Annotated in this window: 62 protein-coding genes, 2 tRNA genes, 1 rRNA gene and 2 pseudogenes (1 of these 67 running past the window's edge); 7 read left to right on the top strand and 60 right to left on the bottom strand. The window is 41.9% G+C overall.

All coding sequences use genetic code 11. From position 1 onward, the window contains the following. A protein-coding gene (locus ABID27_RS00335) for a DUF1803 domain-containing protein (protein WP_253365980.1) crosses the window boundary here: on the bottom strand, positions 1 to 296 show its 5' end (the start). 361 nt of this gene lie to the left of the window's left edge; the window shows 296 of its 657 coding nt (coding positions 1-296); its start codon is at positions 294 to 296; its stop codon lies beyond the left edge, outside the window. A 266-nt stretch (positions 297 to 562) separates the two neighbouring features. Between ABID27_RS00335 and ABID27_RS00330 the strand changes: the two genes are divergently transcribed. Beyond that, positions 563 to 1204, top strand: coding sequence for a VTT domain-containing protein (locus tag ABID27_RS00330; protein WP_253365978.1), 642 nt, complete (start codon positions 563 to 565; stop codon positions 1202 to 1204). 72 nt (positions 1205 to 1276) lie between these two features. Here ABID27_RS00330 and ABID27_RS00325 read toward each other — a convergent pair whose 3' ends face one another. Further along, on the bottom strand, positions 1277 to 2212 hold the full coding sequence (locus ABID27_RS00325; protein WP_354279462.1) for a manganese-dependent inorganic pyrophosphatase: 936 nt from the start codon (positions 2210 to 2212) through the stop codon (positions 1277 to 1279). Positions 2213 to 2342: 130 nt separating this feature from the next. Between ABID27_RS00325 and ABID27_RS00320 the strand changes: the two genes are divergently transcribed. Then, positions 2343 to 4040, top strand: a complete 1698-nt coding sequence (locus tag ABID27_RS00320; protein WP_354279460.1) for a M3 family oligoendopeptidase — start codon at positions 2343 to 2345, stop codon at positions 4038 to 4040. Positions 4041 to 4067: 27 nt separating this feature from the next. Here ABID27_RS00320 and ABID27_RS00315 read toward each other — a convergent pair. The 3 genes and pseudogenes from ABID27_RS00315 to ABID27_RS00305 all read right to left on the bottom strand — a co-directional run bounded on the left by ABID27_RS00315 (position 4068) and on the right by ABID27_RS00305 (position 7390). Next, positions 4068 to 5072 (bottom strand): annotated as a pseudogene (locus tag ABID27_RS00315) (NADP-dependent oxidoreductase). A gap of 98 nt (positions 5073 to 5170) precedes the next feature. Then, positions 5171 to 5962 carry a pyruvate formate-lyase-activating protein gene (gene pflA, locus ABID27_RS00310; RefSeq protein ID WP_253365971.1) on the bottom strand — a complete coding sequence of 264 codons (792 nt, stop codon included), beginning with the start codon at positions 5960 to 5962 and terminating at the stop codon, positions 5171 to 5173. A gap of 87 nt (positions 5963 to 6049) precedes the next feature. Next, a complete protein-coding gene (locus ABID27_RS00305) occupies positions 6050 to 7390 on the bottom strand; it encodes a hemolysin family protein (protein WP_354279457.1) in 1341 nt (446 codons plus the stop codon). Positions 7391 to 7516: 126 nt separating this feature from the next. Here ABID27_RS00305 and ABID27_RS00300 point away from each other — a divergent pair, with 126 nt between their 5' ends. Further along, entirely contained in the window at positions 7517 to 8296 is a 780-nt protein-coding gene (locus ABID27_RS00300) for an ABC transporter ATP-binding protein (RefSeq protein WP_354279455.1), read from the top strand. 25 nt (positions 8297 to 8321) lie between these two features. Here ABID27_RS00300 and ABID27_RS00295 read toward each other — a convergent pair whose 3' ends face one another. The 20 genes from ABID27_RS00295 to typA all read right to left on the bottom strand — a co-directional run bounded on the left by ABID27_RS00295 (position 8322) and on the right by typA (position 29061). Next, positions 8322 to 9689 carry a glycoside hydrolase family 32 protein gene (locus ABID27_RS00295; protein WP_354279453.1) on the bottom strand — a complete coding sequence of 456 codons (1368 nt, stop codon included), beginning with the start codon at positions 9687 to 9689 and terminating at the stop codon, positions 8322 to 8324. Between the two features lie 3 nt (positions 9690 to 9692). Beyond that, a complete protein-coding gene (locus ABID27_RS00290; protein WP_435533061.1) occupies positions 9693 to 10547 on the bottom strand; it encodes a carbohydrate ABC transporter permease in 855 nt (284 codons plus the stop codon). Next, a complete protein-coding gene (locus ABID27_RS00285; RefSeq protein ID WP_253365966.1) occupies positions 10528 to 11409 on the bottom strand; it encodes a carbohydrate ABC transporter permease in 882 nt (293 codons plus the stop codon). Before ABID27_RS00285 ends, ABID27_RS00290 begins: the two co-directional genes overlap by 20 nt. An 84-nt stretch (positions 11410 to 11493) precedes the next feature. Then, positions 11494 to 12795 carry an ABC transporter substrate-binding protein gene (locus ABID27_RS00280; protein WP_354279448.1) on the bottom strand — a complete coding sequence of 434 codons (1302 nt, stop codon included), beginning with the start codon at positions 12793 to 12795 and terminating at the stop codon, positions 11494 to 11496. Between the two features lie 169 nt (positions 12796 to 12964). Further along, complete coding sequence (locus ABID27_RS00275; RefSeq protein ID WP_253365956.1) at positions 12965 to 13951, bottom strand: LacI family DNA-binding transcriptional regulator; 987 nt, start codon at positions 13949 to 13951, stop codon at positions 12965 to 12967. A gap of 102 nt (positions 13952 to 14053) precedes the next feature. After that, a complete protein-coding gene (gene ileS / locus ABID27_RS00270; protein ID WP_354279446.1) occupies positions 14054 to 16846 on the bottom strand; it encodes an isoleucine--tRNA ligase in 2793 nt (930 codons plus the stop codon). A gap of 10 nt (positions 16847 to 16856) precedes the next feature. Beyond that, on the bottom strand, positions 16857 to 17138 hold the full coding sequence (locus tag ABID27_RS00265; RefSeq protein WP_354279444.1) for a GNAT family N-acetyltransferase: 282 nt from the start codon (positions 17136 to 17138) through the stop codon (positions 16857 to 16859). A 24-nt stretch (positions 17139 to 17162) separates the two neighbouring features. After that, positions 17163 to 17294 (bottom strand): hypothetical protein, encoded by a 132-nt coding sequence (locus ABID27_RS00260; RefSeq protein ID WP_354279442.1) that lies wholly within the window; start codon positions 17292 to 17294, stop codon positions 17163 to 17165. Between the two features lie 234 nt (positions 17295 to 17528). Further along, positions 17529 to 18263, bottom strand: coding sequence for a DivIVA domain-containing protein (locus tag ABID27_RS00255; protein ID WP_354279440.1), 735 nt, complete (start codon positions 18261 to 18263; stop codon positions 17529 to 17531). Positions 18264 to 18271: 8 nt separating this feature from the next. Beyond that, complete coding sequence (locus ABID27_RS00250; RefSeq protein WP_354279438.1) at positions 18272 to 19066, bottom strand: YlmH family RNA-binding protein; 795 nt, start codon at positions 19064 to 19066, stop codon at positions 18272 to 18274. Positions 19067 to 19068: 2 nt separating this feature from the next. After that, positions 19069 to 19332 carry a YggT family protein gene (locus ABID27_RS00245; protein WP_253365946.1) on the bottom strand — a complete coding sequence of 88 codons (264 nt, stop codon included), beginning with the start codon at positions 19330 to 19332 and terminating at the stop codon, positions 19069 to 19071. A 3-nt stretch (positions 19333 to 19335) separates the two neighbouring features. After that, positions 19336 to 19908: a cell division protein SepF gene (locus ABID27_RS00240; protein ID WP_354279436.1), complete on the bottom strand. Its 573-nt coding sequence runs from the start codon at positions 19906 to 19908 to the stop codon at positions 19336 to 19338. Positions 19909 to 19922: 14 nt separating this feature from the next. Then, on the bottom strand, positions 19923 to 20594 hold the full coding sequence (locus tag ABID27_RS00235; RefSeq protein ID WP_354279434.1) for a YggS family pyridoxal phosphate-dependent enzyme: 672 nt from the start codon (positions 20592 to 20594) through the stop codon (positions 19923 to 19925). Between the two features lies 1 nt (position 20595). Beyond that, positions 20596 to 21831: a cell division protein FtsZ gene (ftsZ, locus tag ABID27_RS00230; RefSeq protein WP_253365940.1), complete on the bottom strand. Its 1236-nt coding sequence runs from the start codon at positions 21829 to 21831 to the stop codon at positions 20596 to 20598. A gap of 22 nt (positions 21832 to 21853) precedes the next feature. Continuing rightward, the gene (gene ftsA / locus ABID27_RS00225; RefSeq protein WP_253365938.1) at positions 21854 to 23233 is read right to left on the bottom strand and encodes a cell division protein FtsA; all 1380 of its coding nucleotides are present in this window, start codon (positions 23231 to 23233) and stop codon (positions 21854 to 21856) included. A gap of 137 nt (positions 23234 to 23370) precedes the next feature. Continuing rightward, on the bottom strand, positions 23371 to 24375 hold the full coding sequence (locus ABID27_RS00220; protein WP_354279431.1) for a cell division protein FtsQ/DivIB: 1005 nt from the start codon (positions 24373 to 24375) through the stop codon (positions 23371 to 23373). Beyond that, positions 24372 to 25448 carry a UDP-N-acetylglucosamine--N-acetylmuramyl-(pentapeptide) pyrophosphoryl-undecaprenol N-acetylglucosamine transferase gene (locus ABID27_RS00215; RefSeq protein WP_354279429.1) on the bottom strand — a complete coding sequence of 359 codons (1077 nt, stop codon included), beginning with the start codon at positions 25446 to 25448 and terminating at the stop codon, positions 24372 to 24374. Before ABID27_RS00215 ends, ABID27_RS00220 begins: the two co-directional genes overlap by 4 nt. 1 nt (position 25449) lies before the next feature. Next, a complete protein-coding gene (gene murD / locus ABID27_RS00210; RefSeq protein ID WP_354279427.1) occupies positions 25450 to 26805 on the bottom strand; it encodes a UDP-N-acetylmuramoyl-L-alanine--D-glutamate ligase in 1356 nt (451 codons plus the stop codon). A gap of 99 nt (positions 26806 to 26904) precedes the next feature. After that, complete coding sequence (locus ABID27_RS00205) at positions 26905 to 27159, bottom strand: DUF3165 family protein (RefSeq protein ID WP_253365929.1); 255 nt, start codon at positions 27157 to 27159, stop codon at positions 26905 to 26907. 51 nt (positions 27160 to 27210) lie between these two features. After that, positions 27211 to 29061 (bottom strand): translational GTPase TypA, encoded by a 1851-nt coding sequence (gene typA, locus ABID27_RS00200; RefSeq protein ID WP_253365927.1) that lies wholly within the window; start codon positions 29059 to 29061, stop codon positions 27211 to 27213. Between the two features lie 300 nt (positions 29062 to 29361). Here typA and ABID27_RS00195 point away from each other — a divergent pair, with 300 nt between their 5' ends. After that, positions 29362 to 30051: an excalibur calcium-binding domain-containing protein gene (locus ABID27_RS00195; protein WP_253365918.1), complete on the top strand. Its 690-nt coding sequence runs from the start codon at positions 29362 to 29364 to the stop codon at positions 30049 to 30051. 42 nt (positions 30052 to 30093) lie between these two features. Here ABID27_RS00195 and asnA read toward each other — a convergent pair whose 3' ends face one another. The 32 genes and pseudogenes from asnA to rlmD form a co-directional block, all read right to left on the bottom strand. Continuing rightward, positions 30094 to 31086, bottom strand: a complete 993-nt coding sequence (gene asnA, locus ABID27_RS00190; RefSeq protein WP_253365916.1) for an aspartate--ammonia ligase — start codon at positions 31084 to 31086, stop codon at positions 30094 to 30096. Positions 31087 to 31263: 177 nt separating this feature from the next. Continuing rightward, positions 31264 to 31686, bottom strand: coding sequence for a dehydroquinate synthase/iron-containing alcohol dehydrogenase family protein (locus tag ABID27_RS00185; protein WP_253365914.1), 423 nt, complete (start codon positions 31684 to 31686; stop codon positions 31264 to 31266). Positions 31687 to 31717: 31 nt separating this feature from the next. Beyond that, on the bottom strand, positions 31718 to 32032 hold the full coding sequence (locus ABID27_RS00180) for an iron-containing alcohol dehydrogenase (RefSeq protein ID WP_354279929.1): 315 nt from the start codon (positions 32030 to 32032) through the stop codon (positions 31718 to 31720). Further along, positions 31915 to 32193: an iron-containing alcohol dehydrogenase gene (locus ABID27_RS00175; protein ID WP_354279927.1), complete on the bottom strand. Its 279-nt coding sequence runs from the start codon at positions 32191 to 32193 to the stop codon at positions 31915 to 31917. Before ABID27_RS00175 ends, ABID27_RS00180 begins: the two co-directional genes overlap by 118 nt. Before the next feature lie 8 nt (positions 32194 to 32201). Further along, on the bottom strand, positions 32202 to 32441 hold the full coding sequence (locus ABID27_RS00170; protein ID WP_253365910.1) for a hypothetical protein: 240 nt from the start codon (positions 32439 to 32441) through the stop codon (positions 32202 to 32204). Between the two features lie 220 nt (positions 32442 to 32661). Beyond that, positions 32662 to 32898, bottom strand: coding sequence for a hypothetical protein (locus tag ABID27_RS00165; protein ID WP_253365908.1), 237 nt, complete (start codon positions 32896 to 32898; stop codon positions 32662 to 32664). Next, complete coding sequence (locus tag ABID27_RS00160) at positions 32895 to 33488, bottom strand: poly(ethylene terephthalate) hydrolase family protein (protein ID WP_354279423.1); 594 nt, start codon at positions 33486 to 33488, stop codon at positions 32895 to 32897. Before ABID27_RS00160 ends, ABID27_RS00165 begins: the two co-directional genes overlap by 4 nt. A gap of 286 nt (positions 33489 to 33774) precedes the next feature. After that, entirely contained in the window at positions 33775 to 34839 is a 1065-nt protein-coding gene (locus tag ABID27_RS00155; protein WP_354279421.1) for an MmcQ/YjbR family DNA-binding protein, read from the bottom strand. Positions 34840 to 34877: 38 nt separating this feature from the next. Next, positions 34878 to 36125 (bottom strand): carbohydrate-binding domain-containing protein, encoded by a 1248-nt coding sequence (locus tag ABID27_RS00150; protein ID WP_354279419.1) that lies wholly within the window; start codon positions 36123 to 36125, stop codon positions 34878 to 34880. 158 nt (positions 36126 to 36283) lie between these two features. Continuing rightward, positions 36284 to 36454 (bottom strand): LPXTG cell wall anchor domain-containing protein, encoded by a 171-nt coding sequence (locus ABID27_RS00145; RefSeq protein ID WP_354279417.1) that lies wholly within the window; start codon positions 36452 to 36454, stop codon positions 36284 to 36286. Then, positions 36396 to 37811, bottom strand: coding sequence for an MSCRAMM family protein (locus ABID27_RS00140; protein ID WP_354279415.1), 1416 nt, complete (start codon positions 37809 to 37811; stop codon positions 36396 to 36398). Before ABID27_RS00140 ends, ABID27_RS00145 begins: the two co-directional genes overlap by 59 nt. A 183-nt stretch (positions 37812 to 37994) precedes the next feature. Further along, positions 37995 to 39710, bottom strand: a complete 1716-nt coding sequence (locus ABID27_RS00135; RefSeq protein WP_354279413.1) for a cache domain-containing sensor histidine kinase — start codon at positions 39708 to 39710, stop codon at positions 37995 to 37997. Then, complete coding sequence (locus ABID27_RS00130; protein ID WP_253365896.1) at positions 39710 to 40441, bottom strand: response regulator transcription factor; 732 nt, start codon at positions 40439 to 40441, stop codon at positions 39710 to 39712. The genes ABID27_RS00135 and ABID27_RS00130 overlap by 1 nt, the downstream gene beginning before the upstream one ends. 55 nt (positions 40442 to 40496) lie before the next feature. Beyond that, entirely contained in the window at positions 40497 to 41480 is a 984-nt protein-coding gene (msrB, locus tag ABID27_RS00125) for a peptide-methionine (R)-S-oxide reductase MsrB (RefSeq protein WP_435533064.1), read from the bottom strand. Between the two features lie 150 nt (positions 41481 to 41630). Further along, positions 41631 to 42371, bottom strand: a complete 741-nt coding sequence (locus tag ABID27_RS00120) for a TlpA family protein disulfide reductase (RefSeq protein WP_435533060.1) — start codon at positions 42369 to 42371, stop codon at positions 41631 to 41633. 24 nt (positions 42372 to 42395) lie between these two features. After that, entirely contained in the window at positions 42396 to 43100 is a 705-nt protein-coding gene (ccdA2, locus tag ABID27_RS00115) for a thiol-disulfide oxidoreductase-associated membrane protein CcdA2 (protein WP_253636130.1), read from the bottom strand. Positions 43101 to 43229: 129 nt separating this feature from the next. Next, a pseudogene (locus ABID27_RS00110) lies at positions 43230 to 43640 on the bottom strand (hypothetical protein); the annotation flags it as partial. A gap of 10 nt (positions 43641 to 43650) precedes the next feature. Continuing rightward, the gene (locus ABID27_RS00105; RefSeq protein ID WP_354279409.1) at positions 43651 to 44040 is read right to left on the bottom strand and encodes a hypothetical protein; all 390 of its coding nucleotides are present in this window, start codon (positions 44038 to 44040) and stop codon (positions 43651 to 43653) included. 148 nt (positions 44041 to 44188) lie between these two features. Continuing rightward, entirely contained in the window at positions 44189 to 45172 is a 984-nt protein-coding gene (locus ABID27_RS00100; RefSeq protein ID WP_354279407.1) for a hypothetical protein, read from the bottom strand. 93 nt (positions 45173 to 45265) lie between these two features. Further along, positions 45266 to 47914, bottom strand: a complete 2649-nt coding sequence (locus tag ABID27_RS00095) for a valine--tRNA ligase (RefSeq protein WP_354279405.1) — start codon at positions 47912 to 47914, stop codon at positions 45266 to 45268. A gap of 12 nt (positions 47915 to 47926) precedes the next feature. Continuing rightward, on the bottom strand, positions 47927 to 48505 hold the full coding sequence (locus ABID27_RS00090; protein ID WP_354279403.1) for a flavin reductase family protein: 579 nt from the start codon (positions 48503 to 48505) through the stop codon (positions 47927 to 47929). A gap of 37 nt (positions 48506 to 48542) precedes the next feature. Beyond that, positions 48543 to 49124 carry a DUF1349 domain-containing protein gene (locus ABID27_RS00085; protein WP_354279401.1) on the bottom strand — a complete coding sequence of 194 codons (582 nt, stop codon included), beginning with the start codon at positions 49122 to 49124 and terminating at the stop codon, positions 48543 to 48545. Beyond that, positions 49108 to 49671 carry a GNAT family N-acetyltransferase gene (locus tag ABID27_RS00080; protein WP_354279399.1) on the bottom strand — a complete coding sequence of 188 codons (564 nt, stop codon included), beginning with the start codon at positions 49669 to 49671 and terminating at the stop codon, positions 49108 to 49110. Before ABID27_RS00080 ends, ABID27_RS00085 begins: the two co-directional genes overlap by 17 nt. Before the next feature lie 3 nt (positions 49672 to 49674). Continuing rightward, a complete protein-coding gene (locus ABID27_RS00075) occupies positions 49675 to 50028 on the bottom strand; it encodes a VOC family protein (protein WP_354279397.1) in 354 nt (117 codons plus the stop codon). Next, complete coding sequence (locus ABID27_RS00070; protein ID WP_354279395.1) at positions 50021 to 50158, bottom strand: hypothetical protein; 138 nt, start codon at positions 50156 to 50158, stop codon at positions 50021 to 50023. Before ABID27_RS00070 ends, ABID27_RS00075 begins: the two co-directional genes overlap by 8 nt. A gap of 126 nt (positions 50159 to 50284) precedes the next feature. Beyond that, positions 50285 to 50677, bottom strand: a complete 393-nt coding sequence (locus ABID27_RS00065) for a helix-hairpin-helix domain-containing protein (protein ID WP_354279393.1) — start codon at positions 50675 to 50677, stop codon at positions 50285 to 50287. A gap of 41 nt (positions 50678 to 50718) precedes the next feature. After that, positions 50719 to 50973 carry a DUF1912 family protein gene (locus ABID27_RS00060; protein WP_253365863.1) on the bottom strand — a complete coding sequence of 85 codons (255 nt, stop codon included), beginning with the start codon at positions 50971 to 50973 and terminating at the stop codon, positions 50719 to 50721. Next, on the bottom strand, positions 50973 to 52292 hold the full coding sequence (locus tag ABID27_RS00055) for a DUF438 domain-containing protein (protein ID WP_354279391.1): 1320 nt from the start codon (positions 52290 to 52292) through the stop codon (positions 50973 to 50975). The genes ABID27_RS00060 and ABID27_RS00055 overlap by 1 nt, the downstream gene beginning before the upstream one ends. A gap of 4 nt (positions 52293 to 52296) precedes the next feature. Beyond that, positions 52297 to 52521, bottom strand: coding sequence for a DUF1858 domain-containing protein (locus tag ABID27_RS00050; protein ID WP_253366011.1), 225 nt, complete (start codon positions 52519 to 52521; stop codon positions 52297 to 52299). Positions 52522 to 52663: 142 nt separating this feature from the next. Beyond that, the gene (locus tag ABID27_RS00045) at positions 52664 to 53668 is read right to left on the bottom strand and encodes an aldose epimerase family protein (protein WP_354279389.1); all 1005 of its coding nucleotides are present in this window, start codon (positions 53666 to 53668) and stop codon (positions 52664 to 52666) included. Positions 53669 to 53836: 168 nt separating this feature from the next. After that, positions 53837 to 54022, bottom strand: a complete 186-nt coding sequence (locus tag ABID27_RS00040) for a CPBP family intramembrane glutamic endopeptidase (RefSeq protein ID WP_354279924.1) — start codon at positions 54020 to 54022, stop codon at positions 53837 to 53839. A gap of 161 nt (positions 54023 to 54183) precedes the next feature. After that, the gene (gene rlmD / locus ABID27_RS00035) at positions 54184 to 55539 is read right to left on the bottom strand and encodes a 23S rRNA (uracil(1939)-C(5))-methyltransferase RlmD (protein ID WP_253365857.1); all 1356 of its coding nucleotides are present in this window, start codon (positions 55537 to 55539) and stop codon (positions 54184 to 54186) included. A 35-nt stretch (positions 55540 to 55574) separates the two neighbouring features. On the opposite strand from rlmD, the gene recX reads away from it, so the two are divergent. From recX to ABID27_RS00020, 3 genes are all read left to right on the top strand, one after another. Beyond that, positions 55575 to 56351, top strand: a complete 777-nt coding sequence (gene recX / locus ABID27_RS00030; protein WP_354279387.1) for a recombination regulator RecX — start codon at positions 55575 to 55577, stop codon at positions 56349 to 56351. 69 nt (positions 56352 to 56420) lie between these two features. After that, on the top strand, positions 56421 to 56954 hold the full coding sequence (ntdP, locus tag ABID27_RS00025) for a nucleoside tri-diphosphate phosphatase (RefSeq protein ID WP_354279385.1): 534 nt from the start codon (positions 56421 to 56423) through the stop codon (positions 56952 to 56954). A 63-nt stretch (positions 56955 to 57017) separates the two neighbouring features. Beyond that, a complete protein-coding gene (locus ABID27_RS00020; protein WP_354279383.1) occupies positions 57018 to 57335 on the top strand; it encodes a DUF960 domain-containing protein in 318 nt (105 codons plus the stop codon). 85 nt (positions 57336 to 57420) lie between these two features. On the opposite strand, the gene ABID27_RS00015 is transcribed toward ABID27_RS00020, so the two are convergent. The 3 genes from ABID27_RS00015 to rrf all read right to left on the bottom strand — a co-directional run. Next, positions 57421 to 57492: transfer RNA gene (locus tag ABID27_RS00015), tRNA-Glu, on the bottom strand. A gap of 6 nt (positions 57493 to 57498) precedes the next feature. After that, positions 57499 to 57571 (bottom strand) — tRNA-Asn (locus tag ABID27_RS00010). Between the two features lie 5 nt (positions 57572 to 57576). After that, positions 57577 to 57671: ribosomal RNA gene (rrf, locus tag ABID27_RS00005) — 5S ribosomal RNA — on the bottom strand; the annotation flags it as partial.

Here is a 57671-nt window from a genome sequence, read left to right as displayed (position 1 = left end):
GTCAAGTTTTTTAAATCCTGATAGACAGGGGATTGGTCGTCCACAAAGACCTCTTGACCAAATTCCAGCTGGTCACAGGACACCAGCAAAGAAAATTGATTGCGGTAGCGACGATTTTCACGCGCAATATAACCCGCGTCAATGTAGCTATCCAACAGCTTATCCACGTTTTTCACTTCGGAAAACGTTTTTTTAATGTCCCGCAAGATAACCTCATCATGCAGGGCTAGGTAATTGATTAAGTCTTGAAAAAAAGACTGCTTGGTTAATTTTGTAGGGTTCACTGTGATAATCATAAAAACAGTATAACAAAAAAATAGACTCTTGCGGAAAAACAGAGAGCAATTTTCAGCTCATATGAGCTCACGCAGATAAACTTGAAATCATTTACCAGCTCAGACAGTTTTTTTTTGAAAATGGAGATGAAAAACTTGACCACTAGTAGCTACGAGATGGTATACTAATGATATCATGTAAACTCTACTCAGTTAACTGTGATAGATGTTATTTTGGACGCTTTATCAGTCTGAAATTCCCCTAAAAAAACAAAAATGAGGTAACTATGTTTATCATTGATTTTATTTTACATATCGACCAGCATATCTATGCGATGGCTAATGCGGTTGGCCCTTGGACTTATCTCCTACTTTTCCTCGTGATTTTCGTGGAAACAGGAGCGGTTATCCTTCCATTCCTCCCAGGTGATAGCCTACTGTTTGCGGCTGGAGCTCTCGCTGCTAATCCAAATATGTCCTTTAATGTATGGATTTTTGGCATCCTCTTCTTCCTTGCATCTATCCTAGGGGATACCTTAAACTTCTTTATCGGACATACCTTTGGCTACCAGATGGTAAGACATCCCTTCTTCTCTCGCTTTATCAAAGAGCAGTACATTCAAGATGCAGAAGAGTATTTCGAAGAAAAAGGATCTGCCGCTATCATTCTCGGGCGCTATATCCCGATTGTCCGTACATTTGTCCCATTTGTTGCCGGTGTCAGCCAATTTCCTTTTAAAGATTTCTTCATACGGGCATTCATCGCAGCAGTTTCCTGGTCTATCATTGCGACTGGCGCTGGCTACCTCTTTGGCAATATTCCATTTGTCAAAAGTCACTTTTCTCTGATTATCATTACGATTGTCCTCGTGACCTTGCTCCCAATGATTATTCCAACGATTAAAAAAATCGTTCAGAAACATCACTAAGCTACACTAAAATTCTACTTCATGTAGCATCTAAAAAAACACGCTAGAGCTTTCTAGCGTGTTTTCAGTTTATTATGCGTTAAAGCTGTCTGTCAATTGAGGAACAACTTGTTTCTTACGTGAAACAGCACCTGCAAGGAATGCATGGTTGTTTTCAAGGGTAAAGTTGAAGGCTGCTTCTACCTTGTCCATGTTGCTTCCCAAAGCCAAGATTTCTGAGTTTGAGTTGACGATGTCTGTAATCATAAGGACAAAGTCTGAGTAGCCGTTGGCTGCTGATGCAGCTGTCATGGCTGCTTCGATTTCTGCTTGGCGTTCCAAGACTTCTGCGATATCCACCGTATTGACTTGTGCCACGCGCACTGCGTTGCCATTCAATTCGAATGTTTTGGCGTCGATGTCAATCAACTCTTCAGCTGATTTGCTTGCCAAGTTTGTTCCAGCTTTCAACAATGCCAAGCCATATTCTTCCAAGTTAACGCCTGCGATGGCTGCCAATTCTTCTGCAACTGCTGGATCAGAGACGTGAGTTGTAGGAGATTTGAGCAAAAGCGTGTCAGAAATCAAACCCGACAAGAGAAGACCAGCTACTTCTTTTGGAAGGGTGATACCTGCTTCTTTTGAAGCACGGTAAACGATAGAAGAGGCTGAACCAACTGGCTCAACACGCATATAAAGTGGATTAGCCGTTTCAAAATTCGCTACACGGTGGTGGTCAATGACTGCTGCCACTTCAACCTCACGAATATCTGCGATAGATTGTTGGAATTCATTGTGGTCTGTCAAGATAACTTGGCTCACGCCTTCTTCTTTAGCAGAAGTGACCACGCGAGGGGCTGTTACACCAAAGTAGTCCAAGGCAAATTGTGTTTCTTCATTTGGCTCTCCCAAGAGAACGGCTTCTGCATCGCGTCCCCAAGCTTCGCGCTCCAAGTAAGCCCAACCATAAGCTGAAGCTGTTGCATCCGTATCTGGATTTTGGTGACCAAAAACTAAAAATTTAGACATGTTGTTACCTCATTAAATAGATTCAACTTATTTTACCACATTTTCAATCATAATGGAATGAGGGGAACTGCATTTGCATCCGCACCTAAAAAAAGGTAAGATAGTAGTAGATTATTATAAAGGAGTTTTTATGAAATTCTCAGATTACACTTATGTGCGCCCTGACTATGAAGCGCTCAAACAAGAAATGGCAGCTTTAACTGCTGACTTGGCTGCTGCAACAAGTGCCGATGCAGCTCTTGCTATCGTCAAGCAAATCACAGCCATCAACGGAAATATCGACACCCAGGCCAATCTCTGGAGCATCCGTCACTCCATTGACATGAATGACGACTTCTACAATGAAGAAACAAAATTCTGGAACGAGTATTCTCCCCTCTTTGACGAGCTCATGACCAACTACTACCGCGTGGTGGTGGATAGCCCATTCCGCAAAGAACTCGGTGACTTCTTGCCAGAAACATTCTTTATGTTGGCAGAAAACAAGCTCAAAACTTTCTCATCCGAAGCGATTCCACTTTTCCAAAAAGAAAATCAATTGGTCGACCGCTACAATAACCTGATGGCAACTGCCCGCTTGGACTTCCGAGGAGAAACTTACAACCTCTCTCAAATGGGACCTTTCAACCAATCAACTGACCGCGACACGCGTAAAGAAGCTTCCGACACTGTCACAGGTTACTTTGTAGAACACGAAGCTGCATTTGACGACGTCTACGACCAGCTTGTCAAAGTTCGTCATGAAATCGCGACAACACTCGGCTTCAAAGACTATGTTGAATACGGTTACAAGATGATGAACCGTTTTGACTACAACCGTGACATGGTCAAGACCTACCGCGAAGAAATCTTAAAATTGGTTGTTCCAATTGTCAACGGATTGCGCGACCGCCAAGCCAAACGGATTCAAGTCCCTGAGCTCAAACACTACGATCTAGTTCTCGAGTACTTAAACGGAAACGCGACACCGCAGGGTAGGCCTGAACACCTAGTCAAAGAAGCACAAAAAATGTACCACGAGTTGTCCCCAGAAACAGGCGAATTCTTCGACTACATGGTAGAAAACGATTTGCTAGACCTCATTGCCAAAGATGGTAAAGACACAGGTGGCTACTGTACCTACATTTACGACTACAAGAGCCCATTTATCTTTGCTAATTTCAATGGAACAAGTGCAGACATCGACGTCTTGACGCACGAAGCTGGACATGCCTTCCAAGTTTACAATTCACGTTGGATTGCAGCACCTGAAGCTATCTGGCCAACCTACGAATCTTGTGAAATTCATTCTATGTCTATGGAATTTATGACCTGGCCTTGGATGGATCTGTACTTCAAAGAACAAGTAGACAAATACAAATTCAGCCATTTATCAGCCGCTCTCTTCTTCTTGCCATACGGTGTACTCGTCGACCACTTCCAACACGAAGTTTACGAACATCCAGAGATGACACCTGCCGAGCGCAAAGCCACTTGGCGTCGTCTTGAAAAAATGTACCTTCCTTCAAAAGATTACTCTGAATCAGAAGCCCTTGACCGTGGTATCTTCTGGTACCGCCAAGGACACATTTTTGCAAGCCCGTTCTACTATATCGACTACACCCTCGCTCAAGTCTGCGCCCTCCAGTTCTGGAAACGAACACAAGTAGATCACGACGAAACAGCTTGGGAAGACTACATGCGCATCTGTAAAATGGGTGGAACAGCAACCTTCCTCCAAATCGTGGAAGCTGCTGGTATCCAATCTCCATTCCAAGAAGGAGCCTTGGAAGCAACTCTGACTGCTGCCGCTGACTGGCTCAACGCTATTGACGACAGCAAATTATAAACGAAAAGAAGCCGATGGCTTCTTTTTTTACTCCTCTACTCGTAAAATGGATTTCCCTTTTGAACCACCTTTTCGCAACTTATCCAGCGCCTTGTTGATGTCAGTAAACGCAAATACTTGGTCAATGGAAATGGGAACTTGTTTTTCAGCAAAAATACGAGAAATCTCACGCAATTGCGGACCATCCGAATGCACAAAAATGAAATGATAGGTTTGCCCATTTTCAGCTGCTAGTTTGTCATATTTTCGTCCAACCAGACCAAATAAGAATTGCTTGAACCAAGACAGACCCATTTCTTTGGCAAAGGCACGGTTAGGCAGACTACTCAGACTGACTAGATGACCCCCTGTTTTCAAAATCCCAAACTGCTTCTCCAGCTCTTCTCCTCCCAAGGTATCAATGACGTAGTCCACATCCGATAGAATCGTTGTGTAGTCCTCTGTCTGGTAATCGATAAATTGGTCCACTCCCAAGCTCAGCATCCGCTATTTATGAATCGCACGACCATTTGTCACGACCAGCAAACCACGAGCTTTGGCTAGGGGAATGGCTATGGCACCAAAACCGCCTGTTCCACCGGAGATAAAAATCGTCTTCCCAGCCTCTACCTTCAACAAATCCAAGGCTTGGTAGGCTGTTAAGGCTGTCAAAGGAATTCCGGCCGCCTCTTCAAAGCTGAGGTAGTCTGGAATCAAGGCAATTTCTGACGCTGCAATTCCTACATACTCCGCAAATGCACCTGGTTCTTTCAAGGTCATTCGACCATAAACCCGGTCTCCTACCTTAAAATCAACCACATCACTTCCCACTTCCTCGATGCCCCCTGCAAATTTATTTCCCGCTGTGAATGGCGTTTTAAAAGGAAAAATCGCTCGAATTGACCCCGTCATGAGCTTGTAATCCACAGGGTTCAAACCTGCTGCCACCACCTTAATCAATACATCTTGTGAAGAAATTGTCGGTTTAGGAATGTCGACAATCTCCAAGTCAAATGGCTCTTTAGCGTACTTTATTTGTTGAATAGCTTTCAATTTTCTTCTCTTTTATTACTATTTAGCGATAGTTTAGTATACCACATTTTGAATAAAACTAGAAAAAGAACACCTCACTTTTGAGATGTTCTCTGATTTTATTGTGCTTTAATCCGATTGAGGTATTCCTGATAGGATTCTGTCTGCATGAGTTCTTTCGCGTTTTCAACACGGGCTTTGGTTGGTGGCTTGGTTCCTTCTAGCGGATACGGTTTCCCCAATTCACGCCACTTGAATTCACCCAAATTATGATAAGGAAGAACTTCAAAACGCTCCACATTAGTCAATGTTTTGACAAACTCACCCAAATGCACCAAATCCTCATCACGGTCTGTCAAATCTGGCACCAAGACATGGCGAATCCAAACGGGCTTGCCAATATCTGACAGATAACGTGCACAAGCCAAAATAGTCTTATTGCTGTGACCAGTGACAATCTTGTGTTGGTCAGGATTGATTTCCTTGATATCCAAGAGCACCAAATCCGTCACAGCCATGAGCTTCTCATATTTTTCCAGATAGCGAGGAGTATTACGGAAAGTCAGGGCACAGGTATCCAAAGTGGTGTGGATGCCTTTCTCCTTGGCCAAGGTAAAGAGGGCAATCAAAAAGTCAATCTGGATAGTGGCTTCACCACCTGATACGGTGATGCCTCCCTCCTTCCCCCAAAAACCTTTGTAACGCAAGGCTTCATTGAGGACGTCTTCTGCTGTTCTTTCTGTCGCCATAGGATTTACCAAATCCCAGGTATCTGGATTATGGCAATATTGACACCGCATATGACAGCCCTGCATGAAGACCACAAAGCGGATACCCGGGCCATCTACAGCACCAAAGCTCTCTGTCGAATGTACCAAACCGGTAACATTTCTGTAATCGATTTCTTCCATTTTTACTTCCTATCTTTCACTCCCTCCATTATAACACTATTTTTAGGAAAGCGGGTTCAAAAACACTGAAAAAAGAGTGGGAATTTCCTACTCTTTTCCATCTTCTTCTGTTTCAATCTTTGTTAATAAAAGTTTGATTTTAGTCACACGACCATTTTTGACCTTGTCATTGATCAGCACCAAGTGGTAATCATTGCTGTCCACTTCATAGCTCATCTTTTCATCCTGACTTGGGATCGTCCCAACACCTGTTAAGTAGAAGCCAGCAATGGTATCCACATCATCGCTTTCCAACTCTGTGCCAAAGTGCTCATTGAAGTCATTGAGGGTCATATTCCCCTGAACAATATAAGTCTGGTCTGCAATTTCACGGACAAAAATCTCTGTCTTATCCGTTTCATCATCAATTTCTCCAACAATTTCTTCCAACAAATCTTCCAGAGTGACCAAACCAGCCACTCCACCGTATTCATCAAGAAGAATAGCCATTTGATTTTGCGTATTACGGAGTTCCGTCAAGAGATCATCCACGAAAATCGTTTCTGGAACAAAGAGTGGTTCCTGTAAAATCTTACGTAGATTGATATTTTCAAAACCATTTGTAAAACCTTCTGACAAGAGGCGCTTGGTATGAATGAGACCAATCACCTTGTCCTTGTCGTCTTCATAGACAGGAATTCGGGAGAAATTTTGCTTGAGAATGTCTTGGATAATACTGTTAACATCATCCTCGATATCGACCATGAAAGCATCCGTCCGAGGCACCATAACCTCACGCGCCACCATTTCGTCCAAGGAGAAAATCCCCTGCAACATCTCAATCTCGTCCGCATCCAGACTTGTCGCTTCACTCTTGGTCAGCATGTACTCAATCTCATCTCGGGTCATCTGCTCATCCGCATCATCAAAAGTCATGGGTGTAATCCGAGACAAGAGATTTGTGGATGCAGACAAGAGCCAGACAAAGGGACTCACAATCTTCCCTAAGAAAATAATTACTGGCGCAGTCACAACGGCTAGATTTTCTTTCATATTCATGGCAATCCGCTTCGGATACAATTCCCCCAAGACGATCGATACGAAGGTCAACAATGCCAAAGCAAACCAATAACCTGCCGTCTGTGCCGTTGAAGAATTTCCCAACCAGCCCGCAAATACCTTGCCCAAGTCACTAGCTAAGCTCGCCCCTGATAAGATTGAAATAAAGGTAATGCCAACTTGAATGGTTGACAAAAAGTTGTTAGGATTGTCTAGCACCTTGACCAGACGAATATACTTTTTCTCCCCTTCAACCGCTTTTTGCTCCACACGAGAACGATTGAGCGACACTAATGCCATCTCAGAAGCTGAGAAAAAGGCATTGAGCAGGGTTAGAATAAAAAGGATCAAAATTTGCAAATAAATGGTCTGACTACCAGGGTCTTCCATGTCGGTCTCCTATGTCTATAATTTTAGATAACAGTCCTATTATATCATATTTTTAGATTTGGAGGGAAATTATTCATTTTCTAGCATTTCTATGATAAAATAGGAAAAACATTTGTGAGGTGCTCCATGATTCTATCCATGCAAGATTTATCCTATCGTCGCCAAGGAAAGACGATTTTAGAAGACATTAACTGGCAAGTTAGAAAAGGAGAAACTTGGGCCGTTCTTGGGCTAAATGGTGCTGGAAAATCCACTCTCTTACGGATTCTCATGGCTGAATTTTGGAAAAGTTCTGGTGAATTGCAGGTCTTGGGCGTTACCTTCGGTAAGGGAGATATTCCCAGCCTCCGCAAGAAAATTGGCATCGTCGGTTCCTTCCTAGCCGAACGCTTCCCAACTGACCTCTACGCCGAACAAATCGTGCTAACAGGCAAGTACAAATCCTCCATCCTCTACCGCGAATATGGACAAGCCGAACTGGACCAATCCCGACAAATGCTCTTAACTATCCAAGCAGGGCACTTGATTGGTCGACGCTACAATAGCTTATCACAGGGTGAACGGCAGCTACTACTCATCGCGCGTAGTCTCATGGAAGAACCTCAAATTCTCATCCTAGATGAAGCAACCGTCGGATTAGACCTACTGGCACGGGAACGTCTTCTCAAGCACATCGACCGCATTTGCCAGCTGAAAAATGCACCAGCTATTATCTATGTGACCCACCACGCTGAAGAAATCACGGCTCCATTTAGCCACGTCCTCCTCCTCAAAGAAGGAAAAGTTCTAGCGCAAGGGCCCAAGGAAGAAATCCTTACTCCAGAACTCCTAGGCGATTTTTACGGCAACCAGGTCGAACTCATCCCGCTAGGCGACCAACGAATCTTTATCAAGCCATTATTATAAAAAAGAGAAGAAATTTCTTCTCTTTTTAATTTGTTAATTCCTGTAAAATGCCACCATCCGTTAAATAATATGAACTCGATAGACTTTCTTCACCATTGTTTATAAAAATTTCCAACAAACTTTTATCCAAAATGAATAAAACTTCGTGAGCTTCAACAGACACTGCACGTCGATTAATTGGCCACTCTTCTTCACCTTTAATCTGGATTTTTAAGTGACTACGATCTACATAGACTTCTTTAGCCACTGCATCATAGCCAAATTCTAAGTAATCCTCTGAAGTACCCAGTCGGTATACTTTTCCATCTGTCCAATCACTTTGTAGATAGCCAACCTGAGAATTTTCCGACATAAATAAAATAGGAAGTTGTTCCAAGATGCCATCCGGCAATGTTTGAAGTATTTTTTCACCTTTATATTTTAAAATTCTTGGCGTGGTCATAGCTCCAGCCCAACCATGTTGAAGATTATGGGTGACTGCTGTACGACCCCAGTTTTGCATCCAAGCAATGACAATTCTATTTCCCTTATTGTCTTCAAAAGATTGGGGAGCATAGTAATTATGCCCGTGATCAATTTCTTTTACCGTCTCCTGATAAAATTGCTTTTTATCCCAATCAACAAATCCTGAAACTAAAACAGAGGAATTTAGATTGACAAAATCATTTCCAACACGTTGATAGCGCATCGGTGACATCATAAGATAGGATTTTCCATCCATCTCAAAATAATCTGGACATTCCCACATAAAGCCTTGATGGGACTCCCCTTTCAAAAATATCGATTCAAATTGCCAAGATACCAAATCATCAGACCCTAGCAAGATAATACATCCTACTCCATCTTGATGTTTAGCTGCAACAACAGAATAATATCGTTCGTCCTTTTCAAATAATTTTGGATCACGAAAATCACTCTTAACAATTTCCTCAGGCAAAACCTCTCCTGTTGCAACTGGATTTTCCTTGATTTTATGAAAAGAAATGCCATCTTCAGAGTAAGCCATATTTTGAATTTGTCGGACACTTCCATCCTCATCAACAATATGACCCGTGTACATTAACCAAAGAATATCATCCTTAACAATGGCACTTCCCGAAAAGCAGCCATCCTTATCATAGTCTTGGTCTGGCACTAAAGCCACAGGTAGATGCTCCCAGTGTAATAAGTCCTTGCTCTTTGCATGTCCCCAATGCATCGGCCCCCAGACACTGTCGTATGGGTTAAACTGATAAAATAAGTGATACTCGCCTCGGAAGAACACGCACCCATTGGGATCATTGATCCAACCAGTCTGGGCCGAAAAGTGCAATTCTGGTTTATAGATCTGATTCACTTTAGAAATATTTTCTAAAATGTATTTTTCTGCTCTTTCAATACTAAATTGACTCATGTATTATTTTACTCCTGTTCCAGTACTTCCCAATCCTTGAACCAAATATTTTTGGAAGAATATGTAAATAATAATGAGTGGAATTGTTGAAATTGTCAACATCGCCATTATTTGGTTTGTATAGGTTGGTTGGGTATTATTGATATTGGTAATAGCTACTTGCAATGGAAAATCACTTGTATTGGTTAACACCATCAATGGCCAAATATAGTCATTCCAGCTACCAATAAAAGATAGAGTTCCTACCGTCGCAATAGCTGGTTTCGACAATGGTAACATGATATTCCAAAAAATTCTAAAATGAGATGCCCCCTCAATCTTAGCCGCTTCCAAAATTTCATTCGAAACCGCTCTGAAGAATTGTCTGAACATATAAATAAATAGTGGTGCGGAAAGAGCTGGCAATATAACTGCTAAGCGTGTATTTAATAAACCTAATTTTTGCACAATAGAAAACTTAGTGATCATGATTGTCTCACCAGGAATAACCAAAAGTGCTAACATTAAACCAAAAAGAAATCTCTTTCCCTTAAAATCAAATTTCGCAAAGGCATATCCCGCCATAGAATTCACCAAAATAGAGCCAATAGTCACACAAGAGGCATAAAAAATACTATTTGCAATATATTGAAAAAGATTAAATCGTGCTGATATTTCTTTATAGGGTTGAAGCCATTCACTTGGATTGGCAGACGGCAAAAATGAACGCCAAGTTCCCAATTGGTCAAAGACAGCCTTTTCAGTCTTCATAGAAGAGACGACCATCCACACTAATGGAAATACAAATAAAACAGCTAGTAGGAAGGTCAAGCTAAAGTACAATAAATTTGTTTTTCTTTTATTCATGATATCCTTCATCTCCTGTTACTTTTCGTTGTAAAACTGTAAATAAGATAATAATCAAACCAAAAATGACCGTAATAGAACTTGCATATCCAACCATACGATCCGTGAAACCTGTCCTATAAATATAGTATACTGGTGTTAAGGTTGAATTCAACGGCCCACCTTGTGTCATGACCATTGGTTGAATAACCAGTTTAAAGGCATCAATTAACGTCGTAGTTAAAATTAAAATAGAAGTTGGCTTAAGCATTGGTAAGGTAATATGGAAGAATTGTTTCCATTTACTAGCTCCGTCAATGCTGGCTGCCTCATACAAAGAAGACGGGATATTTTGTAGACCTGCAAGGAAAATAAGCATTTGGTAGCCGGCTCCTTGCCAAGCAGAAACTCCTATAATCACAAACATAGCTTGTTTAGGACTCGTTAAAAATGGCTGTGAATCAATACCAATTGTATTCAAAAATGCATTAATCAAACCACTCGAGGGATTCAATAGGACTAGCCACAAAACAGATACAACAACTAAAGACATAACGACTGGGGCAAAGAATGCCACTTTGAAAAATATGGTTGATTTCCGCTTATTATTGACTAGCAAGGCCAAACCTAAGGCTAATCCAAGCTGAATTGGAATAATAAAAATAACAAATTGACCAATATTTTTTAGACTTTGCATGAACAAAGGATCTGAAAAGAGCTTGATAAAATTATCAAATCCTACAAAAGTGGTGGCGTCCGGAGTTAACAAATAGTAATTTGTAAAAGCATAGTAAATAGATAGTAAAGTTGGTAAAAATAGGAATGTCCCTAAGATCAAGAGAGAAGGGGATAGAAACAGATACCCCATAAAGGATTCTTTGTGTTTAGCTGTCATTGATCATAAACTCCTTCTAATAAACAATAGGGGTCGTCTACTCAGTTCACCTGCTATAGACGACCCTTTCTTTCACGATAAATCCTATGGTAACAATGAATCAATTTCTTTTGCTTTTTGTTCCAAAAGTGCTTTAATATCTGAATTTTGATCAACATAGGTTGATTCTGTCACAGTATCTTGTACAATGCGGCTAATTTGTGGATATTTTACAAGAACAGGACGAGCATGCCCAGTTTTCGCATTTTGCTCCAACAATACTTTCATTTGATCGGAGACTTCTGTTGCAAGGCGATCAGATGTGGATTTACGAGAAGGAAGTACAGAATTGCCCACACTCATATCGTAAACTTCTTGTTCTGATCCTAAGAAATCAATCAATGCTCCCGCAGCATCTTTCTTCTCAGTTGTAGCACTCATACCGTAAGCCCAACTACCAGTTGGTGAAACCAATTTTTTCGTTTTAGGAGACATAGGCAATGGAAGAACACCATACTCAATATCAGTATATTTAGAGTCCATTTCTTGCATCGTCCAAGAACCTGTCATCTTCAGTGGATAAACACCTGTTTGGAAACCATTCTTTTCTGGAGTAATGGTTGAGTAACCATTTTTAATCAAACCTTGAATGAAGGTAAATGCTTCAATTGACCCTTCATTATCAAGTGCTCCTGTTGATTTTTCACCTGATTTATTGACAACATCACCACCAGATGACCAAACAAATGGTGTAAAGGCATACATCAACCACTCTGAGTGATCATCAAAGCCGACATCAATAGCTGGTTTATTATATTTTTTAGTCAGTGTAGCAAACAATTCATTGTATTGATCATATGTCCAAGGATTCTCTACAGTTGGTAGGCTAGCTATATCAACACCTGCATCTTCTAGCATTTTTTTGTTGTAGAAAATTCCCACACCTGATTCAGAATAACCTAGTGAATATAGCTTTCCATCATAGGTACCTTCATCTACAATACTTGGTAGTAAGTCATCTTTATTTGTTACATAGTCATCAATTGGAGCGATAATACCTGATTTTGCATAGGCGGCTGTATTCGGTCCATCCATCGTGAGAACATCTGGCAGAGTATTTGTTGTTAAGGCAGCATTCACTTTATCTTCGTAACCACCACCGGAACCACTCCGAGGAATATATTCAACCTTAGCAGTGTAGCCTTTTCCATTGTTCTTATTGAAGTCCTTAATTGATTGGCTCATAACCTGTCCTTCGGCAGACTCTTCAGAGTACTGTACCCAGAGGGTAACTGTCTTATTGTCTCCTTTTTCAGAGGCTTTATTTGAGCCATTATTTCCACAGCCGGCCAAAGCCAAAGCAGACAATAAAGTAACGGCAACGGTTGTTTGTTTAAAGAATTTCATCTTTAACCCTCCTATATTTTTAAAACGTTTCAAAAATATAGGTTATAAGAAAGGTGATTTCACCCCTCAAATAAAATATAAATGAAACGTTTCATTTTTTTGGTAAAATATAAATTAACTTAATGACAAGATTATTCTAACATTGGTAACGCTTTCTGTCAAGTAGTTTTTAGCTATTTTTTGTTGTTTTTCCTTCAATATATGAAATAGGTAAAATAACTTGACTTTCATGTGGTTTTCCTTCAATAATCGCTAACAAAACTTTGACTGCTGTTTGTGCCATTTCTTCCAAGGGTTGCTTGATTGTTGATAAGGGATAATCTCTATCTTCTCCGTATCGAATACCATCATATCCAATAATTTGAACATCATCTGGAACATTCTTCCCAATTTTCTCTAACACAGCTATAGTATCTAAAGCCTTAAAGTCATTTACGGCAAAGATACCATCAATTTTGGGATTATCTCGTAAAAATTTTTCTAGTTCAACTTGAAAATCTCCATAAGGCTCCTCTAAATCAAAAATAAAACAATTTTCCCCAGCCTGTCTCACTGTCTTTTCAAAATAAATTCTTCGATTTTTCGTATCATTGGAGGTGCTATTGTGGCTTCCTACAAAAGCTAGATACTGACAACCTTTCTCCATTAGTTTTTCTGCTGCTAATTGCCCTCCCTTTTTATTGTCAGAAGCAATCCAAGCAATTGATTTTTCCGTATAACTCCTATCAATACTTACAAACGGAATATCTGACGCTAAATAATCCTCGATTGGATTATAAGTTATCGCAATAATACCATCCACCTTATTTTGCTGCAACATGGTAAGGTATTCCAAATCTTTTTTAGCTCCATTTGTGTTACAAAGTAGCAGTTTATAATTGACCTCACTAAGAGCAGTTTCAACAAAAAAAGCAAACTCACTAAAAAATGGATGCCAAATACTCGGAAGAATGAGCGCTACTGTGTCCGTTTTACTTGTTTTCATTCCCCGAGCATATATATCTGGAATGTAATTCAGCTCTTCAATAGCCAAATTTACCTTATTCAAGGTAGTTGGCTTTAAGTCACTTTTCCCATTAATAACACGCGATACCGTACCAACACTAACCCCAGCCAATCTAGCTACGTCTTTCATAGTAATAGATTTTTTTTTCATAACTTTTACTCCACATATTTTCTACATTATAACACGTTCAGAAAACCTTTTCTATTTTTTACAACAAAAAACCAGTCCCGTAGAACTGGTTATAATTCAAATTTATTTACTTTCAAATCCTTGAGCTACTGCTTCTGCAAAGTTAGCTTCTACAATTTCCGCACAGTGGTCACAGATATGAGCATGGTACGAACGTTCTTTTGTCGTTTCATCGACACGGCGACAACGATCACAAACTTCACCTGCAGCTCGTGCTACTGTAAAGGCAATATCTTCAAATACAATTGCATCTGCTGGTGCGGAGTCTTCTGTTATGATCAATCCTGATACAATCAAGAGCTGAGCAATATCGCTATCAAGAGCAGCCAACAATGTTTTCACTTCTTGGCTAGCATAAATAGTCAAGTGTGCTTCCAATGATTTACCAATCACCTTAGCGTTACGCGCTTCTTCCAAAGCTTTTTGCGCTTGTGTACGAAGGGTCATGAAGGCTTCCCATTCCTCAAGAATAGCTTCTTGACCGGCAAATGTTGCGACTTCTGGCATTTCTGACAACTGAACAAACTCTTCTGCTTCGTGCTCAAGGTATGACCAGATTTCTTCAGCCGTATGAGGCAAGATTGGTGTCAACAATTTAGTGATCTTAACCAAGATATCGTAGAAAACAGTCTGCATTTGACGACGGACAAGACTATCTGCTGCTTCAATGTAAACCACATCCTTAGCAAAATCAAGGTAGAAGGCTGACAAGTCAACTGTGATAAAGTTAACCACCGACTTGTAAATGGCCATAAAGTCATACTGATTGTAGGCTTCCTTGATCGTTGTCACCAATTGATTAAACTTAATGGTCATGTATTTGTCAACCGAACGCAAGTCTTCAAAAGCAACTGCGTTTTGAGTTGGATTGAAGTCAGATGTATTGGCAATCAAGAAACGAAGTGTGTTACGGATTTTACGGTAAGTTTCTGACACTTGACCAAGGATTTCCATAGACACACGTACATCGTTATCCGTATCAACAGATGTCACCCAAAGACGGAGAATTTCTGCACCGTATTGCTTAGCCACATCATTTGGCGAGATGATATTGCCCTTTGATTTAGACATCTTCTCCCCCTTACCATCAAGGACAAAGCCTTGTGACAAGATTGACTTGTATGGTGCATGACCATTAACAGCTACTGACGTGATAAGGGATGAATTGAACCAACCACGGTACTGGTCCGAACCTTCAAGATAAAGATCAGCTGGATAGGATAGATTTTCGCGAGCATTCATGACACCGTTCCAAGAAGAACCTGAGTCAAACCAAACGTCCATGATGTCAGTTTCTTTGGTAAATTCGCCATTTGGTGAACCTGGGTGTGTGAATCCTGCTGGAAGAAGATCTTTAGCTTCACGTTTCCACCAGATGATGGACCCATTTTCTTCAAAGAGATTGGCCACATGGTCTGTTACTTCTTTGGTCATGATTGGTGTGCCATCTTCGGCATAGAAGATTGGGAGCGGAACACCCCAAGCACGTTGACGTGAGATAACCCAGTCGCCACGGTCACGAATCATATTGTAAAGACGTTTTTGTCCCCAAGCTGGATTGAAAGTTGTTTTTTCAATTTCATCCAGAATGTCTTGACGGAATTTTGATACGGATGCAAACCATTGTGGCACTGCACGCCAGATAATTGGTTTTTTGGTGCGCCAGTCAAATGGGTATGAGTGGTTGATGACTTCTGAAGCCAAGAGAAGGTCTCCCAATTTTTCCTTAACGGTTGGTACAACCTTATCGTAAAATTGACCTACAAAGTCCGGACCAGCATTTTCCATCATAAGACCACGCTCATCAACAGTAACTGCAACCTCGATACCATATTTGACACCGACATTGTAGTCATCCTCACCAAAACCTGGTGCAGTATGGACAATCCCTGTACCAGACTCAGTTGTGACGTGATCACCTAAGATCACCAATTCATCAACTTCTGTGTCCCATGGGTGTTCGGTCACAATCAATTCAAGCTCTGAACCTTTATGACGCGCCACAATCTCAAATGACGCCCAACCAAATTTACCTGCTAGTACATCAACCAAGGCTTCTGCAACCACATACTTACGCTCTGAACCTTCTGGTTTTACCACAAGGTAATCAAGGTCTGCGCCCACTGTTAAGGCACGTGAAGCCGTCACTGTAAATGGTGTTGTCGTCCAAACAACGATATAGGTATCGATGTCAAGAACACCCTTCCCATCTTTGACTTTGTTGGCGTAATAAAGTGATGTTGAGTCAATGTCATGGTATTCAATCTCAGCTTCAGCAAGGGCTGACTCTGATGACCAAGACCAATAAACAGGTTTTGCACCACGGTAGATATAGCCTTTATCTGCCATGGCACCAAATACACGGATTTGATCAGCTTCATATTGTGGTTTTAGGGTGATATATGGATTTTCCCAATCCGCTGAAACACCCAAGCGTTTAAAGTCATCGCGTTGCTTGTCCACTTGACTAAGTGCATAGTCACGGCACATTTCAAGGTAGGCTGCCAAGTCCATTTCTTTACGCTTCACACCTTGTTTTGCAAGAACTTGCTCGATTGGAAGTCCATGTGTGTCCCAACCAGGAACGTAAGGTGCACGGAAACCGGACATTGATTTTGAACGGACAATGATATCTTTTGAAATCTTATTCAAAGCGTGACCAACGTGGATATTCCCGTTAGCGTAGGGAGGTCCATCATGCAAATGAAAGGCAGGTTTGCCTTCATTGAGCTCTTGACGTTTGCGATAAAGGTCAGCCTGTTCCCAAACTTTTTGCCATTCTGGTTCTTTATTTGGCAAACCAGCACGCATCGGGAAATCCGTTTTCCCCAAATTTAAGGTTTCTTTTAATTTCATTTCTTCTCCTTTATTTTACAAATAATTCCATTACAACTTCATTGCCAGATGGTCCCTTGCTCGAAAAGCCTAGACTTTCTAACATCCCACGCATTCGATGGTTGCCAATGACATAATCAGCAACTAAGCGATGACAGGATGCATCTTTCTGCGCCATCTTAATCACTTGGCGTAGAACTTCCTTGCCATAGCCATTATTTTGATGCTTTTGGTCAATCATCAAGCGCCAAATCAGCCATTTCTGCTCTTCTAGATGCATCCATAGCAGTAAAAATCCCACTACTTGGTCCAAATTATATACTGCATAAGGTCTGACTTATTCGCCATAGAGCCAAGCTTGAGCCAAAGAATAAGTATTGGAAGCCACACGACGTTCATCCTGTGAGGATAAACTTAAGTCCACGACTTCTTCAAAACTTGCTTCATCAACAATTTTTAATTTAATCATAACAAATAAAAAAAACTTCCGCCAAAAAGGACGAAAGATCGTGGTACCACCTTAGTTTAGATAGAGTTTCCCCTATCCCTTATCTGACTGATAACGATGGTCAACCGTCTCCCCCTACTAAATGTGTTCAAAGGAGATTCCATAAGATGATTCCATATTGAAGAGGGAATGCAGACCTTTCACCATCGCCTACTCGCTAAAATTATCTCCAATATGGATTGTTCTTATATTATTTTACTCTTCTACAAGCTCTTCAACAGGCTCGCTAGTTTCTAAAGAATGTTCTGAAGCATCAAGTTGAGCTTGTTCTTGCTCAAAGGCTTCTGCTTGACGAGTGATTTCTGCAAGCTCTTCAGCTGTCAATTGACGTGTCACATCCAACTCATCTTCAACAGGTTCAACTTTTTCAGCCAAAGCTATTTCCAACACTTCGCGGAATGCTTCATCACTTGTCTGCAAGTAAGATGCTGTCGGGCGAAGAATTTCTTCCCATTCAGATGAATTCACAATAGACAATTGGCTTTCAACTGTGGATTTCAAGCGTTGATGGAAGATACGTGTCTTGTTTTTAAGTTCTTCTGTTTCAACAGCTACTTTCTTCGCATTATCTGTTGCTGATCTGAGCAACTCATGTGCCTTATCTTTTGCTTCATTCAACAAGTTTTGAGCATCGTAGTCTGCTTGTTTCAAAATATTTGCTGCTTGTTCGTCTGCAGCAACCTTAACCTTAGCAGCCGTATCTTGTGCCAAAAGAACTGATTTGCTCAATGATTCTTTCATTTCATCGAAATAATCCAAGCGTTCTTTCAACGACTTGATTTCCAACTCTTGTTCATGATTTTTACGAACTAAATCTTCATAATCACTTGTCACAATGTCTAAGAAATCTTCAACTTCATCTACATCATAGCCATTAAATAATTTATTTCCAAATGTTTTATCTTTTAGTTCTTGTACTGTAAGTGCCATAGGCCCTCCTATTTCTTAAAAACTTCAATTGCGATTTTATATTTTCCTTGTTTAGAGAAACCCAGCATTTCCTTAAAACGCACTCTGCCAAATCCTCTAACGCTAATCAGTTGCCCTAATTCGATAGATTTTGCAACTTGATTGGTTTCCACATAGTCTACCTTTACTTGGTTATTAGAAATCAGCTTAACCGCATTTCCTCTGGATAACCTAAAAGCTAGCGCCACAAACTTATCCAAGCGAAGACTAGACAAGAGTACTTCCTGTCGCTTTCCTTCTTCAGGACTAGCTAAACGAAGCTCCCTCCGGTCCAACTCCTGCCACTTGATAGGAGCCTTTCCTATCTTAGCAATCTGACTCTGAGCTAGTAGACCAAATTTTCGATCGATAAAGACAAGCGCTTGCGTATCATCAATCAAAATATCACCTAGAAATTGGCGTTTCATCCCTAGTTGGTTGAGCAAAGTGCCCAATACTTGAGAATGACTAATGGAATGAAATTTCCTTGGATAAAGAATTTCTAATGCCATTATATCATAATCTTGGCTATCTAACTCATAATAAGTGGGCGCAAGGATAATTCGTGAGAATTCTGTCTCCACAAAATCTCTGCTAGAAAATGCTTGTAGCTGAAAATAGGCTGCAATTGAATGAACAATTTCTTCTTGTTTTGGATTGCAAAAGCTGGTTAAACGATAAGAATAAGTTTCTTCAACCTGATAACAAAGGTCGATTATTTTTTCAACGAATCCTTCTTCTCCTGAAGCAAAATGCTGAAGAAGTTTCTTCTCATCCTTCTTCATCTTTAAGATGCAAGATAGAACAGATGAATCAGAAAGCGAGATAGCAAGTTCATTGCAATCATCACCACAAAGACTGTCCAATCCATTCCCACAAATTGAAGGTTCAATTTATAAAAGGGTTGGAGAACAGGTTTTACCAACCAGATAACCAGTTTACCAAACCAAGTTTCGTATAGTCCTGGTATCCAAGACATCAGAACGTAGGCCAATAAAACATAGGAATAAATCTCAATCGCTTTTAATAGTATAACAATAAAAATTTGCATCTACTACCTTCTCATATCAAAATCAAATTGACCATCTGCATCCGAACCAGATTGAACAGAACGCAAATCCTCAATATTCACCGTTACATTGACCGGTGTCAGCAACCACATCGTATTTGACACTTTTTTCAAATTACCAGAAAGAACTGAACGCGCACCATCTAAATAATCTAAACAGCGACGAGCTTGTGTCTCTGACATGTACTGAAAATCAATCAAAACGCTAATATTGTCCAATAGAAGATTGACAATCTCAGGTGCTTCTTCATATTTTTTAGGGAATTTGATATCAATGGTTGTACGTGATTCCGAACCGAATCCTCCTTGCGTACGAAGCTCTTGTTGACGTTCGTTTAAGCGTTGCAAATTTGATTTTTCTGTGTGAACAGGTTGACTCCGACGTCTCATAGGGACCTCTTCTGTCTCCCGTCTCTCCACTGGTTGCGGGGCAGGTGCAATACGCATCTTAGCAGATTCGTCAGCTGCAAAATGTTCCGCGCGCTGATCTTCATATTCAGCTGAGTCATCAATTTCAAAATAGCTAATCATGCTTTTTAATCTATCTTTAAATGCCACAATTCTCTTCCTTCTTATTTAAAAAATGCTGTACCAATCCGAACGAAAGTCGAACCGTTATCTATTGCTTCAGTAAAATCACCACTCATTCCCATACTCAATTCAGTAAAGGGCATATGAGGAAGATGCTTTTCTGCCAATTCTTTTCTGAGTGACTCTGCCTTTGAGAAAATCGCATTTAATTCCTCATGGCTGGCTTCAAATGGAGCCATGGTCATCAGTCCAACAAGTTCCACCTGCTCAAAATCCTTCATGACATCGACGGCCTGATCTATCTCTTCAATCGAAAAGCCGTGCTTGCTTTCTTCTCCAGAGATATTAACCTGAAGAAAACACTTAACTGGCTTTGTCGCACGTTTGTTGATTTCCTCAGCAAGTTTTACTGAGTCCAAAGCATGAAAATAATCAACATAATTGATTACAGCTTTTACTTTCCGTCTTTGTAAACTTCCAATCAAATGCCAAGTGAGATTTTCAGAAGAAAGTGCATGATATTTATCAAGAAACTTATCAACACGATTCTCACCAATATGCTGAATACCAGTATTTACCAATTCTTTAGCAAGAGAGCTGTCAACATACTTGGTGACAGCTATTACTCTTACTGAATTTTGAGGGCGATTGGCCTGTTTAGTAGCTAATTCTACCGCTGCAAAAACAGCATCTCTATTTTTTTGAATTGTCATCTTAGTGATTTCTGAAGAATGGTGGTGTATCCAACTCATCTTCAGTATCTTCGATTGCAAACTTTTCTACTGAAACAGCTGGTTTGCTTTCTGTGTCTACCGGACGCACAATACTTTCACGACGAAGATCCCATTCGCCAAAAGCTGAAGTTTTTGGTGTATCTTCATAGTTACGGTTTGTAACAACCGGTGCTGTTGTTGCAGACATGTCATAGCGAACTGGACGTACGCTTCCTGTTGGAGCAACATCTGCGCGGTGACGAATTGCTTTTTCAGCTGTTTCTTGACGAACACCTGTTGCAACAACTGTTACACGGATTTCATCTTTCATTGTATCATCAATTGAAGTACCCAACCAGATATTGACACCTTGGCCAGCAGCTTGATGCACAATTTCTGAAGCTTCTTCTGCTTCTGTCAAGGTCATATCGTAACCACCTGTTACGTTGACAATCACATCGTCAGCGCCATCAATTGTTGTTTCAAGAAGTGGTGAGTAAATAGCACGACGTGCTGCTTCTACTACACGGTCTTCTCCAGTACCGATACCGATACCCATCAAGGCGTTTCCTTTGTTTTCCATAACTGTCTTCACATCGGCGAAGTCCAAGTTAATCAAACCAGGATTAGTAATCAAGTCTGTAATACCTTGAACACCTTGACGAAGAACGTTATCCGCTTCGCTAAGCGCTTCAAGAAGAGGTGTTTTCTTATCAACGACTTCAAGCAAGTTGTTGTTTGAAATGATCAAGAGTGTATCAACTTGCTCCCGAAGGGCTTCAATTCCTTCGATTGCATAACCGCCGCGCTTGTTTCCTTCGAAACCAAATGGACGAGTCACGACAGCAACTGTTAGTGCTCCCAATCCTTTTGCGATACGAGCGATAACTGGTGCAGCACCTGTACCAGAACCACCACCCATACCAGCAGTGATAAAGACCATATCAGCGCCAGTCAAAACATTTGTCAATGCTTCTTCGCTTTCCTCAGCAGCCTTACGACCAACTTCAGGTTGACCTCCGGCACCAAGACCACGAGTCAATTTTGGACCTAATTGAATAACTGTCTCTGCTTTTGAACTGCTCAAAGCTTGAACATCTGTGTTAGCTGCGATAAATTCAACACCAGAAACACCTTCTTCAATCATACGGTTAATGGCGTTTCCACCGCCACCGCCGACACCAATAACTTTAATTACAGCACCAAGATTAGCTGCTGCTTCAAATGAAAATGACATACTTTATTTTCCTTCTCTTTCACTATTCAAACATACTACCAAAGAAACCACGCACCTTATCCGCAAATGGAACTTTTGGTTCACTTGCTTCATAGTCATCTGTATAAGATGGACTAACTGGTGCCACTTCAGGCTCAGCCTGCAATTCAGTTGTCAAATCTTTCTGAACTGGCTGTACTGCTGGACGTACACGTGGTGTATCAAATGGCACCTCAACAGGTTTTTGACGAAGTGTCGCTTCACCTGTAACTGCAACCTGTGCGATACGCTCCACATCATCCAAGCCACCCACATATTCAACAACACTAATCACGTGTGCAAATGCTGGGTTACGGATACCAATTTGATTTGGAACAAAGAGTTTAGTGTGAACACCAAATACTTCTTGAGCCAATTCGGCGATACCTGGCAAGATGGCGCCGCCACCAACCAGAACGACACCGCCCGGTAAATCCAAAGCGCGAGTGCGTTCCAAGTCTTGTTTCACTTTTGTGAAAATTTGACGGAGACGTGCAGAGATTACTTCTGACAAGTAGCGTTCTGTTACTTCGACAGGGGCATTTTCGCCAATCACTTCAACTGTGAATTTTTCTTTCTCAGTCGCTTCCTGCGGGTAAGCAATACCGTAGTTGAATTTCAAGTTTTCAGCGATGCTTTGTGATGTTGTCAATACTTTTGAAATGTCTTTTGTGACATAATCGCCACCTTCTTGATAGACATTTGTGTATTGCAATTCTTGGTTACGCATCACTGCAACTGTTGTTTGGCCACCACCAAGGTCAATCACTGTTGCACCAAATTCTTTTTCACCTTCGTTCAAGACAGAACGTGTGATAGCAAGTGGAGAAATCACAATGTTTTCAACTTGAACACCAGCACGCTCAACAGTTTTACGAAGGTTGTGAAGAATCGTTCTTGGTCCTGTGTAAAGGAGACCACGCATTTCAAGACGGATCCCCATCATGCCACGTGGATCTTTAATTCCTTGGAAGCCATCCACGACAAATTCTTCAGGTACAAAGGAAATCACTTCACGTTCTGGCGTCATGCTCTTTGTAAGAGCTGACTTCACAACATTTTGCACATCCAAATCAGTAATTTCTTGTGAATCCGTTGTAACAGGAATCATACCTTGTGTTGGCTCGATTTGAAGAAGATTAGCAGGTAGTCCCACGTTCACCTTATCAATACGGATTCCTGCTTTTTCTTCTGCTTGAGCAAGGGCAGTTTTGATTGCACCTGCTGCTACATCAATATTTACAATAATTCCATCCTTGACACCAGCACTTTTTACGTTGCTCACGCCAATGACATTCATTTCATCATTTATATATTCTGCCACCAATACTTTGATGGAGCTTGTTCCAATATCTAATCCTGTAAAAAAGCCATCTCTAGCCATCCTATCGGTCCCCTCTTACTTTCGACTTTCAAATATTTATCCCATTTCATAAAAATAGAATTATTCATCCTTCATTATACCATACAATGTGGAGAAATGGGGATTTTTTCTATTATTTCTCAAAAAAACTCCTCATTCTATTGAGCATAAGAAAAAATACCAACTTCCATATCTACGACGCTTGCAGCCGTTAATTGCGGAGTAATTTTTTCATAGTATGGCAATTTGCGCTCAACTTCAGACAATGGGACTAAAACCTTATTTCCATCATACATCGTAAGCGTTAACAAATCCGATGTCGCCCTGGTTGGAGTCAAATCTACTGTTTCGATATTTTTCACGATATCTGACTTAACCTTGACCAATTGCAAGGCCAACTCCTTCACTAGATCTGCATCTTTTAAATTGATACTGGTATATTGCTTAGGGAGCTGGTCTGATTGGATAGCCGTTTCAGAGATAGCTCCGTTAGACAAGACGGAGTGGTATTTGTCCCCTTTTTTTATGAAACCAATCTCTGTATATTCTTCCACCTGAATGGTAAAGTTTTGTGGAAATTGATAACTTATTTTGGCGGACTTCACCCAAGCACTTGTTTTTTCAATATTTTTAGCATAATCATCCTTGTGAAGCAAGGTAGTCAAGGCGTAATCTCTACTTGAAATTTGGCTATAAGCCAAGACTTTATCCGCTGATAATCGATTATTGCCAGTAACTGTAAAATTCTTTTGCTTGCTGTAAGGACTGATAAAATAAATCGAACTGATAACGAGGAAGAAACTAACCAAAAAGACGGGGACACTTTTCCAAATAATCGCGCTCGGAATAGGTTTCCTTTTGACTCTTGGAGCTTGAGTTTCCTGCTTTTCCTCCTTCTCCTCAACTTTTTTCAAGTGTTGGAGTGAGGGATGGCTCTCTTTTTCCTCTTGAGTCTCTTCTTGCTCGTCGTCCTGCATTTTACTAGATAAATAGGCCTGATGACGAGCCTTCCATTGTTGAAAAAACTCACTATTATCCGCAGTGTCCACTTCTTTTTCTGCTAGCTCGGTATCACTTTCTTCAACCGAATTCGAAGCTGTTTCTTCCAATTCTTCCACAGGTTCTTGTACAGTCTCTTGGTCTTTTAGATCTCGTTCTGTCATTTATCCATCTTTCTTTCCATATCTGTCAGGAGCAATTCGTAGAAAGAATCTACAGATTGGATTTCTGTTGAATTTTCCATATTTGAGAGGTAAAAATCTTTTTCGTCCAATAGGGCAGTTACATTTTTTATCAGATTATCCAAATTCAATTGGCTCTCATCCATCTGCTCCGCATAGCCTTTTTTCTCAAAATATTGGGCATTTTCCAGCTGATCTCCACGACTGGCTTGACGACCAAGGGGCACAATCAAGTGCAACTTCGCCATGGCAACCAATTCAAAAATGGTATTGGAACCACCTCGTGTTACGACCAAATCCGCTTCTTCCATCAAAGGCAGATACAAATCCGTCGCATAATCCACACGATAGAGGTTTTGTGATAGTTCATTAAGCGCCGGGTCACCAGTCAGGTTGATAATGTTGTATTTCTCGGTCAGAGCAGTCTTGTTTTCTGTGATAAAGTCATTGAAAACCTTGGCTCCCGCTGAACCTCCGATAAACAATAATGTTGGCAACTGACTATCAAAATACGACAAAATTTCTGGCATTTTCAGATTGACAACATTGGTTGCTTGCTGAACCTTTGTAACTGCACCCACATGCTTGATTTTTTCCAAGGTGTGGTTTTGCTCAAAAGTGCTGTACATAGTAGTCGCGAATTTATAAGCAATTTTATTAGCCAAGCCCATCGATAAATCGGACTCGTGTACATAAACAGGGACACCCAAAAGGCGCGCAGCCACTACTGGCGGCACGGACACAAATCCACCTTTTGAAAAGAGGGCTTGCGGGCGAATTTTGGCAATAATCGCTACTGATTGTAGCACGCCCCAGCCAACTTTAAAAACATCTAACATATTTTGCCATGAAAAATAGCGACGCAATTTCCCTGTTGCAATCGAGTGGAATTGAATTTTTAATCCAGACTTGGTCACCTGTTCATGCTCGACACCCTTGGCGTCACCAATGTAATGAACCTCCCAACCATCTTTTAAAAACTGCGGAATCAATAATAAATTGAGGGTGACATGACCAACCGTTCCACCGCCTGTAAACACAATTTTCTTGGCCATTTTATTCTCCCTTGAGCGCTTCAAATGCCGCGATGAATTCATCACCACGTACTTCGAAATTCTTGTACATATCCCAAGATGCATTGGCTGGACTAAGGAGAACGACATCCCCTTGACTAGCTAATTCAAAGGCTTTTTTCGTCGCATCCTTGACATCTGTAGCATCCACATAGGGCACTTGGGCTTTTTCAGCTGCACGTTTAACACGAGGGGCAGATTCGCCAAGAATGACCATCTGTTTTACCCCTGTAATATCTGGCACCAGTTCATCAAATTCATTGCCACGATCTAGACCGCCTGCAATCAAAATGACCTTGCTGTTATCAAATCCTGACAAAGCTTTTTGTGTTGCTAAAGTATTAGTTGACTTGCTGTCGTTATAGAATTTGACACCTGAGACTTCACCAAGTGACTGAAGACGGTGTTTGACACCGCCAAAATGAGCCAAGGTCTCCTTGATGGCTTGGTTGTCAATACCTGATAACTTGGCAACCGCAATGGTTGCGAGGGCATTTTCCACATTGTGAGAACCTGGAACGCCAATCTCCTCGGCTGCCATAATGGCTTCACCTTTAAAATACAATACACCCTCTTCTAAATAAGCCCCGTCTACCTTTTCAGTCGTTGAAAAAGGCACCACGGTAGCTTGGGTTTTATTTGCCAAATCCTTGGCCAAGTCCTGGTTGAAATTCAACACAATGACATCATCTGCTGTCATCTGTTCTTGAATATTCCACTTAGCCGCCACGTAGCCTTCAAAGTCCCCATGATAATCCAAATGGGTCGGCATGAGGTTGGTGATGACTGCAATATGAGAATGGAAATGTTCCACACCCATGAGTTGGAAAGAAGATAATTCCATCACAAGCATGTCCTTTTCACCTGCCTCTTGGGCAACCGAAGATGCTGGGAAGCCAATATTCCCACAGAGTTTTGCGGATTGCCCACCAGCATTCAAGACTTCTGCAATCATAGTCGTTGTGGTTGTTTTTCCATTTGAACCTGTAATTCCCACAATCGGAGCTTCCGAGATGAGATAGGCCAACTCAACTTCTGTCCACACAGGGATTCCTTTTTTCAGCGCTTTTTCCACCATTGGATTGGTATAGGGAATTCCGGGATTTTTCACCACAAGTGAAAATTCTTCATCTAGTAAATCCAAGGGATGGCTGCCACAGATCACTCGAATACCTGCTTCTAATAAATTTTGTGCGGTTGGATTTTCGTCAAATGGCTTTCCGTCATTGACGGTGACGATAGCCCCTAACTTGTCCAACAAACGTGCCGCTGACTCACCAGATTTGGCTAATCCTAACACTAAAACTTTTTTATTTTCAAAATTTTTGATTGATTTCATAATAATTCCATTCTAAGATTGACAATACTATTATTGTACCACTTCTAGCGGAAGTTTATCAAGCGAGAGAAAAGAGCCTGGAAATAAATCCAGACTCTTTTATTTTAGTTGTTTGTTTTTCTTATCCATAAAATAGATGTCCCGCAACCCCCAATAGCCAATCAAGCACATACCAATCACAATCCATAGTTCAGGAGGAGATTGAAGAACTTGTAAAAAGCCTAGGACAACAGCGATAACCAAACCAACCATCAGAAAGACGGATGCCACTAGGTTCATGGTTCCTTTGACATTGCGAGGAGCCATAAAAACGTAAAACAAAACCAGCATCATGGCTAAAATCAAATAAAACATGGCATTTCCTTCCCTCTGTTGATAGTAGACAAGAGTATTTCAGAAGCTAGATTAGGCTTCGTCGAGAGCTACTTTTTTCTTTTTGTTGGCTTTGTCACGTTCAGCCTTGTTGAGGATTTGCTTACGCAAACGAACTGACTCAGGTGTTACTTCCATGTACTCATCGTCGTTCAAGAATTCCAGTGATTCTTCAAGTGTCAAAATACGTGGCGTCTTGATAACAGCAGTTTGGTCTTTGGTTGCAGAACGAACGTTTGTCATTTGTTTTGCAGTTGTGATGTTGACACCGAGGTCATTTTCACGTGAGTTTTCACCGATAATCATTCCTTCGTAAACTTCTGTACCGGGGTTTACAAAGATTGTTCCGCGCTCTTCAATACGCATGATAGAGTAAGTAGTCGCTTTACCTTGGTCAATCGAAACAAGGGCACCACGATGACGACCACCAATTTCACCTGGAACAACCGGCAAGTATTGATCAAAGGTGTGGTTCATGATACCGTAACCACGTGTCATTGACAAGAACTCAGTTGAGTATCCGATCAAACCACGCGCAGGAATCAAGAAAATCAAACGCGTTTGGCCGTTACCAACCATTTGCATATCCAACATGTCACCTTTACGCTCTGAAAGGGATTGGATGATGGCTCCTTGGTATTCTTCTGGTGTGTCGATTTGTACGCGCTCAAATGGTTCGCATTTAACGCCGTCGATTTCTTTGATGATAACTTCTGGACGTGATACTTGGAGCTCATATCCTTCGCGACGCATTGTTTCGATAAGGATTGACAAGTGCAATTCACCACGACCTGAAACAGTCCATTTATCTGGTGAGTCAGTTGGGTCAACACGAAGAGATACGTCTGTTTGAAGTTCAGCCAAGAGACGTTCTTCAACTTTACGCGATGTAATCCATTTTCCTTCACGACCTGCAAATGGTGAATTGTTTACCAAGAAAGTCATTTGAAGAGTTGGCTCGTCGATACGAAGAACTGGAAGTGGCTCAACACAGTCAGTTGGTGTGATAGTTTCCCCAACAAAGATATCTTCCATACCTGAAACGGCAATCAAATCACCTGCTTTAGCTTCTTGGATTTCACGGCGTTCAAGACCAAAGAAACCAAAGAGTTTTGTAACGCGGAAGTTTTTCGTAGTTCCGTCAAGTTTTGAAAGGGTAACTTGGTCACCAACTTTAACTGTACCACGGAAGACACGTCCGATACCGATACGTCCAACGAAGTCATTGTAGTCAAGAAGAGATACTTGGAATTGAAGAGGCTCATCTGAGTTGTCAACTGGCGCTGGAATGTGGTCGATGATGGTATCGAAGATTGGTGCCATTGTTTGTTCTTGGTCAGCTGGATCATCAGAAAGTGAAGATGTTCCGTTGATAGCTGATGCATAAACAACTGGGAAGTCCAATTGGTCATCATCTGCACCGAGCTCGATGAAGAGTTCCAAGACTTCGTCTACAACTTCTGCTGGGCGAGCTGATGGTTTGTCGATTTTATTCACAACCACGATTGGAATCAAGTCTTGTTCCAAAGCTTTTTTCAATACGAAACGGGTTTGTGGCATTGTACCTTCGTAGGCATCAACAACCAAGACAACACCGTCAACCATTTTCATGATACGTTCAACTTCACCACCGAAGTCCGCGTGTCCTGGGGTATCCATGATGTTGATACGAGTATCGTTATAGGCTACGGCTGTATTTTTAGCAAGAATGGTGATACCGCGTTCTTTTTCGATATCGTTTGAGTCCATTGCGCGTTCAGCTAATTCCTTACGTGCATCCAAAGTTTGAGATTGCTTGAGCAACTCATCAACAAGAGTCGTTTTACCGTGGTCAACGTGGGCAATGATGGCAACGTTACGGATATCATTTCTTAAGTTTGTCATGTTTTCCTCTATAATATTTATTTTATTTCAACCCTAGCATTATACCACACTTTAAGGAAAATGGCAGAGCTGAGTCAATTGTAAATGTTTTCCTAAGGGAACATGAAAGAAAAAAGAGACATTCCTGCTTCTTTCACCTACAAATTCCAATTCTATAAATTGCTTAAAACTAAGTTTGTTGGTTTCATCTGGCCAAATGATTTTGTGCTAAATACTATTGAGTTTTTATTAAAAAAGCGTTTTCAAAACTATTTCAAAGTAGTATAATAATAAATAGAATAATATAAAGGAGTTATCCATATGAAAAAGAAATTATGGCTCATTACCTGCTTACTACTAGGTCTATCCAGTCTAGTCTTTGCAAGCGAATCTGTCTACGCCGACTCGCCAATTTACCGACTCTACAATCGTTCAAACGGTGAGCATCTCTACACAACTTCTCAAAATGAAAAAAATGTTCTCTATAGTCAACATGGTTGGGGATATGAGGGAGTGGCTTGGTATGCACCAGATGGCGGAACTCCCGTTTATCGTCTCTACAATGCAGGATTGCAAAATCACCTCTACACTTCAGACTTAAACGAAGTTCGCGTTCTTACTTCCTACCATGGTTGGACAAAAGACAACAATGGCCAGCCTGTTTTCTATTCAGGAGGTGGAACACCTATTTACCGTGTCTACAATCCACGTTTGCGCGGACTCCATCATTGGACAACTGACCGCAATGAATACAATGTATTGCCAAGACATGGCTGGTCTCAAGAAGGGATTAAATTCTATGCAAATCAATTAGGAAATCCTATTCGCACCCAGTATGCTAACCCTCAACCTGCACCCCAACCCGCTCCTAGCCCACAGCCTGCACAACCATACTATCCAAACTGTGCCGCTGTAAGAGCTGCAGGTAAGGCACCGATTCGCAGAGGAGACCCTGGTTATAGTTATGATCTAGATCGTGATCGAGATGGTATTGCTTGCGAAATTAGATAAAAAAGTCCTGAGATGTTTCTCAGGACTTTTTTATGCTTTTTCTTACAAAATATTTTCAAATTCTTCACGAACAGCTTCAGGCCAGACGCTGGATTGTACTTCTCCGATATGTTTTTTGCGAAGCAAGAACATAGCCAAGCGAGATTGGCCGATACCGCCACCAATTGTTAATGGGAAAAGACCTCGTAGAAGGGTCTTGTGCCAGTCATATTCCAAGCGATTCTCGTCTCCTGTAATGGCACATTGGCGTTTGAGCGCATCTTCGTCAACACGGATTCCCATAGACGAAATTTCAAAGGCGGAACCTAGTTGCTCGTTCCAGACCAAAATGTCACCATTGAGACCCTTGTAGCCATTTTCAGATGGGCTTGTCCAGTCATCATAGTCCGGTGCACGGCCGTCATGTGGTTTTCCATCTGCTAATTCGCCACCAATACCAATGAGGAAAACAGCACCGTATTCTTTGGCAATCTCATTTTCACGTTCTTTCGGTGTCAAATCTGGGTAGCGCTCAACCAATTCTTCCGAATGCACAAAGGTAATTTGCTTTGGCAAAATCGAGTCGATGTCATAACGCGCTTCAACTGCCAACTCGGTCAGACGAATGGCTTTATAGATCTGCTCAACTGTTTCTTTCAAATAGGCCAAATTCCGGCGACCATCTGGAATCACTTTTTCCCAGTCCCACTGGTCCACATAGACAGAGTGAGTTTGGTCCAAGGAATCCTCATCTGGGCGCAAAGCTTTCATATGAACAAAGAGCCCTTCGCCTTCATTGAAACCAAAGCGAGCCAAGGTATGGCGTTTCCACTTGGCCAAGGAATGAACGACTTCATAGCTTGCGTCTGGAATCAGCTTGACATTTACCTTAACCGCATTTTCCACACCGGACAAATTATCCTGCATCCCGTCGCCAACACGACTCAAAATAGGTCCTTGCACTTCCACCACTTCTAACTTATCTTTTAGATACTGAGTGAAGGTGTTTTTTACAAAGGAAATCTCTTCCTGCTGATGAATGAAACTTTTTTTCATATAGAAACCTCTCAAAATAAGTTAGTACTATTTTACTACTTTTCAACAAAAAGAAAAGCCCTTTTCCAGACTTTTCTAAAATTTTCTGATAATTTTGTTGCTTTATCATTTTAGCAAGCGACACTTCTAGCAAATCATCCTAAAATTATATATCAGTTGAATATACTTCAGCTATTTTTAATTCTCCAATAGCTGTTCCAAGACCGCTTCAAAACCCTTTTCTGTCCAGATGACAGGTACGGGGTAGATGGCGTTGGCTTCTGCTATGGCTTGTTGGATGAGTTGAGGAAAATCTTCTTTTTGCAATTCTGGAATGGTAGCTGAAATACCAAATTGGTCTCGGAATTCCTTTAATTTAGCAATAAATACTTGCGCTTTTTCTTCTTGAGTCCGTCCTTCTAAGCCAATCCAATCTGAAAAATCTGCTAATTGCGGATGCACAGCTTTATCAAATTGCTCTAAAACAAGAGGCATGAGTCTGCTGTTGATTTCCCCATGGACCAAGCCGTAGCAAGCTCCGATGGCATGTGAAATAGCGTGGATGTAGCCGACAAAATTGGTCGTAATAGCAAGACCTGCATAGTAAGAACCTACCAGCAAGTGCTCACGCGCCTCAAGATTGCTCCCATCTTCAACAGCTAGGGGGCAAGTTTGTCATGAGAAGGGGCAGAGCTTTTTGACCAACCTCCTTGGTCTTGCGGCTGGCATAGCGATTGGTCAGTATTTCGATGACATGACTAATCGCATCCATCCCAGATGAGATGGTTAAAGAAGCCGGCAATGTCGCTGTTAGTTGAGCGTCTAAAATGACACCCTTTGGGACTAACTTCAAGTCGTTGATTGGTTTTTTGACGTGTTTGCCATCGATTTCCTGAGTAATAACAGCATCTGCTGTAACCTCTGATCCAGAACCTGCAGTTGTTGGCATCGCATAAAAAGGCGCAATGACCGTGTTAAGAGGCTTGGATGTGACGGGTCAAATTTTGGATTTGAGACACAAGCACCTGTAATCTTGGCACAATTAAGTACAGAACCGCCACCAATGGCAACAATAGCTTGGTGACCTTGAGACAGATAGGCCGATTTGGCCGCTAGGACATTCTCAATCGTTGGGTCTAGCTGTATCTCTGTAAAAATACTATAGCTGATACCAGCTTGGTCAAACCTGCCAAACTTCCCCGCTTCACCATACCAGGAGTGGTTATGACAAAGACGGACGTAATCTCCTCTTTCTCCAATAAATCCGCTAAGTTATCTAGCTTCCCAGTACCGACGACCAACTCTTGCTTATAGGGAATCATCCCCATCACCTTAGCAGTAATCAATTGTCTGGTTCGTACGAAATAACGTGTCATCTATCTTCTCCTTAAACTGTTTAGCATTATAGCACATTCTCTCATAAAATAGGAAAATGCTTGTTCATGACAAAAGACAGTAGACTTTCTACCGTCTCTTAATTTTATTTACTTGCGACTACATCTTTATAATCGGAGTTTTGCTTGATTTCCGCATCAGCTCCACAAAAGGCTTTCCCTGCTTCTGCATCATCGGTCAAGTAATATCTAAACCAAGCTGTCATATAGCCATCCATTTGCAGATGAGAATTTCCATGGTCAACACTTTTTTTCGAGCATAGAGTTTGGCAACTGTGCTTGGCAACTTCTGATAATTCTCCTCCAGACTCCACAGGGGCGCAATCCCTTGCATGATGCCCTTCTTCTCGTTTGACTCAATGTCTTTGGCCTCAGCCGTCCCCGCGTCAAACGCTCCCGTTCCCGCTGTCATGAAGGTCGGTGCTGCAATTAAGCTCATGTCGTAAATCCAACCACCTGAAAAACATTGGTATGATAAGACGAAGTTGGGCTGACCGCGTAGACAGCTTTGATCCGATCTTTGTTGCTCCATTTTCCAGCCATATTAAAAACTGCTGGACCGCCCTGCGAGTGACCTCCAATCCCAATCCGCTCCGGGTCTAATTTTTGATAAAAAGGACTCTCTTTTCGACTGTTTGCCTCAATCAGAAAATCAATTATCTTATTGAGCGACTCACCTGTCCGAGTATTCTCATCATCATTTCCAACGGCAATAAATCTCCAAGAAGCTAAATGGGTCAAAAATGCTTTATAGGTGCTGGATTTGCTGCCTGTTCCATTGGCAAAAATGACAATCGGACACTTTTTATCCGAGTTTTTCATTTTCTCAGGATACCAAAGAGCATATTTTTTGATGACCTCGTCATCCGTCTTGTATTCCGTATAAGAGACCTTATCCTCTCCCGTGGCTGTATAGATTTTCTCAATCTTTCCAGCTGTCTTGGTGTACTTAGTATAATTGCCCTCTTTTTGCTTCCCAACAAAGAGCAATGCCGCAAGTGCAATCAGTAAAATAACAATAATAACCAATAAAATTTTTCCTATCTTTCAAATCATTCCCATGATTTCTTCCTTTTCACTATATAGCTACCATATTACCACACTCCTACCTCTCCTCCTAGTAAATGACTTCATGTTGGTAGCATGTCCTAATGTGCAGATGAAAATCTTGTCATGTTAGCTGCATAGCTCAATCTACAACCGGAAATCTTGTCATGTTGACTGCATGGCATCATTTCCAAATGGAATTTTTGTCACGTTGACAGCATGACGTCATTTACGAGTAGAGACTGCCTCATGTTGCTAACAGAATAGTTTATGGCTTGTTATGTTTCAAACTCTCTTCCACCGCTTCTGCCAATACTTTGGTCATGCGGCGTGGTCCGCGGACCGACTTGACTCCCAGCTCTTTCATGCGTTCCAGAGGAAATTCTTGCGATAAAAAAGTATGAATCAACTCCACCTGCATGAGGGACTTTTTCCCTTCCTCGGGATAGAGGGTGTTGGGCACCTGACTAGCCAATACTTTACAAAGATAGCGCAGTTCTTGCGCGGGGGATGTCACATACATGGCAACCAAGTCCCCTTTTTGAATAGTAGCTTTCTGCGTCCAGTAGACTATCTTGTGTTCCGCAAATTCGGCATCCAAATCAAAGACTTTTGGATTGGCCGGAATCAGCCAATAATCCGGCCCACTACTTGGATAATAGCCCTTTGGTGCTGTCAGACTTCTGCTGGCAGCAAGGAGGGAGAACAACTCCGCATCCGACAATCCATCGTCTAAAACAACAGAAACCCAGGACTTTTTGGACATGTGATAGGATGGATAGACCGATGGTAACGCAAGCACTTGCTCCATTTTCTCAGCTGGAACCTTTATATTTACCACTTCAACTTCTCTGTCAACTACTGTTGAGTCTAATTTCCCCATTTGTAAGGGAAATACAAGCGCATACCATTTGCCTGCTACTCGATAGGAAAAATACTGGGGATGCTTTTCAAAAGGACGGTCCGACACATCGCCCCACTCCTTGGCAATATACTCCACTAACCTTATCCCCTGCTGGGAGATTGCCAATTTTTCATGACTACAAGCCGCCACAATCTTTTCCAAAACAGCCGTATAGGCCTGCCGCACTTGTCCAACGAATGCACCTCGGACCTGGCTCACACGAAAGGCCGTATACTCTTCCTCCAAGTCTAGGTCCCACACACGGCTATGGACAGAACCATCCGCACGCAGCCAGACCTGAGCTTGAAAGGCACCGTCTAACATCTCTTCTTTATAGAAATAATCCGCCCCATCTCTGACGAAACCAAAAGCCAGCAGACTGCCCCGATTGATTTCTTTTCCTTTAAACATCTCTTCTTCTATCGTCATTCTTTCTCCTCCTACGGAAAAAGCGACTCGCGTCGCCTCTAATATGCTTGTGTCATAGCCGTTAATTGGACACTTTGACCTGCTGATGTTGTCACAGTGTACATTTCTCCCAGCTTCAGGTCAGCTGAACTGAAGAGAATGTGAGAGGCTCCAACGTTACTAGTGTAGGTTCCTACTACATTACCAGCTGCATCTCTCACCTCTAGACGGTCTCCCTTAGCCACATAAAACTCATCTGCTAAAAAGGGTTGACTAGCCAGATGAAAGACTTCTGCACCAATCAAAGAGCCCAGCCCCCAAAGAGTGCCACCTGCTAATTGACTCTGTCCTTCGACATCCAAACTTCCCTCAAATTGAGAGCTCGTTTCAAGAGCAAATTGACCACCATTCACTGTCAAAGACCCATTGGAATCCAAGGCGTCACCCGCAGCTAGAATACTTACTTCGCCACCATTCATAACGATATCAACATCCGACACAGCACCTTCTTCATAAAAAGGATCTTTGGAAACAATTCCATCATCTGCAGAAACGATTTTACTCACTCCACCATTGATTGTCACATGTTTGCCAACATAGCCTTCATAGGAGTTAGTCACCGAAAGATTCCCGTGATTGATAATGAGCTGATTTCCTGCCACGAGACCTGCATTTCCCTTGTCAGAATTAGTCGAAAGGTTCATTTCGCCACCGTTGATGGTGAGATTGGCTTGCTCAGGGTCCTTATCGTGTAGGGTTGCCAGTCCAGAACCTTGCGACTCAATCGCTATTTTCCCGTCTTCCACCACTAAATCTTCTGTGGCAAAAATCCCGTACTTAGAAATAGCTGTCATGGTGAGACTACCCGCACCTGTGATGGTCACATTGGTTGCAGAAATCCCTGTCTCTGCTTCAGACAAGGTATTCTTCGAACCTTTTGCCAGATGAATGATATTTGTCCCTTTAGACTTCATGGAAATCGAAGCTATTTCAAGACTATCCAAGACCAGAGTGACATCCTCCGTCACCTGATCTCCGACTTGAATAGTCACTCCCTTTCCTTTTCCAGAAATATAAAATTCCCCACCCGCAGTAATCTGGATGTTTTTTCCGTCTACCGTAACCGCCTCACTGTTACTGCTACTTTCATCATTTTTCACAAGAATTTTCTGCCGATTATCCTCTTTCTTAGAAACCGACTTGGGTACTAAAGCCACTTCGTGCTCCTCGAGATACGAAATACTCGCCATGGTCGCTCCCGTCAATAGAAGAACAACCGCTGCTAGTAAATACAGCCTTTTTTCCATCACATATCCACCTTGTTATACTTATATATAAGTATAACACAGATTCTCAGATAAAAAACCGACGACGACCAAAATCTGAAAAGTTGGGGCAGGAGAAAAGACTGGATGAGTTGATCCAGTCTTTTTCACACAATTACCCTTTTATTACAAATATAGCACTAATCTTTTTTCATCTTTTTACCGAGACCAAACAAGATGAGAGTAGTAGATAGGATGAGTCCGATAAAGCTGAGGAATACTGTTGAGCGTTCACCTGTATGTGGCAAGGCTTTAGCTGCTTTCCCTTTTCCAGTAACTGCTTTTGGAGACGTTACTGTAGTCGTGCTCACTTTTTTTGTCGGCTGCCATCGATGAAGTTTCTGCAGATTTTGACTCTTTGGATGGTTTGTCTTCCTTGTAAGCCGAGTCAGTTTTGTCTTGTTTTGCTTTTGGTTCTTCCTTCTTAATTTGGTCACCCGCTAGGAAGAAAGTAGTTGAAGAGCCTGTTGTGACAGGTTTTGTCATCTCGACACCATTCACCACTGCAGTATAGATGGTTCCGTCAAGCAGGCTATTTTCAAAGGTTACATGACCTGTTTTATCGGTCACACCCTTTGCCACTTCTAGGCCTAACTTGTTTTTCAAGACGACTTCTTGACCAGCCAAGGCTTCTGATTCTTCATTGACCACTTTGATAATGGCCTTTCCAGCTGAAAATGTAACTTTTTGTGTTCCTTTTCCTTCCACATAAAAGGCAGCCGCTTTTTGACTCTTATCTTGGTCAGTACGAACAGTGTAGCCCTGCGGTTTGCCATCTACATTTACACTGATATTGCGAGATAATGGCAAATTGTCAAAACGAACTTGGCCCTTGTCATCCGTTTTTTGAACAGCCAGTTCAACTGACTTTCCGTCAGTGATGTCATACAACCGAACTTCTTTCCCTGGAATGACACGTTGGTCCTTGTCTAACACCGTTGCTGTAAAGCTAAAACTTCCTTTGACAGGTGTGGCGTCTGCTTCTTTTGGCGCTGGGGATGGAATTGCGGAAGCAAGTCTTTCAATCAATAGAGACCGGCTTTGCTCTGGTAAAATAGGGTCTTTCTGCACACCATTGACAAATACATCATAGAATGTTCCATCCACTAACTTGTCAGCAAAAACAACCTTACCAGAAGCGTCTGAAATCCCTTTTCCAACTTCTTTGCCTTCTTTGGTTTTGAGACTAACCGACTGACCTGAATAGACTTCACCCTCTTGGTCACGGATGGTCAGAATGATAGACTGTTTGCTGTAAGACGGTGCTGCTGTACCGACACCATCAGCCTTAAAACTTCCTGTCTGAGTGGAGCCGGCTACATCTGTCCGAACAGTGTAACCTTTGACAACACCATCAACAGAGACACTGAGACTACGAGATAGAGGGAGATTGCTAAACGTTGCTTGACCATTTGCTCCTGTTTTTGCACTGGCCACAACTTTTGCTACACCATCAGTCACATCACTCACGACGACTTCTTTACCTGCCAAGGCATGGTCATCCTTGTCCAAAATGGTTGCCACAAAATTAAACTCTTGGCCAATCGATGCCACGCGTGGTGCTGCTTCCTCCGCCAATGCAGCATTGGGACCAGCCATATATACTGCTAATCCAGAAAGAGTTTCTACAGTGAGGAGACTGAGCTTGCGATAGGATACATGTTTCATAAAATATACCTTTCTACTTAACTGATTAACTATATAACTAAATAACATTTTATTTAGTTATATAGTTAATCAGTTAAGTATTTTACCCTGTAATCTTATCAGACCTACTATGACTTGTCAAGAGAAGAACACGATAAAACCACTCCTATTCTATGATAGGGGTGGTTTGCTGTGTCTTAGAGTTTAGTTTTCCGAAGCAGCCGCTACTAGAGCATTTTTACGAATATGCAAGCGAATATCCGTGTAGGCATCAGCTTGACTATCAATGGTCATCTGATAGGCCTCTCCGTATTGCAACTGTAGACGCTGGTCGATATTGGCTAGGCCTACACCGCCGCGTTCTAATTGCGCCTGACTTTGCTTTTGCTCTTTATATCCTGAGCCATTATCCCAGACAGATAGGATGAGTTCCTCATCATTTTCCAAGACAGATACCTTGATTTTACCAGGTCTATCCACTTCCTTGATGCCGTGGTAAATAGCATTCTCAACAAGGGGCTGCAAGATAAGTTTGGGAATCAACAGGTCCTGATAGCTAGCCAAGGGCTGAATCTCATAACTGAGCTTGTCGCCGTAACGTTCCTTCTGGATAAAGAGATAGTGTCTGACATGTTCTAATTCATTCGCAAGGGAAATCCATTCATTGCCTTGATTCAGAGCCAGTCTAAAATACTGGGCTAGCGATTTGGTCAAACTCACCACGCGCTTGCTATCGTTAAATGACGCCATCCAGACAATCGTATCCAAGGTATTGTAGAGAAAATGCGGATTGATTTGACTAGCTAGCGCTTCTAGGCGATAGCGACCGATTGCCTGTTCATTTTCCGCAACAGCTTGCATCAAGCGGTCATTCTCGTCCAACATGGCATTAAATTGCTGGGCCAAGTCCACCAGTTCCTTGGAGCCCACTTCCCGGGCACGAAGCTGGTAATTGCCTTGTTTGATATCTTCTATTACCACCTGCAACTCACGAATAGGCCGAATCCACAAACGCAACATCAGCATAATTCCCAACACGCAAATGACCGTCACCGCAGCGCCAAAGCCAAAAAGTGACCAAAACGTCTGTGATTGCAACTGATGCAAGCGCTCAAGAGAAGCCACTCCCACAATCGTCCACTGGCTTGTTGGCAGAAGCTTTTGATAGACAAAACGATTTTCAGAGGCCACATAGCCGTTTTTCTGTGCCAAATAAGGCGTCAGCGCAGCCATTTCTTCCTTAGAAGAATAGACTGAGCTCATGGGATGGTAGACAAATTCATGCTGATTATTGACGATAAATGCAAAGCCTTTTTGTCCTAGCTTGACCCCATTTAGGGAACTCGTGATGGTATCATAGCCCAAGTCCAGGCGCAAAACACCTAGATTGTTCCCATTGCTGTCCACGACTTCCTGAGTTACAGACACCACCCACTTGTCTTTTTGATCGGCCAGTTGGCGTGCCGGTGTGAGGACGGGCATGGCCTTTTGGTCAATGGCTTTTTGGTACCAATTTTCTGCCATCATATCAGACGATGTTTTCATGCTGAGCGACGGATTGGTGCTGAGGAGCCGTCCATCTTTAGTCACGAGTACAGCTTGGAGCAAGTCCTTATTGGTAGCCAAAACGGTCTCCAGTAACTTCGTGACATCAGCGTCAGCTTGCTTCTTGCTATCAGAGGCAAAGGATAGGACTATTGGATTTTGGGAAAGGGCAGAGCTGGTAGTCTTTAACTGCTCCATGTAGCGGTCAATGGACTTGGCACTCTGCTGAATACTCTGACGAGTCTCATCTTCAATCAGCTGCCGAATGGTCTTTTCGCTCGACTGATAATAAGCCATCCCTAAACTCGTCACCAAGCATAGCACAACCAGGCTAAAGGAAAGCATCAATTGAACCAACAAGGGCATTTTTTTCATCAACTCTCCTCCTTTTTAAACTGTCTCGGGGTCTTCCCCACAATCTGCTTAAAGCGTGACGAAAAGTAATTCATGTCTTCAAAGCCAACCTGCTCTGCTATTTCATAAATCTTCAGATCCGTCGTTAACAGTAAAATCTTCGCCTTTTTCATCCGCTCCTGAATCAAATAATCTTGAAAGGGCAGTCCCAATTCTTTTTTCAAGAGCACACTTAGATAATTGCTGCTAAAACCAAATTCATGTGCGAGGCCTTTCAAAGACAAGCCAGGATCCCCCAGACTTTCTTGAATCCGTGCCTCAATAGCCGTCACTTCCTTGTTTTGTGTCAAGACTTGCAGCTTTTTTTGCTTTTTCAGCTCATCTAGCTGCTTTTTAACCTTAGCCAGAATGCCTTCTACATCCTCAACGGAAAAAGGCTTCAAAAGGTAGTCATCTGCCCCCAATTTCAAGGCAGACAGGGCGTAGTTAAAGTCGTCATAGCCCGTCAAAAAAATCAAGCGTGTGGCAGGAGCTTTTTCTTTGATGAGCTGCGCCAGTTGAATGCCGTTTAACTTGGGCATATTGATGTCCGTTAGGACAATATCATAATCCTCTTTTTGATATAAGTGCCAAGCCTCTTGGCCGTTTTCAGCCTCGTCAATCTGACCAATACCGAATTGCTCAAAAGAGACCAAAGAACGAATACCTTGTCTCACAAGGTACTCGTCTTCAACGATTAGTAAACGATACACACGATTCTCCTTGGTGATTCCTTCTCTTATTATAGCAAACAATCACCACTTCTGCTTAGTCCACTTCATTTAAGAGATAATCATAGCCTTTTTCAGCCATCTGGTCCTTTGGAATGAAACGGATAGACAGGCTATTGATACAGTAGCGCAAGCCTCCTTTGTCAGCTGGGCCATCTGTAAAGACATGCCCAAGATGAGAGTTGCCGCTACGACTTCTGACTTCTGTTCGTTCCATATTAAAGCTGGTATCTTTCTTGTAAGACACGACATCAGGACTAATCGGGCGACTAAAACTTGGCCAACCACAGCCCGACTCAAATTTATCTTTGGAAGAAAAGAGCGGCTCACCTGTGACGACATCGACGTAAATCCCTGGTTTAAATTGATCCCAGTAACGATTTGAGAAGGCTTTTTCTGTTTGATTTTCTTGAGTGACCTTGTACTCATCTGCTGAAAGCATCTTTGTAATCTCTTCCTGAGACGGTTTTGGGTACTTGCCCTTATCGATAACAGGGTAAGTAGCCTGACTGAGATTGATATGGCAGTAGCCGTTCGGATTCTTTTTCAAGTAATCTTGATGGTAATCTTCTGCCAACACCCAGTTGGCAAGCTTGGCTTTTTCTACCACGATAGGCTTTTCAAAGTCAGCGGATTTTTCCTTAAAGACCTGCTCAATGGTCTCCTTGTCTGACGCATCGGTGTAATAGACGCCGGTACGGTATTGACTACCGCGGTCATTGCCCTGCTTGTTGACGCTGGTAGGGTCAATGATTCTAAAGTAATGCAGCAAAATCTCTTTCAAGCTAACTTGATTGGCATCGTAGGTCACATGAACCGTTTCGGCGTGTCCCGTCTGCGAAATCAAGTGATAATTGGTCGTCTCATCCTTGCCGTTGGCATAGCCGGATTCAGCATTTAAGACACCGGGGACTTTCTCAAAATAAGCTTCCACACCCCAAAAGCAGCCGCCTGCTAGATAGATGTCTTTCTTGTTTACCTTGCCCATTTTCTTCTCCATTTTCCGGTCATTGTCCTTCATAAAAGGCTTGCTCATCTGCTCCTTAGGAGTGCGCTGGGCTGAAGTCATCGCACTTTTTCCTGCCACTAGATAAAAGACACCACCAAGCAAGACCATACCCAGAAGCAAGATACCTACTAGTTTAAAGCGTCCTTCCATGATTTCTCCTCCTTACTTGAGCTCTTTCAAGGTTTGCTCAATCGCCTCTTTTTCCATAAAACCAACCTGAGTTTTGGCAAGATTGCCCTCGCTGTCAATAAAGGCAGCTGTTGGATAAGAGCGTACGCCATAATCTTCTAGCAATTTACCGCTATTGTCCACCAAGACTGGCAAACCTTTAAAGTCCGTTCCCTTAAACCATTTTTTGAAATCAGCTTCGCTTTTTTCACCATTTTTAGTTGGAGACACGACGGTCAATACCACAAAATCTGTATCTTTTTGCTGAGCTAATTCCTTGGTATCAGACAAGGTTGACAAGCAGATAGAACACCATGATGCCCAGAATTTCAAGTAAACCTTCTTGCCCTTGTAGTCAGACAAACGGTGCGTTTTACCATCCAAGTCCTTCAAGGTGAAATCAGGCGCGGCTTGATGAGACATCATATCGGATTCTTTAGTCATCTTGTCATCTGACATCTTATCTGAAGATTTCATATCTGAGTCTATCTTGTCAGATGAGTTCATCATCTTATCAGACTGCTTCATGTTATCTGATTTTTTCATCTTATCAGATGACATTTTCTTATCCGATTTGTCCATCTTATCGGACATCTTATCCTTTGACATGCTAGATGACATCGACGTTTTGTCTGACATCTTGTCTTCTTTCATGTTATTTCCAGCTCCATTTGAGCAGGCGCAAAGCATGGCTGCGCAGACCAATCCTGTTGTCAAGCGAATCATTTTTTTCATTTTAAGACCTCCATTTGTCATTTCCTAATGCAATAAACTAGCGAGACTGTTTAATTGACCAAACATCAAAATCAGTCCCATCACGATAATCAAGGCTCCGCCCACTTTTTTCAATAATCCAATATGTGGCTTCAAGCGATTAAACTGCTTCAAGACCATATCCTGTGCCAGAGATAAGAGAATAAAAGGAATTCCCAAACCTAGCGTGTAAACCAGCATCAAGAGCCCACCTTGTAGTGCTCCTTTTGATCCTGTCGCCGCAATAGCTAGAACCGAGCTCAGAACCGGTCCCACACAAGGCGTCCAGCCAAAGCTAAAGGTCAAGCCCAATAAGTAAGCACTGAGAAAGGCATTGCGCTCTTTCTTATGCTGATAAATTAGCGACTTTTGCAACTCCAAGCGCCTAAAGGTTAGGACACCCATCTGATGAAGCCCCAGCGCAATCACGATTAGCCCCAGCAGAATTCTAAACCAGTCTGCATAGAGAACCTGACCCAGCGCACCTGCACCATAGCCCAAGAGGACAAATATCGTCGACAGACCTAGAATAAAGACCAAGGTCTTTGCGGCACCATACCAATTAAACGTCCACCTCCCTATCCGAAACACTCGCCTCTCACCCACATCTAACAACAAGCCCAGATAAACCGGCAAGACCGGAAAAATACAAGGCGAGAAAAACGACACCAAGCCAGCCAGAAACACTGACCCAACAAACACAAAATCCATCTCCTCATCAACTCCTCTCTTAAGATACCTCCATTTTACGCCATCCCTCGCCACAAAAACATAGACACCCACATGCAAAAACTTGAATTTGATAAGAAAACACACACAGTTAGGACTGTGTGTTCTGAGTTAAGAGCCTTTAGCTATCCAACCAATAGCGTCTTTGGGAGGATTATTGATATCAATCCAGATGAATTCAATTCCAATGATTGATGAGTTCTTAAACTTGGTTAAACGAATAGCGTTAGTATTTAGATCAACTAACTTTTCATAGGTTAGCGCTTCTCTTTCTCGGAGTTGAAAAACTCCTCTTAAAAGCCACTCACCTAAAATACCTTATTTATGAGTTGATTGTATCGCTTTTCCATTTTCTTGATTAATATACGCTTCAATCTCATCACCGGATGCAAGGAACTTCAAAGTAAATACTCGATTGTCTTTGTCCAAAGCCGATTTTCGCTTATTCTTTTCATCAAAAGTATCAATGGCCTTACCGAAGAAATCTGTATGAGTGTCATGAAAATGCTTAGCGTCTGGTATAACTTGCTACTCATTGAATTTCTGACTTTTTACTTTCAACCACTACTTTATTTGATACCCTATTCATATTATGAATGACCAATGTTATAGTAGATAGAAAAGCTAAAATTACAATTGATAAAAAGCATACCCTCAATAATTCTAGTAACCACTGAGAAATAGACACTATAATAACGATTTTGGTTATAGAAAGCGTTATAACTAAGCACCAAAGTAACGCTGGAAACAAATAATCAGCTAAATAGCCATAGTATACATTAGGATTACCAACGTATAATCTTGCAAAATCTTCAATAGTATACACTTCTCTACCAAACATGTACATAGATAATATAAAAGCCAGTGCAGAAATTGAAACTACAATAAACTGGTGTGTATCAAGAATTTGATAATTAACCATTAGTATCTTGTTAGGAACAACAAATGTTAATATCAGCATTAATATTATCAAAACAAAATATAAAATCCATACACTGAATGGAAGTAATTTATTCCTTGCCAGATAAATAATTTTGATTGGATTTTTTTAAATTTGATTCATTTCACTCTCACTCATGTTTTATAATTGAATTTGAAAAATTAATAATTGTACTTCCGTTACTTCTTATATCTACTAAATACCCTTTTTGACTTGGTTTAACAGAAAGTCTCTGTGTATTTTCTAAAAAGGTTTTATTATCCACTGAATCCGAAGCTATAAAAGTTGTTCTAGATTCTTTTGAGTCAGTAACTCTAGGTAACTCAAGTAATAAATCTAGTTCATCATCAGTATCTCCATTAGGATAAGTTGTGATTATTTCAATAGATCTCATACTCTCGGTAGTATTTAGTGCAGCTTTTTCATAAACTGGATTAATTTTTATATACCCTAAATCACTCTTTGAATCATTTACTTGAGTTTCCACTTTTTTAAATGAAGCTAGTGCCTCATCAATTGTTACATTTTTTATAGTAAGTATTTCGTCTTCGAATGAATAGTCTACCCTAATTTCCTCTGTACCATTTTCAATTTGCTCTTCTAGGTACAATATAATTTTTCTAACTCTCCTTATATGATCTAATCCTTTCCCAATTTCCGAATCTATATTAAAATCATACAATCGCTCAATTTCTTCGTAAGCTTGACTACTAGTATATCTGGAATTAGCTTGGTTTAAAACAAGAAATTTTGATAAGAGTATTTTTCTATCGTTTATTGCTTCCTCCAATTTCACTAAAAACTCTAGACTATAATGTATACCATTGCCTTTCTTATATTCTGCAGTAATTTCTTTATATTCTACAGTAATTTCATCAGTGATTTTTTTAAGCTTTATATATTCTTCAGAATCCTCAATTTCTTTATAGTCTTGGAAAATAACAAGGCTTAATTTGTTTTTTTCCATCACTGGATTTGAAAACAAGTCATTGTAGGCATTAAAAATAGCATTAGGAATAATTTGTGATTTCAATTCTCCAACTTTATCACGATATTTATTTAAAATATGAGGTTGAACATTTAATTTAAATTGATAATTTTCTCGTTTATACATAATCAAATTGTTCCCTTTTTAATAGATTATTTTGATGTTATTATATCAAAAAAACGTTAGCTTTTGCTAACGTTTTCATAATATTTTATATTATTACTTACCCAACTTCTCCATCTCTTTGATACGCTCAACAGTAGCCTCATACTTAATTTGGTAGTCGGTTTGTTTGTCGCGTTCTTTTTCAACGACTTCTGGTTTGGCATTGGCTACGAAGCGTTCGTTGCTGAGTTTTTTGCCTACCATGGCCAGTTCTTTCTGCCATTTAGCAAGTTCTTTGTTGAGTCGAGCAAGTTCTTCTTCGACATTCAAGAGGTCTGCCAGCGGCAAGAAGATTTCGGCTCCTGTGATGACGCTTGACATGGCCAGTTCTGGTGTTGCCAAGTCACTTGAAATCTCAAGGTGTTCTGGGTTAGTGAAGCGATTGATGTAGTTGCTGTTGGCTTTGAAGAAGTCTTCAAGCGCTTGGTCAGCTGTCTTGATGAGGATAGTAATTGGCTTGCTTGGTGCGACGTTAACCTCGACACGGGCGTTGCGGACAGAGCGAATCAGGTCTTTAAGGCTTTCCACACCGCGGTGCGCAGCTTCATTTTCAAAAGCCTTATTAACCATAGGATAGGCAGCTGTCACGATAGAGCCTTGGCTGTACTGGCCGTAAATTTCCTCCGTCACGAAAGGCATGATCGGATGGAGAAGGCGGAGAATCTGGTCCAAGGTGTAGAGGAGGACAGAGCGCGTGATGACTTTTTCTTCCTCGTTGTCGCTGTAGAGGACTTCCTTAGTCAGCTCCACATACCAGTTGGCAAATTCTTCCCAGATGAAGTTGTAGAGGATATGACCTGCCACACCAAACTCGAACTTGTCAAAGTTTTCAGTAACCTTGGCAATAGTTTCGTTGAGGTTGTGGAGAATCCATTTATCCGTCACATTACCAGCAGTACCCGCCGCGACAGCTTCAACCGTCGTTGTCGCTTGATCAAGGCTGAGGCCTTCATTGTTCATGAGGATATAGCGAGAAATGTTCCAGATTTTGTTAATAAAGTTCCACGACGCATCCATTTTTTCATATGAGAAACGGACATCCTGTCCTGGGGCAGAGCCGTTAGACAAGAACCAACGCAAACTGTCTGCACCATATTTTTCAATGACATCCATCGGGTCAATCCCGTTTCCAAGGGATTTCGACATCTTACGACCTTCTTCGTCACGAATGAGTCCGTGGATCAGAACGTTTGAAAATGGCTTGCGCCCTGTAAATTCAAGGGATTGGAAGATCATGCGTGACACCCAGAAGAAGATGATGTCATAACCCGTAACCAAAGTTGATGTTGGGAAGTAACGCTTAAAGTCTTCAGCATCCGTGTCAGGCCAGCCCATGGTTGAGAATGGCCAAAGGGCAGAGCTAAACCATGTGTCAAGCACGTCAGCGTCCTGAGTCCAGCCGTCACCTTCTGGTGCTTCCTCGCCAACATACATGTCGCCCGCTTCATTGTACCAAGCTGGGATTTGGTGGCCCCACCAAAGCTGACGTGAGATCACCCAGTCGTGTACGTTTTCCATCCATGAAAGGAAGGTATCGTTGAAACGTGGCGGGTAGAACTCAACCTTGTCTTCCGTGTCTTGGTTGGCAATGGCGTTCTTGGCCAACTGGTCCATCTTAACGAACCATTGAGTTGACAAGCGCGGCTCAACCACAACACCTGTACGCTCTGAGTGACCAACTGAGTGGACACGTTCTTCAATTTTGACCAATGCACCTAACTCTTCAAGTTTAGCCACGACAGCCTTACGAGCGTCAAAGCGGTCCATGCCTGAAAAGTCACCAGCAAGCTCATTCATGGTACCATCATCGTTCATGACATTGACTTGTGGCAGATTGTGGCGTTGACCTACGGCAAAGTCATTCGGGTCGTGAGCTGGGGTAATTTTTACCACACCTGTCCCAAATTCAGGATCCGCATGCTCGTCAGCCACGATTGGAATAGCCTTGTTGATGATTGGCAAGATAACGTTTTGACCAATCAAGTCCTTGTAGCGAGGGTCTTCTGGATTGACAGCGACAGCCACATCCCCAAACATGGTCTCTGGACGAGTGGTAGCGACTTCCAGAGCGCGCGAGCCATCTTCCAACATGTAATTCATATGGTAAAAGGCACCTTCCACGTCCTTGTGGATAACCTCGATATCAGACAAAGCCGTACGAGCCGCTGGGTCCCAGTTGATGATAAACTCACCGCGGTAAATCCATCCTTTTTTGTAAAGGTCAACAAATACCTTGCGAACAGCCTTAGACAAACCCTCATCTAGCGTGAAACGCTCACGTGAGTAGTCAAGAGAAAGTCCCATCTTGCCCCACTGCTCCTTGATAGTAGTCGCGTACTCATCTTTCCACTCCCAAACCTTATCGAGGAATTTCTCACGACCAAGGTCATAGCGAGAAATGCCTTGCTCACGCAGACGCTCCTCAACCTTAGCCTGTGTCGCAATCCCTGCATGGTCCATCCCTGGAAGCCAAAGGGTATCAAAGCCCTGCATGCGTTTTTGACGGATGATAATATCCTGCAAAGTCGTGTCCCAAGCGTGGCCAAGGTGAAGTTTACCAGTTACGTTTGGCGGTGGAATCACGATGGAATACGGCTTAGCCTTCTTGTCGCCTGATGGTTTGAAAACATCTTGGTCAAGCCAGGATTGGTAATGTCCAGCCTCAACCTCGGCTGGATTGTATTTTGGTGAAAGTTCTTTCATGTGTTTACTCCTTTATATTTTTCTTGATCTTCTTTTTTTGTCCTTCATAAATTGTCCCAGTGGTGTCGTCTGATTATCTAGGTAACGATAAACACGCGCCTTACCATCTCCCATATAAAGCAAGGGATTAAGTGCTTCATGTTTTAGATAACCTTTTTCATCTAGTAACTGCTCATCGATTTGACGTCCAACGATACGGGCAGTAAAATTGGTATAGTTATCAAATTCAGAAATAGAGTCTACCATGCATTCCATGACCAGCGGGCAATTCTCTAGAATTGGCGCATCAATTCTAGGACTTATTTGGTAAGGCAATTCAGTCATGTTCAATTTATCTCGATGACTGACAAATCCAGCTTGTTCAACCTCCGCCATGACCTCTATATGTGGAACATGAACCGTAAACTCTTTGAATATTTTGATTTGAGCTGTTGCATTATTAGGTGTGTAAAGACCAATCACCATCATATCTCCAAGTGTATAGGAAGATGAGCTGGTCGTAATATTATAACCTAACGTCTCGTCCTTATAACCTAAAACGATCACTGGAAAACCATAGTATAATTTTGCTGTTTCAAAATCTTGTTTCATCTAATCTCCTTCATTCCGGCTGTTGCCCATCATGTGCCTACCACTGGCAGTCGGTCAGTTCAAAATCCGTAAAGGTTGCAACAAAACTAGATTCTTCGGGGCTACAAGCATAGATGCCAAAGGATACTTCCTTGTCAGCCTTGTCCATATGACAGATGCGCATCTGCTTAAAGGTCACACCGTCAATGGAGCAATCAAGACGAAAATCCTTGCCACGACGGCTGAGCCTATACCACATTTCTTTGATGTCCGCTGGAATTTCAGTCGTTACCCAGTCAGAGTAGCCGCGATTGGTCGCCACAGAGCCTAGGTGTTGGAAGTCTTCCGTTTCATATTCAATAGACGCCTTGAGCCAATTCTCACTATCCAAGTACATGACCACACCGCACTGGTCAAAGCGGTGCTGGCTAGCAAAACTGGTCTTGACCTCAAAGGAAAAGTATTCCTCGCCTGTCGTCAGCTGCAAAACTGGCGCATTGTCATTTTGAAAATGGTAATAGGTCCGTTGCCAAAGGTCCGTCTGAGGAGCTGTTGTGATGGTAATCTTGTCCTCTGCGATAGTGAATGCTTTTGGCTCACGTGTCCAAATCAGCTGATCAAGGTCAAATCTTGCTTTCATCGTTTTTCTCCCATTCTTCCTTCAAGAGTCCAAAAATCAATTTGTCACAATAGATATCATCAATTTTCTTACGCTTACGCAGGCTTGCTTCCAATTGAAAACCCAGCTTTTCTGCCACGCGCCGGCTCTGCGCATTATGGTCATAGACTGCAATCTCAATCTTGCGCAAGCCCAATTCTTGAAAACCGAAGTCAACCAAGGCTGCCACCGCCTCTGGCATCAGACCTTGCCCCCACAAGTCAGGATGAAGGACGTAGCCAATTTCCAGAATGTCAGATTTGATTTCCTTAGCAAAGTTCACAGTCCCCATCAAGCGGTCCTGCCCTTTGAGGCAAATGGCATAGATGCGCTGTCTGGTCACCTCTCCTTTTTTAGCCAAATCCATCTGGATGAACTCTCGGCACTCATCGATAGACTGATTGACCGGAAAACCTGCTAGGCGGGCCACTTCAGGACGATGCCCATAGTCATACATGGCTTCTGCATCCGATAAGGCCACTGGACGCAAGGTCAAATGTTTGGTTTCTAGTCTTTTAAATTCCCTCATAGACTACCTCCTAAAACGAATTCTATCTTCAACCGATCTGGGTCTTCCACAAAAGTAGGCTTGATAAGCACTACCGGCTGCATAGGGGAAACGGTCTTCATAGAGAAAAGTCACATCTTGATTGGATAGTTTGTTCCGTAGCTCCTCCCATTTATCAGACGTCGCTATACGAAATGCCAGATGATTTAAACCGACATGACAGCGATGATAGGGTTCCTGAGCATATTTCTCTCTTACTTGGACCAGCACCAGGTAATAATCATCATACCGATAGCTAACCCCTTGTTCCCACTCTTGATAAACCTCATAGCCCAACTCTAGCAAAAACATTTCATAAAAAGCCCTGCTTTTAGCCAAAGAAGAGACGTAATATTCCACATGATGCAACATACAAAAAAGCCCCCATCACAACGATAGGGACGAATTGCTCCGCGGTACCACCCAATTTCGGGCTTGCACCCGCAACTTCATTTTCTAAATCAACCATCAGCAACTCTTTTGCAACCTCTGCGGATTTCTCAGCCCCACCGCTTTCTGTGAGAGATTGTGCTCAAAATACCTCTGAATGTATTTATTCTAACAGATTTCCACCAGCAAAGCAACCAGAACGAGGTTAGTCTTTAAACTTAATGCCCAATTCTTTCAACTGTTTAATGGTTGCAGGACCGATACCTTTAAGAGCCAACAACTCTTTTTCAGTCCATTTTGAAAAATCTTTGACGGATTGGATTCCTTCATCATAAAAAGTTTCCAAACGAGCTGCTGCTACGCCTTCCAACTCTTTAGCAAATTCTTCAAAGTCACCAGCTGACTTTTTACCAGCTTCAACAACTTCTGCAACCTGCTCTTTGACTGTCTCTACAGATTCTTGAACGTTTTCAACAACTGTATCTTTCACTTCAACAGCCTTTTCCACTGCTGCATCTGCAAATGCACGACCAGCCTTACGCAAAGCTGCAAGTTCACGTTTCAATTGTTTTTTACGATCTACTTTCTTCTTAGCCATTTTTAAAAATCTCCTTATTTCCTAACTATTTCTCTATTTTCTTAATAATGTTTTTGTCCAAATAAACCATCTGGCAGGGCATGGAAATCTTTTCCAGCCTTGTAATTTTCGAATTTCCCTTGGATGAATTGATAGGCATCCAGCTTGCTTTCATAACGGATATAAGCATCCGCTGCACGCTCGTCCTTGTCCTCTTCTAAAACACGACGACTCTCAGCCATGGCCATTTCATTAATCATGACCTGGGTGTTGATCCACGCTTCAAATTCTTTTAAAAATTCTGCTTCGTAACTCACTAATCTGTCTCCCTATAAAAATCTGTATCAATCTCGCGATAAGGAGCGATATCTTGAACATACTCAAGTACGCCTTGGAATTCCCCATCTTTGTCCCGTACAGCCACATAGGTCACGTGAACGAATTGACCACGCGATTCTGATTTGAACCACATGACAAACTGATCCTTTTCTCCCGACCGCAAAGCTGCAAAAATCTTCTTGACCTTAGGCAATAATTTTGGCGGATGACAAAGTTCTACATTGCGCCCAACTTGACTCGGCACGCGCTTAAAAATCATCTCATCGCTTGGTACACTATCACTATAATACTGGAAAATATCTTCCTTATTGACAAAAGTGATTTCCATAGGCAGATGATTAAGAATGAGATTAGCCTGCTCAACCGACAAATACCCATTTCCAAAAGACTGCGGGCTTGTTCGGTCTACCGCCTCTGATTCCTTTGGAGTAAAGGTAATGGTAAACTGCCCTTGGGGAGTATCGATGATTTGCTGGTTGGCTTGTTCCGCCACTTCCTCGGCCTGAGGTTCGGTAGCTTGTTCAAACTGCTCTCTACTAGGAATCCATTTTTCAGACGGACGGATAATGGCATAGCCAAAAGCATCACTTTCTGCAGCAATTTTCAACCAATCATCCTGAGTGAAAGCTTCCATAAGAATCATCAATAAAATCGATTCTTCCTTGAAAATCATGCTCTCAAACTCAACAGCAAAGGCCTCAAAAGCAGCCGTCACTTCCTCAATCGAATCATCCGGCAATTGCTCCGCCTTTTTCAAAGCAACCGTAAACAAGTCCCGAATCTGGTCATCCACTCCCCACATGACTTTGGGCGGTGAATCGTGACCATAGCTTTCCATGATAGGGAAAAATAATTCTTCCTTCCGCTGATAATGTCGCTCAAACTGCCCAACCAAGCCCAGTTGACGCTGCAAGCCTTTCATCAAGTCATTCCGAATGTCTTCATCTGCTGTCTGATAGGTCTCAAGCAAACGTCTGACACGAATTAAGGCAGCTCGCAAAGCTAGATTCTCATCCTTAAAAATACGAACAGGATGGCCAGGATGATCCGTATCCGCCACTTCCACTCCCTGAACCGCATTTTTGAACAAATTGGCATGAACATCGCAGAGCTCCATGACATCCTCAAAGGTAACCCCTGCATCCGAATTCATCAATTCATGCTCCATGAGCGAAATCTCAATAGCCGAAACTCCTGCAAAAGTAGCGTCGAAACGTTCTTGAACGGACTCAGGACTAGCACCATTGTGCAGCTCTAGCAAAATATCTCGTAAAATATGAATGCGTTCGTCTGTCATACTATTAACCTACTACCTCATAACCATTGTATTCCAGCGTCTGACGAATTTTCTCTAGATCGATACCTTGCAGACCTGCACCTTGTCGGATCGACACTTTCTTTCCAACCGTGTTACGCATAAGTGGATTTGCAAGCGGCTTAAAACCAAGATCCACTAAAATATCGAGAACCTCTGGATGATTGTCCACCACTTGGGCCACAGGGATGCTGAAATCAATTGTATTCATATCATTAGCATTGCTTTTCATTCTAACATTATAGCATATTTCCGCTAAAAATGGGGATTCTTCATGAGAAAAGAGGACTTCTATCTCTCCAATTTTGGTCCCAAATAAGAAAGAACCTGAGAAAGCTATCCCAGGTTCAAATTTATTTCCAATCAAAGCGGTAACGAGTCTCACTCAAGAAACTATCCCCCTTCTCTAACAAAATAGACCCAAATCCTTCAATATTGCAAGCATCTGGCAAGCCCTGACACTCCAAACTAAAGGCACCATGATGGCGACACAGCCCCGTTGGACCGTGATTATAGGTATAAACAATAACCGCCGGCTGATTGGTTTTCATAGTCAAACGTACCCGCTCATCAGGACTGACTACCTTCACAGGCTCCTTGGCAGTTTCCGATAACAGCCACGGATGGTCATAACCGCCTGCTAATCGATTTTGCTCAGACTGTCCTGACAATCCTTGCCCCAATAAAGCTCCATTTCGGAAATCAAAAGTCGTCCCCTCGACACTTGCAATCTCTCCTGTCGGCAAATTATCTGCCAGCGGAATGTATTTCTCCGCAGCAATGGTCAAATGATGTTGAGACACATCTTGCTCAAAGTCCCCGGATAAATTAAAATACACATGACTTGTCGGATTGAAAATCGTGTCCTTATCTGACTGAGCACGATAAGAAACAATAACTTCGTTTTCTTCCGTTAATTGAAAGCTGGCCTCAACCTCCACATTCCCCGGAAAACCATTTTTCCCATCTGGCAGAAGATAGGTAAACATCACCCGATTGGCTTCATCATCTACCTGCACCTGCCAATAATCCCGATTAGCCGTATCCACACCGCTATGCAAGGTTCGCCCCGGCTCATTTTCAGTGAAATGATAAACCTGACCTTTGATAGAAGTCTTGGCTCCTGAAATCCGACCGGCTACTGGTACCACACTGGAACCCACGTAAAAATCCTGCTCCAGATATTCCTGTACCGAACCCGCCGACAAACTGACCGGGCGCAGTCCCTCGCCATCAAGGGGAACTAGAATATCAACTATTCTCGCACCAAAATTAGAGACTGTAAGCACCATCCCATTTTTATTGGTCAAACGATACAATTGTGCCCCTTCGCTTCCAAAATCTGCAACTGTAATCATCACATTTCCTCCGAAATCAAAAAGCCCGACCTGAGTCAAGCTTCCAGTCTAGACTAGTCTAGCATATTTTTTAATAAAATGAAAGGGTTTTCTTTTTCTGTGTAATTTTCCTTATCTGGCTATTAAATCATTTCATGACAAACGTCAATACAAACCAATCAAGCAAATTCAGTAGAAAATGCAAGACATTTGGATAACCGATTCGTTTTGTTTTTCCGATATATGCAGTAACGCGAACAAACTTGCGGACACAAGAACATCCATATACAAGGACTGATATTTTTCCAGCCAAGCCATAATCAAGGCTCGCAATACAAACTCTTCGTACATAGGAGCAATAATCACCAGCAAAATTGTTGAAATAAGCGCTATATCTGCATGACTTACTACATCTTCAACGATTTGTTGATTTTGAGAAACAGGAAATAAAGCCCGACTGATGCCATTCCAAAAATAATTCCTGTCAGACTCGTTAATTTTAATTTCTTTTCCATTTCATATTTCTAAATGCCCTGCTATCTTTTCCGTTGTAGTTTCACGACAGCCTCGGTTCTTGCTGTATGTGGAAACATGTCAACTGATTGGATGTACTTGACATCATAGACCTTAGCAAGTGCCACTAAGTCTCTTGCAAGCGTGGACGTGTTACAGGACACATAGACCATTTTAGCTGGTTGATATTGCAAAATCGTCGCTAACAATTTATCGTCTAAGCCCGTCCGTGGCGGGTCCACAACCAAGGCATCCGCTCGATAACCCTCCTTGTACCACTTAGGAATGATTTCTTCTGCCTTTCCTGCCTCATAATGAGTATTGTCAAATCCCATAGCAGCTGCATTTCGCTTAGCGTCCGCAATCGCTTCTGGAACAACATCCATCCCCCGCACACTGGCTACCTTATCTGCAAAGGCAAATCCAATCGTCCCGACACCACAATAGGCATCAATCAAATGGTCCGATTCTTCCACATCCAAAGCCTCAACCGCTTGACTGTAGAGCACTTGAGTCTGCTGTGGATTGAGCTGGTAAAAAGCACGTGGCGAAAGTGAAAATTGGTAATTTAGAACTTCCTCAGTAATGGCATCCCTTCCCCACAAAATCTCAGTCTCATCCCCATAAATCTCACTCGACTTACTACGATTGTAGTTGACAGCTACCGTTTTAATCTGAGGAAACTCAGCAACCAAGTCTTGAATAAGAGGCGTTAAGCGCAAATCTCGGCTAGTCACAAAAATCAACTGCACTTCCTCAGTTGCCTGTGCCTTACGCACCATAACCGTCCGCACGCCCGCAATCTTACGCTCATTGTAAATCGGAACCTTGTACTTATCCAGTAAATTCACAACTCGATTGATAATTTTCTGCGTCTGACTATCTTGAACCAAACAATCCTGAATATCAACCAAATGATGACTCCCTGCTGCAAACAAACCAGCCTTGACAGAACCACCAAACGAACGAGTCTGAAATTGCAATTTTGCACGATAATATTGCGGCTGCTCCATTCCCATAGTATGCCGAATTTCAAACTGCTCATAACCCGCTGGTTTAAATTTCTTCAAAGCCTGACGAATGACATCATCCTTGTACTCCAACTGCTGATCATAACGCAAATGCATGAGCTGACAGCCACCACATGCTTCATAGATAGCACAAGCCGGCTCCACACGAAATCTTGATTTTTTATTGACCGAAAGCAATCGCGCCTCTACAAAATTCCGTTTTACCGCTGTTACCTGACAAAAAACTTCCTCACCTTTTAAAGCACCAGGCACAAAGACTAGCGTTTTTTTATAAAAGCCAATCCCTTCACCATTGATACCCATCCGCTTAATCTTTAACGGAATTCGTTGTTTCACTGCTAAATTCATAACTCTATTTTACCATTTTTGCTATAATGTTAGATATGAAAATCACTAAAATCGAAAAGAAAAAGCAGCTCTATTTCCTTGAAGTCGACTCTTCTGACATATGTTACATCACAGAAGATACCATTGTTCGCTTTATGCTCAGCAAGGACAAGGAAATCTCCGAGCAAGACTATCAAGAAATCAAAGAATTTGCCCAGTTTTCCTATGGAAAAAATCTAGCTCTCTACTACCTTTCTTTCAAGCAACGAACGCGAAAAGAAGTCCATGACTATCTCCTAAAATATGAAATTGATGCTGATTCTATTCCAAAAATCCTAGGACATCTCGAAGAAGAAAAGTGGATTGACGACCAAGAATACGCCCGTCGCGTTATCCAATCTAATCAATTCACAGGCGATAAAGGTCCTTTTGTTCTTGCACAAAAACTAGCACAAAAGGGAATTAAAAAACAACATGTTGCCGTTGCCTTATCCGAAGCAGATTTCATTGAAATTGCTTGCAGAGTCGCAGAAAAAATCAACCGAAAATACGAAAATAAGCTCCCCCTACAAGCACTCAAGACAAAAGTTCTTCAACAATTAACTAGCAAAGGATTTTCTAGCGCTGACGCCAAACTCGCTTTACAAACGCTTGAAATTGAAAAGGACCAGGAATTAGAATCTCAACTCATCTACAAAGAATTAGACAAGCAGTTCCCAAAATATGCCCGAAAATACGAAGGTTACGAGCTCAAACAACGACTCACCCAAGCGCTCGCTCGCAAAAGATTTTCCTTTGATGACATAAAATCTGCCCTTCGAGACTACCTCTAGTCTACCAATTTACAGAAAACTATGGTATAATATTTCAGATAAATTGTAATTAAGAAAGTTGGTATCTACGTGAAATTACCAAAAGAAGGCGACTTTATTACAATTCAAAGTTATAAACATAATGGTGAATTGCACCGCACCTGGCGCGATACCATGGTACTAAAAACAACAGAAAATGCCATTATCGGTGTCAACAATCACACAGTTGTCACTGAAAATGACGGCAGACGTTGGGTTACTCGCGAACCTGCCATTGTCTATTTTCATAAAAAATACTGGTTTAACATCATCGCAATGATTCGCGAAAACGGCGTTTCTTACTATTGTAACCTAGCCAGTCCCTATTTATTAGATAATGAAGCACTGAAATACATTGACTACGACTTAGACGTCAAAGTATTTGCAGACGGGGAAAAGAGACTCTTAGATGTTGATGAATATGAACGTCATCGAAAAATGATGAACTACTCAGCTGATCTTGATTTTATTCTAAAAGAACATGTCAAAATACTAGTTGATTGGATTAATCAAGAAAAAGGGCCCTTCTCTCAAGCCTATGTTAATATTTGGTACAAGCGCTATTTAGAACTACGAAATCGTTAAAGTTGCTCACAAAGAAAAACCTGAATATCAGGCTTTTTTCTTACAAAAATAAAAGGAGTCGCTATGGCTTTTACAAATACACGCGGTCGATATGCCAGTTTTGGCATCGTTACCTCTTTACCAGGAAACGTTATTGATAGCTTCTGGTATATTATTGACAACTACCTAAAGACAGTTATCCCACTCAAGAAAATTATTCGCTTCACACTAAAAAATAATAAAGGAAACATTCAAGTAACCTTTTCCCAAGAAGCCTACCAAAATTCTATAGCTGTTGATCTTAATATTCCCTATGATCCATTTTATCCTCGTACAGTACTTGTCATTGATAAAAACGGAAAAGAAACTATTACTCTCCCAGATGAATTATCTCTCATTTAATATATAAAAGACGAACAAGGTCTACCTGTTCGTCTTTTATATTTATTAAGAAAAATAAAAAAAGAGAGTGAGCACCCTCCTACTATAGTCCGTACGGGATTCGAACCCGTGTTACCGCCGTGAAAAGGCGGTGTCTTAACCCCTTGACCAACGGACCATGTTACTCCGCCAACAGGGCTCGAACCTGTGACATCATGATTAACAGTCATGCGCTCTACCAACTGAGCTATGGCGGATAAAAGCTAAGCGACTACCGTATCTCACAGGGGGCAACCCCCAACTACTTCAGGCGTTCTAGGGCTTAACTGCTGTGTTCGGCATGGGTACAGGTGTATC

Source organism: Streptococcus gallinaceus, assembly GCF_040545695.1.
Classification (GTDB): domain Bacteria; phylum Bacillota; class Bacilli; order Lactobacillales; family Streptococcaceae; genus Streptococcus; species Streptococcus gallinaceus.
Note: the sequence above shows the minus strand (reverse complement) of the source record. Positions and strands in the feature narration are given on the sequence as shown.

What these genes read in the sequence shown, in the direction of transcription:
- rlmD (WP_253365857.1), bottom strand. Translation starts at nt 55,539, where the DNA reads ATGAATTTAGCAGTGAAACAACGAATTCCGTTAAAGATTAAGCGGATG.
- ABID27_RS00245 (WP_253365946.1), bottom strand. Translation starts at nt 19,332, where the DNA reads ATGCAAATTTTTATTGTTATACTATTAAAAGCGATTGAGATTTATTCC.
- ABID27_RS00045 (WP_354279389.1), bottom strand. Translation starts at nt 53,668, where the DNA reads ATGATTACAGTTGCAGATTTTGGAAGCGAAGGGGCACAATTGTATCGT.
- ABID27_RS00195 (WP_253365918.1), top strand. Translation starts at nt 29,362, where the DNA reads ATGAAAAAGAAATTATGGCTCATTACCTGCTTACTACTAGGTCTATCC.
- ABID27_RS00135 (WP_354279413.1), bottom strand. Translation starts at nt 39,710, where the DNA reads ATGAAAAAAATGCCCTTGTTGGTTCAATTGATGCTTTCCTTTAGCCTG.
- ABID27_RS00050 (WP_253366011.1), bottom strand. Translation starts at nt 52,521, where the DNA reads ATGAATACAATTGATTTCAGCATCCCTGTGGCCCAAGTGGTGGACAAT.
- ABID27_RS00260 (WP_354279442.1), bottom strand. Translation starts at nt 17,294, where the DNA reads ATGATTAAATTAAAAATTGTTGATGAAGCAAGTTTTGAAGAAGTCGTG.
- msrB (WP_435533064.1), bottom strand. Translation starts at nt 41,480, where the DNA reads ATGAAGGACAATGACCGGAAAATGGAGAAGAAAATGGGCAAGGTAAAC.
- ABID27_RS00255 (WP_354279440.1), bottom strand. Translation starts at nt 18,263, where the DNA reads ATGGCACTTACAGTACAAGAACTAAAAGATAAAACATTTGGAAATAAA.
- ABID27_RS00165 (WP_253365908.1), bottom strand. Translation starts at nt 32,898, where the DNA reads ATGAGCTTAATTGCAGCACCGACCTTCATGACAGCGGGAACGGGAGCG.
- ABID27_RS00140 (WP_354279415.1), bottom strand. Translation starts at nt 37,811, where the DNA reads ATGAAACATGTATCCTATCGCAAGCTCAGTCTCCTCACTGTAGAAACT.
- ABID27_RS00320 (WP_354279460.1), top strand. Translation starts at nt 2,343, where the DNA reads ATGAAATTCTCAGATTACACTTATGTGCGCCCTGACTATGAAGCGCTC.
- ABID27_RS00080 (WP_354279399.1), bottom strand. Translation starts at nt 49,671, where the DNA reads ATGAGGGAATTTAAAAGACTAGAAACCAAACATTTGACCTTGCGTCCA.
- ABID27_RS00305 (WP_354279457.1), bottom strand. Translation starts at nt 7,390, where the DNA reads ATGGAAGACCCTGGTAGTCAGACCATTTATTTGCAAATTTTGATCCTT.
- ABID27_RS00330 (WP_253365978.1), top strand. Translation starts at nt 563, where the DNA reads ATGTTTATCATTGATTTTATTTTACATATCGACCAGCATATCTATGCG.
- ABID27_RS00155 (WP_354279421.1), bottom strand. Translation starts at nt 34,839, where the DNA reads ATGACGATAGAAGAAGAGATGTTTAAAGGAAAAGAAATCAATCGGGGC.
- ABID27_RS00215 (WP_354279429.1), bottom strand. Translation starts at nt 25,448, where the DNA reads ATGGCCAAGAAAATTGTGTTTACAGGCGGTGGAACGGTTGGTCATGTC.
- ABID27_RS00120 (WP_435533060.1), bottom strand. Translation starts at nt 42,371, where the DNA reads ATGAAAAAAATGATTCGCTTGACAACAGGATTGGTCTGCGCAGCCATG.
- ABID27_RS00090 (WP_354279403.1), bottom strand. Translation starts at nt 48,505, where the DNA reads ATGAAACAAGATTTTGAAACAGCAAAATTATACTATGGTTTTCCAGTG.
- ABID27_RS00275 (WP_253365956.1), bottom strand. Translation starts at nt 13,951, where the DNA reads ATGAAAAAAAAATCTATTACTATGAAAGACGTAGCTAGATTGGCTGGG.
- ABID27_RS00065 (WP_354279393.1), bottom strand. Translation starts at nt 50,677, where the DNA reads ATGGCTAAGAAGAAAGTAGATCGTAAAAAACAATTGAAACGTGAACTT.
- ABID27_RS00300 (WP_354279455.1), top strand. Translation starts at nt 7,517, where the DNA reads ATGATTCTATCCATGCAAGATTTATCCTATCGTCGCCAAGGAAAGACG.
- ABID27_RS00095 (WP_354279405.1), bottom strand. Translation starts at nt 47,914, where the DNA reads ATGAAAGAACTTTCACCAAAATACAATCCAGCCGAGGTTGAGGCTGGA.
- ABID27_RS00325 (WP_354279462.1), bottom strand. Translation starts at nt 2,212, where the DNA reads ATGTCTAAATTTTTAGTTTTTGGTCACCAAAATCCAGATACGGATGCA.
- ABID27_RS00105 (WP_354279409.1), bottom strand. Translation starts at nt 44,040, where the DNA reads ATGGTTAATTATCAAATTCTTGATACACACCAGTTTATTGTAGTTTCA.
- murD (WP_354279427.1), bottom strand. Translation starts at nt 26,805, where the DNA reads ATGAAATCAATCAAAAATTTTGAAAATAAAAAAGTTTTAGTGTTAGGA.
- ABID27_RS00055 (WP_354279391.1), bottom strand. Translation starts at nt 52,292, where the DNA reads ATGACAGACGAACGCATTCATATTTTACGAGATATTTTGCTAGAGCTG.
- ABID27_RS00220 (WP_354279431.1), bottom strand. Translation starts at nt 24,375, where the DNA reads ATGACAGAACGAGATCTAAAAGACCAAGAGACTGTACAAGAACCTGTG.
- ABID27_RS00250 (WP_354279438.1), bottom strand. Translation starts at nt 19,066, where the DNA reads ATGAAGAAGGATGAGAAGAAACTTCTTCAGCATTTTGCTTCAGGAGAA.
- ABID27_RS00205 (WP_253365929.1), bottom strand. Translation starts at nt 27,159, where the DNA reads ATGTTTTATTTGATTTTAGCCATGATGCTGGTTTTGTTTTACGTTTTT.
- ccdA2 (WP_253636130.1), bottom strand. Translation starts at nt 43,100, where the DNA reads ATGGATTTTGTGTTTGTTGGGTCAGTGTTTCTGGCTGGCTTGGTGTCG.
- ABID27_RS00280 (WP_354279448.1), bottom strand. Translation starts at nt 12,795, where the DNA reads ATGAAATTCTTTAAACAAACAACCGTTGCCGTTACTTTATTGTCTGCT.
- ABID27_RS00290 (WP_435533061.1), bottom strand. Translation starts at nt 10,547, where the DNA reads ATGAAGGATATCATGAATAAAAGAAAAACAAATTTATTGTACTTTAGC.
- ABID27_RS00100 (WP_354279407.1), bottom strand. Translation starts at nt 45,172, where the DNA reads ATGTATAAACGAGAAAATTATCAATTTAAATTAAATGTTCAACCTCAT.
- recX (WP_354279387.1), top strand. Translation starts at nt 55,575, where the DNA reads ATGAAAATCACTAAAATCGAAAAGAAAAAGCAGCTCTATTTCCTTGAA.
- asnA (WP_253365916.1), bottom strand. Translation starts at nt 31,086, where the DNA reads ATGAAAAAAAGTTTCATTCATCAGCAGGAAGAGATTTCCTTTGTAAAA.
- ABID27_RS00285 (WP_253365966.1), bottom strand. Translation starts at nt 11,409, where the DNA reads ATGACAGCTAAACACAAAGAATCCTTTATGGGGTATCTGTTTCTATCC.
- ABID27_RS00150 (WP_354279419.1), bottom strand. Translation starts at nt 36,125, where the DNA reads ATGGAAAAAAGGCTGTATTTACTAGCAGCGGTTGTTCTTCTATTGACG.
- pflA (WP_253365971.1), bottom strand. Translation starts at nt 5,962, where the DNA reads ATGGAAGAAATCGATTACAGAAATGTTACCGGTTTGGTACATTCGACA.
- ABID27_RS00085 (WP_354279401.1), bottom strand. Translation starts at nt 49,124, where the DNA reads ATGAAAGCAAGATTTGACCTTGATCAGCTGATTTGGACACGTGAGCCA.
- ftsZ (WP_253365940.1), bottom strand. Translation starts at nt 21,831, where the DNA reads ATGTCATTTTCATTTGAAGCAGCAGCTAATCTTGGTGCTGTAATTAAA.
- ABID27_RS00020 (WP_354279383.1), top strand. Translation starts at nt 57,018, where the DNA reads ATGGCTTTTACAAATACACGCGGTCGATATGCCAGTTTTGGCATCGTT.
- ABID27_RS00170 (WP_253365910.1), bottom strand. Translation starts at nt 32,441, where the DNA reads ATGACACGTTATTTCGTACGAACCAGACAATTGATTACTGCTAAGGTG.
- ABID27_RS00295 (WP_354279453.1), bottom strand. Translation starts at nt 9,689, where the DNA reads ATGAGTCAATTTAGTATTGAAAGAGCAGAAAAATACATTTTAGAAAAT.
- ileS (WP_354279446.1), bottom strand. Translation starts at nt 16,846, where the DNA reads ATGAAATTAAAAGAAACCTTAAATTTGGGGAAAACGGATTTCCCGATG.
- ftsA (WP_253365938.1), bottom strand. Translation starts at nt 23,233, where the DNA reads ATGGCTAGAGATGGCTTTTTTACAGGATTAGATATTGGAACAAGCTCC.
- ABID27_RS00235 (WP_354279434.1), bottom strand. Translation starts at nt 20,594, where the DNA reads ATGACAATTCAAAAAAATAGAGATGCTGTTTTTGCAGCGGTAGAATTA.
- ABID27_RS00070 (WP_354279395.1), bottom strand. Translation starts at nt 50,158, where the DNA reads ATGGTTGATTTAGAAAATGAAGTTGCGGGTGCAAGCCCGAAATTGGGT.
- typA (WP_253365927.1), bottom strand. Translation starts at nt 29,061, where the DNA reads ATGACAAACTTAAGAAATGATATCCGTAACGTTGCCATCATTGCCCAC.